Consider the following 57,671-nt stretch of genomic DNA (forward strand, 5'->3'; position numbering starts at 1 on the left):
CGTATACTCGAAAATATGACCTTCATCATCTTCTACAGGAGATCCATACTCATTTAATAATTCCTGCTTTAAGCCATCAGAGATAGTTATCCTTCTGCTAAACAAATACTTTTTTAAATCTTTCTCTCTTAACAACATAATCACAATCGCCTCCTTCATCTATTAAAACAATGATTCTCGATGTTCTAATCTATAGCTCTTACCTGTCATATTAAATAGCTCACATCTGTAAGTGATTCTATCTAACACTGCCGTGGTTAAAGCGGGGTCCCCTAATAACTCGGTCCAATCTTCAAGCCCTTTGTTGGAGGTAATAATTAACGATGTTTGTTCATGAAGGGCTGATATTAATTGGAAAAACAAGTTCGCTTCTTCTCTTGATATGGGGAGGTAACCTAGCTCATCGATGATCAGAAGACTAGAAGATAAAACATTGTTGATTTTCCCTTTGCTTTTTCTTGATATCTCCTGTGTTTTTAAACAGTGCATCAGATTGTCCATGGTGGTGAAGCTAACCTTGTAGCCCATCTCTACAGCCTTGTACCCTAATGCAATACACAAGTGGCTTTTACCTACCCCTGGAGGGCCTAAAAGTATTAGATTATACATTCTATCTATCCAGTCCATCTCAATAAGACTATTGATTTGTCTTTGGGTAATCGATCTTTGAAAGGTTAGATCGAACTCTTCTATTGTCTTAAGTACCGGAAAGCCTGCAGCCTTAACTCTGCGTTCCTGGGCCTTTTTCTCTCTGAGATCGACTTCGTTTTCTAATATTGACAGTAAAAGATTCTGATATGAAATGTTGTTTATGTCAGCATTTTCAACGATGGAATCTGCATTGGTATTTAAGTAGTTCAATTTGAGTTTTTTAGCGTGATCCTTTATTGATTCTAATTTTTCCATTTTCTTTTATCCTCCTTCAGGGCACTCATGTATTCTCTAATATCTCGTACTTGAGGCTTTAAATCCTGATATTTTGAAGGAGTAGTTATGTCAGCTTTAAAGTACTTCTTATTTAGTTGTCTGTTTTCTTCAAGTTTTAAGTACTGTATGGCATCCTTCAAGAGCCCTGCGCTAAACAATTTCCTTTCAATACAGTAGCTTAATGCCCTTTGAACAATTGATTTGTCTTGGTTTTTTACTGTATTCATTATTAGGGCAAATTGATCTTTAAAGTGTCTTGGCTTCTCTATTTTTAATACATCAACAAATTCATTAGCCTTTTCAGTATGGTCTAAGCTTTTTAACACTTTGTTGTAGATTTCATGACTTGTACAGTGTTTACTCTCATTCCTATCATAGTGCTCTATTTTCACTAATTTTCCTTTATCCTGACTGATTTTATGTTCAATAATTAACTGTTCTGTATCTTGGTTCTTAATTTCCATGGTATCTTTCTTAATAATTAATTTAACCTCTTTCCCTGGAGAATAGGTTCCCGTAGGGACTTGGTATCTATTTTGCTTGTAAAAAACTGTATTGTTTTTTCTAACGAGATAGGTTAAACTATTTGTATTAGTTGTGTTTACAAATAGAGTGGGTATTGGCTTTAAGTGTTCCTTTTCCAGGGCAAACACTTCTGCCGGTACCTTCTTTGTTGTTTCATGGACTTTTTTATTACCTCTTCTTTCTAACCATTTCAGCGAATCATCATTAAATGAGTCAATATCTACAAATGTTCTATTCTTTGCAAAATTATACTTGGCATATTTCACTACGGCTTCAATTTTCCCTTTACTCTGTGGGTCATAACCCCTGCAAAGGTACACTTTAAACTTAAGGGAATTAATATAGTTTTGAAATCCTTCTGTGTATATGATATCTCCATGATTTTCTGATACCACTAGGACTCTGTCCTGGTCATAAACAACCTCCTTAGGCATTCCTCCAAAATATTCAAAGGCTTTATTATGGGCCTCAATGAATGTCTGGGTAGTAAAGGGCTTGTCTATCCAATAGATGTATTTATGTCTGGAATGGGATAAAACCATACCAAAGCAATATACTTTGATTCTTGTTTTGTCAGGTTTATCTAGCCATATTTGGCCCAGGTCAACCTGTGCTTGATATCCCATAGGAAGCTCATCCACCTCCTCAAATTGCCTTGCTGAAACTACTTTAGGGAGCTTATGTTCTTCCCTTAAGTGATTGACATATAGTCGTAAAGTTCTATCCTTAAAGTCCAGCACATGATATTTTTCCTCTAGCCAATCATATATTTGAGCACTTGATAAATCCCTATGTTCTCTAATCCATGCTAAGACTTCGTCCTTATATTTGTCCACCTTCCTTTCTCTAGATTCAGTTCTTTGTCTTAAGCTTGCAAATTCATCTGGTGTCATATCCCAATATTTATGTACTGTTTTATAGTCGATCTCCAGCCTCCTTGCTACCTGTGATTTATTCAGTCCTTTGGACTTGTATCCTTGGATTTCAGCAAACATATTCCACTCCTTCAATTTCATTCCTCCTCTGGTGTCACTAGCTAACTAATTCTACCAGAAGGGATATTATTATTGTAGTAAATTGGAAATTATTCTCCGTTTTTGTTTGCCAAAATCTCTCCCTTTTATTTTACCAGTTACATTGGCATTATTATTTTAGCTATAATAACATATTTCTGGATTATGAAACTTAAACAGGTTGAACTTTGGTTCGGGAACACTTCTGAAACTGAAATGGTTTCAAATTTACGAACAGGTATAAACCATAAATATGGACTTAGGGCTATTTTAACAATAGCAGGCACTGGTGGTCTAGCGTATACATTTAATAAAAGAAATTTCTCAAAATAATGCTAGTACGAATACTTTAAATGCATCATAGGTAAATTTATTGTACTTGTGAAATGTTCTATGCGACACAAGATATGTAAATATAAAGGACTAAGACAGCTTTGCTGTGGTAGAAGGGAACCTGGGGTTTCCTATAAGCGATCAACACAATTTAGTTTGCTAAATTGTGTTGATCGCTTAGTTGTTTCATCTAGGGAAAGCCTCCCTCCCTGTCTATGTATCAATATTTGTAGGCAGTGTTCCTTCGCTAGCTGTGCTTGATTTAAATCTATTTTTGTCTGAGTTCCTTAATTCTGATCATTGGATAACCCTCTTTATTATGAATTTTTATACTGTACCACATAGAGTAGTAAATATACAGGATAATTTGTAGAAATATTTTTAATATTCTGCTGAATAACATCAAACCATGATGTATTATATAAACAAACTACGCTACATAACCTAATGTATCACCACATAATATTAAAAAAAAGTGAGGGAGTGAGAGGGTGAGAAATAAGCTAATTTTTTTAAGGGGAAAGAGAACCCAATGTGAGGTGGGTAAATCAATTGGAATATCACAAAAGTATATGAGTGCACTAGAACTGGGGAAGCGAAACCCAAGTATTAGGATCATGCGAAGGTTTGAGGAGTATTTTGGTGTCAACATGAGGGAGTTGTTTTCTGATCTTTTTTAGGGAAACTTACAACAGAGAGTTGTTCAAACGGGAGGATAGACAAATACGAGGAGGTGCTTAGGTGGATCCATTGGTCAATAATTATTGTGCACTGTTTGAAGTGATTTTAAAAGATCAGGAAGACATACCAGATTTAGTCCTACTGAAATACGGATTACTTAGATTTTCACCACAGGAAATGGATAAAATTATAATTTTAGAAATGAAGCGTCTATATGTGGAAGAAAAGATGACCTATAGAGAGATTGCAAAGTTATTTGACTTTAGTAATTCTGGTGTTTACAGAAAATTAAAAAAATGGGAGGAAGATAATGTAAAAGAGATCATTCTGCATCAGGATGAGAAGAAAGCGTATACACTAAAATGTTCGTTAACATGATAACCCTTAGTGCTAAAGATTGAGGTGCTTAAAGCTATATTGCAATGAAATGAAGAACGGAGAGGCGTACTGTCTTTTTGTCAAGCTCAAGAAGACAATCTCTCTCTGGGTAGGAGGTAGAGAAAACAAATGAGTCAAGGATGGATCAGTCTTCATCGGAAAATAAAGGAGCATGCCATCTATCAGGAAACACGAAAGTTTTCAAAGTTTGAGGCATGGGTAGACATACTTCTAAGAGCCAATCATAGTGAACGTGAATTTATAGTGGGATATCAAAAGGTCAAGGTGAATAGAGGAGGACTTTTTACCTCTATTATGGGACTTGGAAATCAATGGGGGTGGTCCCGTAAAAAGACAAAAAAATTTCTTGATTATTTACATAAGGAACAGATGATTGCATTTAAAAGCACATCAAAATATACATCAATTGATATCCTTAATTATGAGAAATACCAGGGGGTGGAGGATTTGGAATCCGTAAATAAAGACGAGAAAAGAACATCAGATGCACATCAACAGCACATCAATAGCACATCAGATGCACATCAAAAGGACATCAATAAAACATCAATGGCACATGAAAAGAACACAAACAATAATGTAAATAATGAAAACAATGTAAACAATGTAAATAATGATAAACAAAAAAAGACAACAAGTAAAGAAGGCTATAGTCAGGACTTTGAAGCCTTTTGGGAGTGCTATCCCCGAAAGATTGAAAAGCTTAGAGCCTATCGTTGCTACAAACAGCGAATTAAAGAAGGATACACACCACTGCAGCTTCTGAGGGCTGTCACCGCATACAGCCAGAAGATAAAAAAAGAAAAGACAGACCTACGCTACATCAAGCATTGTAGCACATTCTTAGGAAGGGACAAGCCCTTTGTAGACTATTTGGGGGGAGGCAAGGATCATGGAATCAATAGCAAGTCTATTGAAGAGTACAGAAATACCTATGATGGAATCGGATTTAAGCTGTGAAATATGCCCAAACTGTGGTACCAAGCAGATCATGGTTTTAGAGATACTGGGGAGGTCAAGAAAGGTGCATGTACGTTGCCAATGTAAGAGTGAGATCTATGAGCAAGAGCGGAAAGATGAAAGACAAAAACAACAGCAACACAGACTAGAAAGACTCAGAAGCTATAGTCTCATGGATGAAAAATTTAGACACTGTACCTTTGAAAACTGGAACAGGACGAAGGAGAATGAAAAGCTCTATCGATTAGGCAAGAAGTACTGTGATGAATGGTCTAGACTCAAATCAGAGAATGTAGGGCTGTTACTTTGGGGGCCTCCTGGTACAGGGAAAACGTATTTGAGTTCATGCATCGCCAATACCCTTTTAGAGGAGCTGATTCCTGTTATCGCCATTAGTAGTATCGGGATACTGAATCGCATTAAATCTACCTATGGCTCCTATGGACAAGAAGGAGAGGTAGAAATCATCAACTCTATGAAGAATGCTGCCCTCTTAGTACTAGATGATTTGGGGGCTGAAAATAATACGGAATGGAGCCAGGAAAAGCTCTATGAAATGATCGATAGCCGCTATCGACTAGAAAAACCTATGATCGTCACCACAAACCTAAGCCTCCAGCAACTGAAAAATAAACTAACGGGAAGAGATGGGGTGAGTCGTACATACGATCGACTAATGGAAATGTGCATACCAGTAGAAGTACAGGACACTTCGAAAAGAGCCGAAGCAGGCAGGGGAAAGACAATGCTACTAAGGTCCTTGTTACAGGAGTAAATGGGAGAAGCCAAAAGGTGAATATGGAAGAAGTGAGCTGGAGAGAACATCCAGCTTTCTTCTTTTCAATTTTTATGGTAATGATGAAGGATTTGGTAAATTTATGTAGAAGAAGAAGGTGATGGTAAAGTCCCTTACGATTCAATGCCTTAATAGATTACTAAGTCATAACATGAATTAGTAAGGAGATCTGGAGACTAAATTATTCAACGTAGTAGGAAGGCTATTGGGGTTTGAGTCTAGGGTAGTAGATAAGGAGTATTAGCGAAGTCGGTTCAGGAACACCTAAAATCCGAGTGTATTACCAACGTGTTAGGAATATAAGAGTTATCTGCAATCCTTAGCATAATGTTGTGCTAAATTTTGTTTTGATATTGAGAAAAGGAATAAGCGTAAAAAGAAATAATGTTTATTGGATGAATTATACACGATATACTTAATAAATTTTTCAAATCAACAAGTGTAGAAAAGGGTAATTAGTTTTCTTGTTGTTCTTAACAAAATTTATAGGAGGATGAATGATGATTAATGGAATTAATCATATTACATTTGCTGTATCAGATTTAGAAAAATCGGTGGAATTTTATGTGGATCTATTAGAGCTTAGATTGGTTGGAAAATGGGATAAAGGAGCGTACTTATTAGCCGGGAACCAGTGGGTTGCCCTCAATGTTGATGATGCAGTAACTTTAGAGACCAAATCAGATTATACACATATTTCGTTCAATGTCTTATCTACAGATTTTAAAAAAATGAAAGATAAGCTTGAAAGTGCAGGTGTAAAGTCTTTCAAGGAAAATTCATCAGAAGGAGATTCATTTTATTTTCTTGATCCAGATGGACACAAATTGGAATTACATTACAATAATTTAGAAGATAGGTTGAAGTGGGTCAGGGAAAATGGTTGGTTAACATTTGAACTTTACTAGAGAAGAAATAACGTGCTGAGAACTTTTTTTGAATACGTTATAAAGGAATTATAGGATTGGCTTGGCAAAAAGCAAAGGATCTTGTGTTTGCGGACAGCATATAACAAGCTATTCCCACAAGGGTGCAAGAAGTACAGTCATGGAGCAAGGTCAGAGCACCACACCTCCTCACTGGGTGGCAAGCACCGCCAAGGGGTATTCCTTTGGGGTCCAGTTCGAAGGTGCCGGGAATGGCAGAAACGTTATATGACATAGGGGGCAAAACGCCGTTTAGATGCAAAAAATTATAGCTTTGACAAAGGGGAGATATAATTGTACTTTTTAGCAATATTAACTATTATGTATTTAACTTTTATGCTCGTACTTAATTATAAGTTTTTTGAGTTTATTGCGAGATATAACAAGCAATCTAGCAATAAACTAAAAAAATACAATTTACATATATGGTGTGGGATTATTTTAGTAATTAGCATTATGAATCCGATTTCTTTTTATATGAGGATCCCAAAACAAACAATACCTATTTTTGAAATACTTCTTATACTTTTAGCAATGATTCCATTTATGCTTAAATCTGGTTACAAGCCACAAAAAGATTTTAAGGGAATAACCAAATTTTGTATTGTTTTTCCCATTGGAGAAGAAATATTATTCAGAGGAATTATTCTGTCATTAGCTACCTACTTAGTTGGGAGCAGAGCTATTTATATACCAATCCCCATCCTAAAGGGGGTTACATTGCAGGTGTTTTTATCTGCTATATGTTTTGGTATAACTCATTTTCAGTATTTTGGATTTAAATTTAATAATGCAACGATAAATAAAGTACTATTTGCTTTTGTATTCGGGCTGTTCACTGGCAATCTTGTAGAGATTAATGGCTCAATAATATATTCTATAATATTTCATATTATTGCAAATAGTGGAGCAACCTTATATTATTTAAAGAACTCAAATAACAATAAGGTAGATACTTTATAGAGCGTGGAGATGAGATATTAATTATTTTAAGTAAATAATTATTGATAAAAATGGATGGTTGACATTCGTCAACCTTAAATTGGTAGCCCCCTACAACATATAACAATACATTTGCATAAGGGTGCCAGCAGCACGTTTTTAGGGAGAGGTCAGGCACCACACTCTTCTCACTGGGTGCAAGCACCGCCAGGAGTGAAGGTCAAGAGGGTCCAGTTCGAAGGCGTTGCAAATGCCGGACCGTTATACGCCATTGTCATTAGGAGTAACTACAAAATATATGGTGATTAATAATATAAAAAGGAGAGGTTATGAAAAAGCTCAAATTATTTATAAGTCTTATTATATTAATAATATTAGTATTTTTATTCCTATTAAAAGGCATTTGGGTTATGAATGATAAATACGATGTTACAAGAAATGATATTCCATGGTGGTATGAGTATAATAATTTTTCAATGAAGGTAAGCCGGGAAGATATTAAAAGAAGTGTTATCGTAGCAGTTGTTGATACTGGAGTATCCAATGAAAATTTTCCTTATTCCAATATTATCGCGGGTTATAATGCCATAGACGGTAGCACTAATACTAAAGATACACATGGACATGGAAAAGTACTAGCTCATCTTATCGCCTCTCCCCAAATAGGGATAAATCCTTATGCTAATATATTACCAGTGAAGGTTAGAAAGAGTATGCTGGATAAACCAGAGATTGTGTCAGAGGGCATTATATGGGCTGTTAACCAAGGTGTAGATATTATAAATTTGAGTATTGGGAAAGAACCTATCAACAATAAATCGTATGAGGGATATCGAGAAGGTGTAGAATATGCTCTGAAAGAAGGAAAATTGTTAATAGCCTCAGCTGGAACTAATGGAAATAAATTATTCTATCCTGCTGCTTTTGAAGGAGTAATTTCAGTAGCTGGTCTAGATAGAAACTTGAACTATAGATCAAATATAGACGTAGAAGATATTGATATATTTGCTGTTGATACAAACGATAAAGTAAGTTCTAGCTTCCCAACAGCAATTGTTTCGGGTGCAGTATCCTTGATAATGGCCTTGGATGAAGACCTATCTCCACAGGAAGCAATGAGGATTATTTTGAAGAAGGCAGATACTATTTATATCAATGGGAAAAGTGCCAAATTGCTTAACCTAGATAGAGCAATAGAATTCATAAAATCAACGGTCTAATAAAATAATAAATCAAATTAGTAACGGCGTATAACATTTAGTGGTGTATCAGATGTTAAGCATAAAAAAATTCCCGTTTAAACGAGAATTCAGTGCTCAATTTCTGATACACCTTGTTGAACGATAGCCGCGGGGGAACCTATGGAGATTCAATCTATTACTTTCTTTACAATTTTCATGTTCAATAGATTTTAACCTTTGCACTTATGGATACCATTTGAATATTTTCAATATATAACCAGAAAGAAATCATAATGCCCCCTCCCCAAAGGAGGATTAAAAAAAAACATGCAGTTAGTAAAAAAATAAGAAGTATCAACCATGGCTAAAACTAGATCATGCTGTGAAAGCATATAACCTTTTTTACAGTGAGGACATAAGTGAATATTAGTTCCCATCATTTTAACAAGGAGCTGAGCAGAGGTTAATAATTCAACAATAGGTTGAACTCTTCCTGTTAAAAGCGTAATCAATTTCTTGCGATTGTTTTCTTCCAACTGTTCATTGACTTGAGCAGTTTCTTTTTTCACAAAATCACCTCCTTTTTTTGCATACAAAAATACCCTTGAAATTAATCAAGAGTCTTGTGGTAAGTATTATATATTAACTTCAACAATTCTGTTTACTATTCTAATCGCATCTTCTTGAGCAGTCTCACCAATTTTTCTAAACAACTTGTCATAACCAACATTATGTAACTTGTGTGTTTTGACATAAGACTTTTTGTCCAAGGCCGCTTGTTTCCACTTGTTGATAGGTTCTTTATACTGGTCGAAGTATGTCGGGGGTCGCTTGGGTGAAGATTTAGTAATTTCAGCGATGGTGTACAATTTAGATTCAGAAAGATGATTAACAAGGAAAACTGGTCTATTTTTAGCAACATGTGGGTTATCATCAAAGGCAATTCGTACTAAATATAAATCTCCAAAATTATCCATTATTTATTGTCATCATCCTCATTTTGATACCATTGAACATGTTCGGGATTTTTTTTGCTCAAACTAATTATTCCATTTTTTCCGCCAAGAATCTTTGTTTTACTCGAAATTTTGTCTAAACACTCTTGTAGACTTAGACAGTCCTCTCTTAATGCTTCCATATTATCATCCCCCTTGATCGTTTCATCTTTTGTATGTGAATCTAAATTGTTTATATTGTTCTTATTCACATTATATCACTCCCGATCCGCTTAAATCAATTATAAGTAAACTTTTTTCCAAATTTATACAATATATTATTGATAATAAATGAATATGTTTAATCATGATGACATATAATTACATATTTTGTAGAATTTACTGTATGAACATGGTAAAATAAAGAAAACAGGACAGTGGAGGTAAAAATTTTCAACTATGTGGGACATCGGCTAACAATGTATTACCATTCGCTACGCACATTCACTCTGATTAGGGTAGGTTCTATGGGTGAGTGAACGTTGGTAATACTGGGACGTTACCCGACTCAGAAAAAAGTTTTTCTTGTATGTTAACAGGAATTTCAATAAATTTTTGATTTCAATCGCTAAGAGATACTTATAGCTATTTATTAGAATGAGCATATATTAAGTATTAATAAAAGTATATTTCAAATAGATTAAGTGTTGAAAAGGAGTTATGACTATGAAAGTTTGTCCAGAGTGTTATAGTGATAATGTTGAGAGAACGTCGTCTATAGGCGCACGTTTGTTTATTTGTATTTTTCTATTATTTATTCCCTTCGGCATATTTATTTGTTGGATTCCATTTGTGTTTCCTCATAGATTTATATGTAAAGTTTGTGGTAAAGATGACAAAGAAGAGATGATGGTTGCTATAGACTGGCGTGAGAGTGAGATTTTGTTGGAAAATCAAAAGACATTAGAGAATAACTTAAGACCTAAATTTGACAGGTGGTTCAATTTTGAAGATAGCCTTTATAAGATTGTTAAAGCCAGAGGATATCTCTTATTGTTGAAAGTAACAAAAAACAATATAGAAACATTACTTATTAAGGAGTATTCATCGGATACAAATATAATAAAAACAACAAGTAGCTTAAGTAATAAATTTAAAGCACTTAAAACTAATAGTGCTGCAAATAACTCTATGAATAATAGTGGATATAATTCTTCTATCTATGATTCTATAATAAATAAAATGATTCTTACACCTATTGGCAATGAGCTGATTACTGAAGAAGAGTTTGATTCGTTTAAAAAAGGGATAGATAACTTATTCCATTTCTTAGAAAGTAATCAATTACTGATAGAACCAATAGAAGTTTCTATAAATCAGCGTACTTGAATTTAATAGAATTATTAGGCATAAATGAGAAAAATTACTTAAGTAGCATAATTCAGTTCAAAACAATAGAATGTATACTATTTGAGTAATATCTGACATCGACTAACAATACATTTGCATAAAGGTGCTGATAGGCATGCGGCAAAGGAAAGGTCAGTGGATCGTATCCCTTCACTGGGAATCAAGCTCCACCAGGAAGAATGTCAAGTGAGTCAGGTAAACGGCGTGTCTACCGTGACTGTGACATCTCTAAGTAAAAAATATTGCCTTCGAATTGATGTTGGAATAGTAGGTTGAATTTTAAATAAGGATGTGAATACTATGAACGAAAAATCGTGGTTGAAGTACTTATTTATAATTCTATCAATAATTATTATGGTATATTGGGGACATCATGTTTTTGTAAGTATCAGAAAAAATACTATGGAAACTTTTGATTATAACATTTATTTGCAAAATATTATAGCAATGTCTTTTTATGGAATCATAGGCTTATTACTAGGGTTAGAGCATTTAATTAAAGAAATAAAGAAAGAAGGAAAATGGGTAATAAATATTCCCAAAATTGTATTGATGGGTGTTCCAGCATTATATTTTTCACTTTCTATTTTTATATTTTACAATAATTTATTTTTAAATAATATATGGTCTCAACCTATAAGCATTTTATTGACAAAGGGAAATAGTAATTTTATTATTGTCTTCCAGGTGATATTAGGACATACAATTATAACCAGTTTTAATAAGGATAATCATAATAGTGAATCCATTGAGAAATAGTATTTGTTATGATTTAAACTCTACAGATTTAGAATTAAAAACACACTCCCACAAGGGGGCTGGGGAGTGCGTGTCTAGGGAAAGGGCAGAGCACCACATCGACTCACTGGGTGCAAGCACCGCCAAAGAAGTGATGCTCTGGGGTCCAGTTCAACAGAGACTTAGCAGACATTGGAGGGAAGGTTTTATGGAAAGTCCGACGTCGCTAAGTCTCAGAACGCTATATAACATCGGATATTCTTTAAAAGACTAATTAAATAGTAGATTTTGTTGAAAAGGAGATAATTGAATGAAATTTCAAAAGAGACTAAAATTGATATATTTATTTGGAATATCTTTATTTTTCTGTTTTGCTTATCAAACAGATGTTGTATTTGCTAATTCGTCGTGGAGATGGCTGACTTCAAGTCCCAAGGAATTATTACCGGTTGCAATAATTTCCACTTTGGCAATTGAGTATACAGGTATTTTATGTTTTCAGAAGTTAAAAAACATAGAATGGAAGAGAATTAAGGTTCTAGGGATCGTTATTGCTGCCAATTTGGCCTCGTTTATTCTTCCTGCTGTCATGAGAGCATATGAGATGAGAATATTTGCCAGAAATTGGCTAGAGGCATGGAAATATGCGTTCGATAAAGGACCATTTTATATTGTGATGTTTGGATACTTATTCATGACATTAGTTATAGAAATACCAATTATATATGGATATTTAAAAAAGTATACTATGTCAAAAAATCATCTAATAACTTTGATAATAACTTTAAATATTATAACAACGGGAATTGTAGCAGTTCTAGAAAGAATTTTATATAAAGGTCAATGGTGAAAGAGATCATTAATACTGCTTCAAAATAAGTAATAATATGTCAGCGTTACATAACACGAGGATTTGCGGCTCTGGCTAGCTCTTAAAAGAAGTATTATTATAATTTCAAATTATGGGGGATGCAATAATGAAGACAGTTTTATTAGTATATAAGTCGAACTCGGGACTTACAAAAAAATATGCAGAATGGATACAAGAAGAACTAAATTGTACTACGATTGAATTAAAAGATGCACATATTTCTGAGATCACTAAATATGACATAATAATATTTGGAGGTGGTATGCACGCCAACAAGATTAATGGTATTAAATTCATAAAAAACAACCTTGAACGATTTAGAAATAATCATTTAATTATTTTTGCCACAGGAGCAACTCCCGCTTCTGCTGTTGAAGAGGTCAAAAAATTCGAACAAGCAAATATTCCGTGTGGACATAGTATACCTTTTTTCTATTTTCAGAGTGGCATGAATTATAAAGATATGAGGATTATTGATAAGATTATAATGAACTGCTTTAATTTTGTATTAAGATTAAAGAAGGATAAGAATTCAGTTGAACAAGGAACAATGGAAGCAATTAGTAACTCATATGATAATTCAAATCAAATAGTCATAAAACCATTGATTCACTACGTCAGACAGTTATCAGAATAATTATTCATTTAAATTTGTAGAATAGTGTCTAGTAAAATTATTTCTATTACTTTATGTAGGAGGTACAAGCATGTGTGGACGTTTATGTAAAGCCTAAGTATAAATAAATGGAGGATGGAAAATTGAGCAATTACTTGATTAGAGAAATGAAACCAGATGAAGTGGGTATTCTTAAAGATATGCTATATGAAGCCATTTTTCAAACAGACGAAAAGAATCTTTTGCCGCGAGATGTTATTGAACAGCCAGAATTAAGTATATATATTAACAATTGGGGAAAGTCAGATGATTTATGCTTAGTTGTAGAGATAGATGGTAAAATTGTTGGTGCAGTGTGGACAAGAATATTAGCTGGAGAAATCAAAGGATTTGGAAACATAGACCGCGAGACACCCGAATTTGCTATTTCTTTGTATAAGGAATACAGAAATCAAGGTATTGGAACGGATATAATGAAACAAATGATATATCATTTAAAGACTCGAGGTTATAAACAGACTTCGTTGGCTGTGCAAAAAGAAAATTATGCAGTTAAAATGTATCAGAATATCGGTTTTAAAATAGTCTCAGAGCTTGAAGATGAATATCTAATGGTCTACAATTTGAGTTAAGAGAATATATTAAATTTATTGATGGAGGAATATTGTAATGGTTAAAATTGAGCACTTATCAAATTACAAAGAACATATTGATACGATTTCCAAGTGGCTGTGCAAAGAATGGGGAACTAGTGATAATATCGAATTTTTCAAGAGTATATTGAATCACAGTTTAATTAAGACAAACTTACCCCAAACCTTTATAGCATTAGATGATGGAAAACCAGTAGGAACCATTGGGTTATGGAGATGTGATATGGTTAGTAGACAAGATTTATTTCCTTGGTTATCAGCATTATATGTTATACCTGCTTATAGAAGTAAAGGCATAGGAAAACAATTACAATCTTATTTGCTAAGTTATACAAAGCGTATTGGATATGAAGAAATATACTTATATACAGATTTAGAGAATTATTATGAGAAAATAGGATGGGAATATATAGATAGAGGGATAACTTATTCCGGTGAATATGATAAAATTTACAAAAAAAGCTTAAAGGATTAATTACTAATTAAGCAAAGGCTTACAAGGACTACCTCAAATAACAGAGGTTTAGCAGATAGAGGAAAGAATGTTTTAAGGGAAATTCTGAAATCGCTAAGCCTTAGACCGTTAGTGCGTCAAGCAAAGCTCGGCATCTCTTGCAGGGTGAGAGTCCCTGTCAGGTAATAGGCATGTCTACCGTGACGATGACATTACTTTTCCATGGGATTAAACCTTAGGTCCAGTTTCCCAGTGGGTTTCAAACAACTAAAGTATTATGATATAATTAAGTTATAGATTAGCCATTACAAAGAATGGAGGGTTAAGTCTGAAATAAGTAGTTAGAGTAACCTGAAAAGTAAATGAGCATAGCAAACAAGCCATCGTTTGATGACTTTTTGAAAAAAGCAGATTAAAAACTAGACTGGGACCATAATACGGAATCCCTGACTTTTAGCTAGAAAAATAGCTTGTTCTACCGTGATTTCACGGTTAACTGGAAGAACATCAGATTTTCTATACAAATCGGCGTTGTAGGGCTCTTTCTTTTTAAGAATGTGGTAAATAGCTGTAAGAAGCATTCTTGCAATGGCAATAATAGCCCTTTTATGACCACGACGTTTTTTGATTCTTAAGTAACGGTTACGGATTTCAGGATGCTTTTCGCTTTTTACAACAGCAGTTGCACATTGAACTAAAAGAGGTTTAATGTAACAGCCAGCTCTTGAGATCCTTACTGATTTTCTCTTTCCGGCACTTTCGTTATTCGTAGGTGTAAGCCCTGCCCAAGAACATAGATGCTTAGCTGTCGGGAACACGTCCATATTAACACCTATTTCTGAAACCACAGCAATGGCTGAAAAGATGTTTTTAAAAGACGGAACAGTTAAGATTAAATTAATTTCTTGAGCGTAGGGCTCGGAAAGAGAAAGAATAATTTTTTCAAGATCAGCTTTACGAGATTGAAGATCTTCATAGTGTTGTTTAATCACCTTAAGTTTTGCAGCTTGTTCAGGAAGTTTTTTCTTCATAGAGCCGTGGATAAGGTGCTCCAAGTCGAAACTGGTATCCAAAGGATTTTCTAGAAGTTTCTCAATAATACTCATAGAGCTTTTACCAAAGGTATCAGAAACAACATTGGCAAGTTGAATATTAGATACAGTTAGACAATTTTGAAGGCGATTTTTTTCACTGGACATAAAATTAGTTAACTTAAAGCGATAACGCATAAGGTCACGAAGCTGTCTAATAGCAAGAGGAGGCATAAAGCTTCCAGCTACAAGATCATGCTTAAATAAATCGGCAATCCATTTAGCATCTTTTTTATCAGTTTTTTTCCCACGGATTGCTTTAACATATTTAGGATGAGCTAAAGTGATATTGCAGGAATCTTCAAGTACATTAAAGACAGGAATCCAGTATTTTCCTGTAGATTCCATACAGACATCCTTACAGTTATTTTCACAAAGCCACTGTAACAGCTGTTTCAAACCTTTTGTATAGGTAGAAAAGCGGCGGCGTTTGTAGGTAGTAACTCCTTTCTGGGTTGAAGCAACACAAGCAACAATAAAAGTTTTGTGGACATCAATACCACAACAGATAGGATAAACAATTTTTAAAGCCATAGGGAAAACTCCTTTCAAAGAATTATAGAGATAAACAGCATTGACTGATTGCCTAGCAATAAACGAGTAATGTTTATACAAAGATAAGTCTGCGTGCTCTTTTGGCACACTTATTTGTGCTTGAAAAGGCAATCTACACATATAATTATGCGGTTACTCCAAAATGGAGCAGCCCACTCACCTCCCCGTGATTTGTAGTTAACTGTATATCCCTATGACTTTAGAATAATAAAAAAAGAGCTCAAAGCCAATACATTTCATTAAGTTTTGTGCCTTGAGCGAAGCGAAAGGAATGGTTATAATTATGAAATGGCAAGAAGTAAGAGTGTTATATCCAAATCAGTTCGTTAAATTTCAAGTCATGAAATATCATATTAAAGATGATTTTGAGTATGTTGATGAAATAGCTCTAATTGGCCCTGTGGACGAAGAAAATGCCACTAGAGAACTTTTGGAATCTAAAGAGAATATTCTTGTTTATCATACATCAAAAGAAGAAGTTAAGCTTAAAATTAGGACAAGAATAGGTTTAAGGAGAGCATATTAATATGAAAGTTGAATATAGAGATGAATTGCTTTTTACAACTATTGAAATTGTTTATAAGGGAGAAAAAAAGAAGATTAATAATATTGTTATTGATACTGGTGCCTCACAGACCTTACTTTCTCAGGAATGTGTAGATGATATTGGTATAAAGGTGGGTGCTGATGACGAGTTAGTTGTTTCTTATGGCATTGGTGGAAAAGAACACGCATTTTCGAAAAAAGTAGAAGAGATAAACATAGGGACTTATAAAATAAAGGATTGTAAATTAGACTTTACATCATTTCAGTATGAAGATATAAATGGTCTGTTGGGTTTAGATATACTAGTTAATGGAGGTTACATAGTAGATTTAAAAGATTTTCAATTATATCAAAAAGAGCTTTAAGACGAATAGGAAAAAGCTCTTATATTTTTACAAACTAATGGTAAAATATTGAAGGTATAGCAATATGGGAAGCCGCATTATCTAAGATAAAGGAAATCCTCTTATGTATCATGAAGAAGATCATCCTTTATCTTTGTCTTTGTTCCATTTAATCCGATACACTTCCTCCACTAATGCACCAATTTCTTTGATACTGCTATACTTCACCAAAACCTCAAAGCTAATTAATCCCATGGTATAGCATAATGCAATAAAGAGCTTTAGGGATATGCTAGCAAGTAACTTATCAGAAAAACCATATAATAAAATCGTCACAGCCAAGGAGGAAATCATAATTTTGATAAAGAGGATCTCCTGGATCTTGTTCAAAAAGGTATCCACTAGATCCTTTGATAATGCCCCCAAAAAGCAGAATAGGTAGATAAAGATGAAGAAAATCAACTCAATGAAGAATACTTCCATGGTTATACCTCTTGCTTAGTGGAACAATGAAGTTCACTGTCTTGTTGTCTAGGTTGTAAAAACTTTTGATTATATTGATCCATGGATTGGGATTGGATGCGAGCATTGGAAAATTTATTCTGTATAGTTGCCAGGGGAAATAGTAGTATATGGACCAGCAGAAAAGTCAGGATTAATAGCATCACTTTCTCTAGGTTGAAAGCTTCTTCTAGGCTAGACCCCCTAGCCAGCAGCAGATTACAATAGAGGTAGTAATAAAGGACTGTAGTGGTGACTACCATCAAGAAAATCAGTAGAGATAAAGCCTTAGCAGGTGAAATCTTTACTCTTTTATCTTTCATTTTCATTGAATTGGCACCTCCTTAAGGTATTTGATAAGATGATTGAGTGTAAAGAAGGGACATAGGAAATCCTATGCCCCTCATCATGTTAAAATTGACTAATCGAGGAGAAATCACCTCCTTCATTCTATGGAAATAGAATCCTTGGCTTAGGCAGACACATCGAGTTCAGTTGTTTCTGTCTGAACGATGTAAGCGCTGTCCACAGCCACTAGATTACCTACTGTTGAGAAGATCACATCCTTTGCAACGATTAAATCCATGACAGCCTTCACTTGGGCTGCGTCTAGATCATCCCTAGGAACAGAAACCCTTAGGCTGACAGAGCGATCATCATCGGTCTTAAAGACCATGCGTAAATATTTATTCAAGTACGACACCTCCTCTCCTTCTATAATGAGTCAGTACATGAACAGGGCTTGGCCCAAGTTTCATTACCCTTCGATCAACTCACAACGTTCAGCCATATTGATGTTCTTGATACTGTAAGGGTAAAGGGTTGCCACCATGCCTGCCACTTCGTAGACATCATCTAATGCTGCTTCAACCTTGAAGTTGGCGATGGTTCTTGTCATCAGCTGTTCATTCCCTTCAGGGGTTAGACCTGTGACAAATCGACATGAAGCACTTCTTCTTTCATCCATTTTTACAATTGTCATTTAGTTCACCTCCTCTCATAATGAGAATAAAATTAAAAAATAAAGATAGCTAAAATTTGAAGGTTTTGATAACTTTGTCGGTTTCAGGTATGTCTTCATCATATTCAATGGTGAAGAGTTCTTCTCCCTGGTCATCAGGCTCAACCAGCTCATGGATTGCTTCCTCCTTAGGTGGTGCTTCACCTAAAATAGAAAGCTGCATTAGATCTAATGATACCGATATCTCCTCGTTAGGTCTGAACTTTCTAAGGGATACCAAGTTCTCATCATTTAATTCGATATCACTTAATACAATGGAAATTGATTGGCGCCAAGTATCGGCAGCTACTTTATTGCTGATATCGATTTTTTTAATTTTAGCGATCAGTGATGTATTCGGCACTGATTCACCTCCTTGTAAAAGTTTTTATCCCTGCCAGCGGGACTGACCAGTGGTTCTCACATCCACATGGGTAAAGGTGGCATAAATACCGACTCCAGTGAATCCCAAGGCATCTGCTATTTGAGCAATGGCTTCTGGTGAATAACCAGGCACTTGGATATCTGCAGCCCGACCTAGCAGATGCTGACTATTTAGACTTCCTCCAACTCTTTTGTTATGCTCAGGAGTTCGAAAGCCTGAAGTGACAATGACGGGGCTACCTACCTGATCTCGAAGCTGTTGAAGCTTTTCAATCAACCGATGATCTAACTTGACCAGTTGACTACCTCCAAGACACTGAAATTCTCGGAGTTGAAAGTTTTTATCAATTTGAATTTGATTCATCTGTACTCCTCCTATACTTGGCTTTTTTTACATTATAACCCATGGGTTTGGTGAATTCAGCAAGGTGATCAATTGGGTCAGTGACAAGGGATGGAATCTTTTTTCTTGTTCGAAACTAATTAGTAATTCATAGAAGGGATTGGTAAATTTATGTAGAAGACTTTCAATAAAAGTAGATGGGAATATGGATCTAATGTATGTAATGTGAAGTAAATAAGATACAACACTTCCTATCTATCACCTCGATATCAATACCTATGAGCCAAGAATTCAGTACTATGTAATGATTAAAAAGGATTGGTCTCTTGAGCAAAAGCTGAAGACCCTTTCGGATAAACTATCACGCTACTCATTCGATGGTTTACCTATAGATTTAGTAACAATTGAAAGCTTAGACGATGGAAGAAAAATTGCCGTTATTAATTTGATAGATCCTGAGGAGAGAATCAAGTCAGGACATAGAAGAACATGGGCGGGTAATTATTTTCAAGGTTCTTCAGGGGGGAATGTAACTAGAGATAAGCTACTTAGAACTTTTTTACAGGAGGATTTTAAAGAAGGATGGGTTGATGGTGTGAAATTTCTTTACAATCATGATCCAACCAATCACTTTGAGCGTGTTGGGGAGTTGTTGGGAGCAACATATTTATCTTATGGTAAACCAATGTAAAACAGGATGGGATATAATTTACATAAATATCCAAGTATGTTATAATGAAATAGATAATTAAATTAATATAACCGAAATATCAAGAGTTAGGGTAGAGAGTTAGCTCAATGACCCTATACCAACCTGCTTTCAAAGCAAGGTGGTTCAGCTAACAACGATAAGGAGGTGAAGACCATAGTCTGTGATAAGATATGATCCTTCTTAACCATTGTTAAGGGGGATTTTTTGTTGTTCAAAACTAATTTAGGAGGATGATGAAAATGAAAGATGTAAAGGTAATCACGCTACAAGAGGCCATTAAGGGAATGAATGAAGAGGAATTGGAGCGATTTAAGAAAGAGCGTTATGAGAAGTTTATTAAACCTTTGATGGGATTGAATATGAAAACCACTGATGAAGTGGAAAAAATATCTCAAGGAGAAGCCTCGACAAAATGTGATCAATGATTTTAAGAAAGCAGTAATAACTGCAGTCAATAAGAATAGAGATCGTGACAGCACTGGAGCAATCACTGGCAATATATTAGGAGCTTATTTACGAATAACCGAAATTACACAAGAATGGATTGAAAAAGTAGAGATGAAAGATGAAAACAATCAGTAACAGCTAGAAATTGTTATACACATGAGCCATTAACGGGAACTTTAAGAGCATGGATGGTGAGAAATGTTTAATGTCAGAGTAGGTAAATTATGACTTTCAGAAATAAGAAGCCTTTTTATTTGAAATTTTTGAATCTGACAAAGGGTATGAAAAAAAACTAGAGAATATAGATAATAAGCATAATTATTATGGAAAGGTGAGAAGTTTCCTGACCCAGGCGAAAGAGTATATTAATTTAAAGTAGGTGATTCTCGATGAATGATTTTCAATTAAAGGAAGCTGTTAGAAACTTGAGTATATGGAGGAGAAGAGATGAGAGAGCTCCCCATAAACCATTACTCATTTTACTAGCACTTGGACAGCTTTATGCAAAAAAGACACAGCATCTACCTTATGAAGAAATTAGAGAACCGTTGAAGGATTTATTGATAGAATTTGGTCCAACACGGCAATCATACCATCCAGAACACCCATTTGTTAGGCTTACAAATGACGGTATATGGAATTTAAATGTTCTGGTTAAAAACTCTAATATTAGAGGCAAATGGTTGCTAGATCATAATGTAGTTGGAGGATTTAATGACGAAGTTTATTCACTATTAATGAGTAATAAAACACTTATCAGAGAAGTGGCAGAAATAATATTGAATGATCACTTCCCTCAAACCATGCACGAAGATATACTGGCAACAGTTGGTTTAGATTTTGACGAAATCACCAATAGACATAGGGATCCTAAATTTAGAGAGAAGATACTACGTGCTTATGAATATAAGTGTGCTGTATGTGGATTCAACGTTAGACTGGGGAATAATCTAATTGCAGTAGAAGCGGCACATATCAAATGGCACCAAGCTGGAGGACCAGACAATGAGAATAATGGTATGGCACTATGCGTAATGCATCATAAACTCTTTGACCGAGGGGTGTTCACATTAACCAGTTCACGTAAACTTCTGGTTGCTGAAAGGGCACATGGAACAAATGGATTTGAAGAATGGTTAATGCGTTATCATGGAAAAGAGATAACTGCCCCTATCCGACCTGAATATAAACCAGAAGATTCATATGTGAACTGGCATGTAAAAGAAGTGTTTAAGGGGTCTAGCAGGTACCATGCTGGATAATAGATATCTGGTACAGTCTTGCAGCGCACCTAGGAGATAAATAGATACAATAAATTGAAATCAGAGGGCTAGAGAAATCTAGTCCTTTTTACTTGGGTGATTTATGTTCCCTCAAACTAAGGAAGGCAACAGAAGAATGACCTCTGGGGAAAATAAATACGCGAATATATACTGACTCGCGAAAAGAAGGGAGATTTGCGTAATTATGTATAAAATAATAAACTTTATAATCTAAGAAAATAGTCACAAGTAAAGACGAATGTTGGTATTTGATCGTTAGTCTAAGAGCATGTTCTGTTCTGTTATCATTATAGTATCGGTATAATCATTGTAAAAACATGTAAAAATTAGAGGATTAAAAGAAATATTGTAGAATTTTAAAAGATAGAACAAGTAAACATTAGTTTGGTGTTATATTTGCAACTGAAGGAGCGAACAATGGTGAAAATGTATAAGTGACACATTGGATAAAAAGAATAATTTAAAGATACTTGAAAAGAATTAGACATATAAAAATGGAGATAAAATTATGAACATACTTGAACACGAATCAAAAATGTAGCAACAGCTGATCTTCTAAGGGGTTTGGAATTGAAGAATATGGATAACCGATAAGGGGTTTAATATCATCTAATTGTCTGATAGATAAACTTATGAATTTTGTAGCTAACAAAATATCTAAAGAGTTTGAATTGGATTTTAAAATTATTACTCAAAATAATGATAATATCTTTTGTTTTGGTGACTACAAGGCTGCAGTATCGATCGAAGAACTTATCTCTTTACAAAATATCTCTTTACAAAAGAAAAGTTGTTATGCTCTCGACAAGCGACTTCTTGAAGATTTAAAGACACTAAATATCCAACTTTAGAATTCATTTAACATTAGGATATTTAAGTCCCATCGAATATAAAATCCATAACCTTAAAAAACTGTTTAACTAAGTGTTGACAATCCATAATTCAAAGTGATGTTTATTGGACTCAAAAAAGTGTATGATAAAGTAAAGGATATCAAGAGTTAAGGATTAAAAATAGTTTGATAAAATTTATTGGTGGACAAATTATATAAATTCACTGATCTAATGCATAGGTGATTAAATCGTTTGAACTTATTGTTGACAATCCAAGTGTACAGATATAACAGGATGGCATAAAGGAGGTAAAAGGGGATATGCACTCTCATAATTATTCAGATTCAATCAGTACTCTAAACTTATCAACAAGATCATATAATACTCTTAGGAGAGAAGGTATACATACCACTAATGATTTACTAAATTGCTCAAAGGATGATATCATAAATTTTCGAAGTGTTGGTGTGAAGAGTTTAGAAGAGATCGTTAATGCGATTGATAGTTTAAACAAATATAAGTTAGAGATGTATTCTGAAAACATGTTGAATAAAAAACGTAATCATAAAACCTTTGTAGGCCATGATGGTTTAAAATACATCGATATTGCAATCGAGAACTTAAATTTAAGTGTTCGTGCATTTAATTGTTTGAAATCAACGAGTGTTGATTATTATTCTCAATTAATTGATGTATTAGATGAAGAGTTAATTGCTATTCCAAACATGGGCAGAAAGACTCTTTTAGAATTAGAGCACATTAAAAAGACAGTTCAACCTACGAAATACGTCGAGGACAATAAGGGGCCACAAACTGATATAGAGGACATAGGGTGTAAAATTTTTGCATCTATAAGTGAAAAAATAAATATTAAGCCTAAAAAGCTCTTTGAAATATTTAAACAAGTATACTCAAATTACATCATTGAAAAGGACGTTACTCTTGATATCAAAGATATCCTAAAAGACAAAATATTTATGAAAACTTTATATGAAAATGAATATATGAAGTCAGTTATTAATGACTATGTGCTTAACATAATTCGGGAGAACAATTATGGTTGTGATGAAAACTATTTGTTTGATAGAATCCCGTATTGCTTTAAGTTTAGAGAAATAATGAATGAATCTTTAAATGATTTGCTTATTAGAAATGACATAGATCTACTTTATGATGATAGATTTGTAGCGATTTATAATAGCTTTGTTATTGGAGCTAAGGATTATCTAAACGATAAAGAATATGATGTTATTTGGCAAAGAATTCAAGGAAAAACTTTAGTGGATGTAGGAAAGACAAAAGATGTTTCTAAACAAAGGATACGTCAAATAGAGGAAAAGGCAATTAAAAAGTTGAATAATGCATCTATAAAATTCAAAGAAGATGTTTATTCAGATATTTTTAATAGATATATTATACTTAAAGAGGATTTTAAGATTGCATTCAATGATGATGAAGCTTATCAATACCTTGTAATTAGATACCATACCACTTCAGAAAAAGACAGGTTATTAAAAAAACCTTTGGAAAATATTTTACACGATAAAGATATTCCAATGTTTTTCAAGAGAGCTTGTGAAAAAGCAATATATAAAAATTATGTTAAGATAGGAAACGAATACATTCCATGTTCGCGAAATAGTATAAGTAAGTATGTTCTCAAGAATTTCGGTTCCAATGATCTAAACTTTGTCGAGTATTCTGATATATATTTTTCAATACTTAAAGACATAGATAAAATTAATGATCCCAAATTAGAAGTAATGGAGCGAGGATATGAAAATAAGTTAGCTGCTAGCAATATAGTACTTTGGAAATATGGGAAAAAATTTAGGTATTACAATATTGATTCATACGATTTTACAGATTTACTAAGTAGATTAAATATTAATCAGTATAAAAATGTAGAATATTCTACACTTAAATTTTTCCGATTATTACCTGAACTTATGAAAGTTTATGATATCCGAGACGAATATGAACTTCACAACCTTTTAAAGAAAATTTGCAGCTCTGATGAATACCCAACTGTTAATTTTAAGCGTATGCCAAACATTGAATTTGGAAATGCAGATAGAGATAATCAAGTATTGGAATTATTAATAACATTAGCACCTATATCAAATAGTGATTTTGCCAAAGAATATGAAAATGAGTATGGAGTTGCAGCTAATACGGTACTAGCTAATTATATGGGCAATTTTGATCAGTATTTTTATAATGGTGTTTATAAAATTGATTTCCCTGCATTACCTAATATAATTGCACAAAGATTAAAGCAAATATTAATAGAAGATTTTTATATGTTATCAACGATAAGAGAAATATATCAAAAAGAATTTCCACAAGCCGACAAAAAACTTTTGAATCCGTTTTCATTAAAAAGCATTGGATTTAAAGTGTATTCAAATTATGCTGTAAGCGACATCTATAGTTCAGCATCAGAATACTTTAATATGTTGTTTACGAAAACTGATATTACAGATTTAGTAAGAATTGCATCTAGTGTTAAAGAGATAATATCTTACACATCACAACTGTATAAGCTAAAGTCAGATTACGAAATAATTGAATTTATGCCAAACAAGATTATTCATTTTAGAAAATTGAAAGAATTTGGCATTACTAAAGAAATGTTAAACGAATATCGTAATGATGTTCTTAACTTTGTAGGAGATGGAAAGTATTTCACATTGTTTTCATTAAGAAATGAAGGCTTTACTCATGAATTAGATGATCTTGGTTTTGACGATTGGTTCTATACTTCAATTCTGATTGAAGATAAGTCTAATATTTCGTATCAAAGAATTGGTGGTAATAAAGTAATGCTTAGTGGAAATTTTAATATACGATTTGAAGAGTTTTTAGAATATATAGTATTTAGTCAGGAATCGTTATCTATTGATATACATGATTTATCTGATATCTTCAAGCAACAATACAATGTAAACGTTAATACAAGAAAATTGATTGATATCGTTAGATACAGCTCTCTGTACTATGATGCAATCTCAGAAAAGATTTTTGCAGACTACGATACTTATTATGAGGTGGTATAATTATGAATTTATTAAGAGAAGGATTAGAACAAAAGGTTGTAATACCAAATGAAACAGATAAGAGACTTGTTATTGACAACATTTCTAAGAATTATCCTGTTTATAAAATTAAATTAGAAAAATTACATTATAATGATCAGAATGATCGTATTGCAACTTGGATGGCACAATATAAGATTGAGAATAATATTGACAAGTTAGATCCATCTGATAGAGCTAATTATAATAATATTATTCATGAATTTATTACAGAGAGTAATAGAGACGCTATAAAGAAAACTCAAGCAAATATAAAGATAGTGGGACAACAGGAACCGGGAGTAGTTCTTTCGGACGGTAGAATTATTGATGGAAATAGAAGATTTACTTGTTTAAGAAATATTCAAAAAGAAACTGGAAAAACCCAGTATTTTGAAGCTGTAATTATAGATCATAGTATCGAAAATAATGCAAAACAAATCAAAATGCTAGAGCTAATGTTGCAACATGGGGTAGATGAAAAAGTAGGATATAACCCAATTGATAGACTTGTAGGAATTTATACTGATATTATAGAAACTAAATTACTTTCAGTAAAAGAATATGCTGATAGCGTTAATCTAAGTGAGTCTGACATTCAATTGGAAGTAGATAAAGCTAAGCTTATGGTCGATTTCTTAGAGTTTATTAACGCACCTAAACAATTTCACTTAGCTCGCCACTTTAATCTTGCAGACCCATTGAAAGAATTGTATTTAATGTTGAAAAAGGTTAAGGATGATGATAAAAAAGAAGACTTAAAAAATGCGGTCTTTGCTCAATTCTTGACGCAACCGTTTGGTGATACAACTAGACATGTTAGAAAGATTAAAAAAATTGCTTCAAGCAGCAAATTTTTAAGCGAATTTTTAGAAGAACAGATGGAGATTGTTGAAAAAGTTTGTGACGAACTTGAAAAATATCCTACAGTATCAAATAAAGAAATAAATATAATTAGATCGAATGAAAAGATAAAAAGCGACTTCTTGCATTCTACGGAAAAATATGTAAATAAAGTGGATGGTGACACTATACGAAATCAACCAATAAAGCAAGCAGAAAAATCTTTCGATTCTCTCGATTTAATTGATATCAAAATTATTAAGAAATTAAATCAAGAACAAAAAGATGAAATTCGTGAAAAACTAGATGTGATTGATCAAATCGTACTAGACATTAGGAGAGAATTAGATGTTTAGTGAATTAAATCTGCGTTCAACTTATTCAACTTATGAAAATGATATTGGAGCTGAGTTTTATGTACCAGTCTTGAGCAAATGTACGCACTATGATAGAGCATCTGCTTATTTTTCCGCAAAAGCCTTAGCAAATTATGCTAAAGGACTTGAGTTGTTTGCAAGCAACGGGCATAAATTTAGACTTATTGTATCTTCTGAAATTGGAGAAGATGATTATAATGAAATAATTCATGGATATCAATTAAGAGAAAAACTAAAAAATGATATGTTAGGTAGGTTGAATGAGCAGTTGTCAGCTGAAGAAGAAGCTAATATTTCAAATTTAGCGTATTTAATATCAATAGGTACAATTGATATTAAAATGGCTTTTACTAAAAAAGGAATTTTTCATGATAAGTTCGGAATCATGAAAGATTTTGCTGGGAATATTATATGTTTCAGAGGATCAAATAATGAAACTGATGCCGCGTTTCATGCAAATTATGAAGCGTTCGATATCACATGCAGTTGGTTAGCTTCCGCATTTGATTATTCTAAAATTACGAAAAGTATTGAATCTTTTAACAATTTATGGGAAAACCGAGCTAACGATGTTTATGTCTGCGATGTAGATGAAGTGGTTTATAAGAGAATTTTAGAATTTAGTAAAGGAGAGATTATTTTCGAACCTGTATTGCTAAAGGAGAATTGTTTGATACTAGATCATAAAAATAATTACTTGGAGTTAAATATCAAGATTGATCCTTCGATTATATGGAATAATCAGATATATAAATTAAGATTAAAAAGATATATTGATTCAGAGTTAAGCAAACACGGAAGAATTGTTTTCAAGAAACAGCTTACTTATCCCATCTACAAAAAAATTATCAATATTTTACAAGTTGATGCTCAAAAAAGAGGATATGCTTTTTATGTAACAAATAGACTACATACTTATATTAAAGATCGTGAACTGAATATAAAAGAGCGGGCAAATGTCGGACTAGCAATAAAGCAACAGGCACCTGATATATGCGAAAGATTTAACAAATACAAGAACATTGTTGATAATGAAATGGTAAGAAAACTTAGAGAAAAACAAGTATGGGATTCGTTTTATATGTGTATCATGAGAAAAGCTGCGAATTTTTCAGTACCTGGATCAGGAAAAACATCTTCTGTTTTGGGGGTTTATGCTTATTTAAATCAGCAAAAATTGGTAGACAAAATTATTATGGTTGGTCCAAAAAATTCTTTTGGATCATGGGTTGATGAATTCAGCCTTTGTTTTGAATCTAGGAAACATTTAAAACTTTTTAATGTCCAAGAATATAAGTTATTAGAACAAAAAAAAAATGCACTATTATATGATACAAAAGATAAAAATTTACTTCTCTTTAACTATGAAAGTCTAAACTCAATAATGGGTGAAATTAAACGAATTGTTGATAAAAGAACATTGCTAGTATTTGATGAAGTCCATAAAGTAAAAGCAATTGACGGATTAAGAGCAGAGCATGCATTAGAAATATCAAAATTGTCTTATTATACAATTGCAATGACGGGTACTCCTATACCTAATTCATATGCGGACATAAAAAACTTATTGGAAATATTGTATCATGATGAGTACGATGAGTATTTTGGTTTTTCAGAGGAACAATTAAAGAATCCAACTGATGTTGATATTGTTGAAATTAATAATAGGATTCAACCTTTTTTTTGTCGAACAACAAAAGGACAATTAGCTGTGCCAAATGCCAATGATGATATCATAATCACCACTGTAGCTAGTGAATATGAGAATAGAATATTTCACATTTTATTATTAAAATATGCGAAGAATAAACTAACATTAATTATCAGGTTATTACAATTAGAATCAAATCCCCAAATGTTATTAAGATCATTAGAGGATAATGGAGAAGATTATTCAGATATTCTTGATACGTATGGCGATATTGATGATATTGATTTTAAAGATTATTCTTCTGAAATAGTTACACTAATTAATTCAATAGAAAAAACTCGGAAATTTAATGCTTGCATTGAACAGACTTTAAAACTTAATTTTCAAAATGAACCGGTTATAATTTGGTGTATTTTTATTGACTCAATACTCAAGTTATCATCAGAACTTCAATCAAAAGGACTTAGAGTTGGGAGTATTTATGGTTCAATTGAACCTAAAGAGAGAGAGTTGATTTTAAAATTATTTAAGGAAAAAAAACTTGACGTATTGATTACGAATCCGCATACACTTGCAGAATCTGTATCATTACACTCTGCTTGCCATAATGCTATATACTATGAATATAGTTATAATCTTGTTCATTTATTGCAATCAAAAGATAGAATTCATCGACTTGGATTGCCAGATAATCAGTATACACAATATTATTATTTGCAGAACGAGTTTCTAACCAGAGATAATGAAGTATTCTCTTTAGATAAAAAAATTTATGAACGATTACATGAAAAAGAAAGAATTATGTTACAGGCGATTGAAAATAACAAGTTAGAACAGTTAAATTCAGTTGAAGAAGATATTGAACTGATTTTCAAAGATTTAAATGTTTGATATCATTATAGCAATTTCAAACAATTATTTGGTTATGTGTTTAATTAAGTATTAATTATTTAATTGCGTTGAATAAAGCTTTCAAATATGGCACAATTATTTGGAAGTTTTATTGCCCACAAATCTTACTTGTCATAAAGTTATAGAAGGATAAAAGTTTTTGATAAATATCCTTATATGGTTTGAAAAGCAAGAAAGAAAAGTCAAACAGAAATGTATCATATTATGCTGAGAAGTATATTAGAAAAATTAAGTAATACTTATGGCAAACAACGTCCCCTTGGTTAATTTGGTGATAGGCTACCCCAGATCTAAGTCTTTAAAGACCTGGATCTGGGGTAGTAGTCTAAGCTATTAATAAATCCGTGTCATCAGTAATCTTTGCAGCATCTTACTTAATTCGGGATCCAGGGAGCCATACTGATCATCAAAATCCTTCACCTCCTGGAATGTATCAACCGTGATGCTGGGTTCAATGATCTCTAGGCATAATTTTAACAGGGCCTGATGGGGGGGGGGATTGCCATTGCCTATATACTCAATAGCCTCTAGGGGACTTCGTAATAGGAGATTATTACGGAGATTTGCATCCATGGAAGCATAATTTTCCCCATAGGAATTCAGGGCATCCACCCATGCTTCCTTCATTAAGTCATTGCTATTTTTATCCCTAGGAGTGAGATCTGTAAAATCATTATTGATGATCCTTAATGCTGCCTCTAGATCACTATGGGGATGATCTATTGTCAACAACTCATCAAGGGATTCCCTGTAGTTCCCGTGGTGGGCCTGAATTCTCACTCGATAGCTTTGCTGCCAGGAATTTAAATCATAGTTCGTCTCAATAAATCCTAAAACTTCAAGGGTTTTTTCATAGTCCTGTAGATTGCTATAGGAAATATCTGCAATACGATCTAAAGAGGAAGGATTTTCTGTAAGGGCATAGAGCCTTTCATAGTAGTCCAAGGCTTTGTTGAAATCTGCATGGGGATAGGAAAACTCTTGGATGTTAAATGATATCCCATATAATTTCCCCAGCATAGCCAGAGCATAAGCATCCTCTGGGTCATAGGATAAATCTTCCTCGTAGGCATCTATTGCTCCCTGGTAATCCCTTGCTAGTATAAGCTCATCTCCATTTCTAAGGTCTCTTTCTTCAAAATGAAAATCCGTGTTTTGACTCCTTAGATAGCCTCTGGTGGAGGTTAATATGCTACCATTCTTATCATGGGCCCTTACTCCCCAAAAATATTTTCCACCGGGCTGGGCGAACCCAAACAAGGAGCTTGGGGTAGGACCCTCTGAATCATAGGACATCCCTGTTTGAGTATAGGTCAGTTCCTCAAGGGAAAGGATCGCTTCATTATTGTGGAACTTCTTGTCCGAATAGATTGTTGAAATCCAGCCTGATCCATCGGAGGAATAGCTACCCATCTCCAGGGTATAATAGGCTGCCCCCTCAAAGGGCTCCCATTTAAAATGAACTTGATCACCGATTATTTTTTCGTTATCTACTGGAGAAGTGGCCCTTAGGGTGTCAACCAAATTAAAGTCCCAGTGATAGTTTTGATTTTCATCGATATATATTGTGGACTCTGGAAAAAAGCCGCCCTCCAAAATCACATCTCCCACCTCATCTAAATCCAGAATAAAACCCAGACTATATCTTCCTGGAGGAAGCTTACCAAAGGAAAAGTTCCCACTACTGTCGGTTATAGACCAAATAGAATCCTCATAATGGCCTCCAAATATCACTCCCCTAGAGGGATCATTCTGTTCCTGAAGGAAAAACTGTATGGAAGCTAGGGCAGAATCCATAAGGGTTAAGGATCCTGTGATTTTTCCATACTGTAAGGGCTTATCCCCTAGGGAGGCAATTCTTCTAAGGATGACTTCCCGCTGGTTATCATAATAGCTTCTTTCTGAAATTGCGTCATTGCCTTCCTGCTGTGCAAACTCCGCTTCCCTTTGCCTGCCTTCCTCAATGAGATCCAATAGCTTAAGGTAGTATTCCTCAGCCTGTTCTTGATTTCCTAAAAGAGCGTGGAGCTCTGCCATGGATTGGTATAGACGTTGATCGAATGAATAATCCCTTTCCTCCAGGAGATAATTTGAAAACCTTAAGGCCTCATTATAGAGTCCCTGGCTCTTCAAAATCTGAGTAGCGCCTAGGGCTACGGAGGAATCATAGTAGTTTGTTCTGGGGATGGCATTTATGGTTTCGTAGTGACTTACCATGATTTCAAAGGCCTCATCCACTCTCCCCTTAGACAGTAAATTTCTAATATTTTGTTTAGAGAGCTGGGTTTGTGCGCTTCGACCCTGCCAGGTTTGGGGGAATCTCTCCACCAATTTTTCGTAATATTCTTGGCTTTCCTTAGATAGTTCAACAGTCATACCCTGAACGCTCCCTGTGCCGGCGGAGGAAATCATTAGGAGGCTATTGGTGTCGGATATTTCAGCGAGCCTTTCCAATGCGGTGGCAGTTTCGGCACGATTTGGAAAGAAACGATCTAGACGATCATAATAGATTTTGGCTGCCATAGGCTCTCCATTTTGGTTATATCGTTCCCCCATATACAGGATGATAGAGGGAATGAAGGTATAGGTTAGGAGTAAAAGGGCAAGGGAAATACCGATTCCAGCCAATACATGTTTAACTTTAATACGAATGATTTTTTTCATAGTATGACCTCCCAGTAATTTAGACTTGATTCCATAGGGCTAATATACTCCCATGAATTTAGGATTTTATACTAGCGATAGGAATCGCTGGTATAAATGCTTCCGTTGGTGTTCTTCAGTTCTAAGATTTCATACTTTGGATGGGAGATTTCCCCGGGCAAAATAAAACTGTTCAAGGATACCGTAAGCAAAATGATAAAGCTAAGGGCAAGGACCGGAATCGTGGCAAGGGGAATACGGATTTCCCGCTCTAAAAAGGTCTCCATTCTAGATGGCGGTTGTTGTCCCTTGGGGAGAGCTAAAAGCTGATCCTTGAAAGAAGTACTTAATTCCAGGGGATCTAAGCCCTCATTAAAAAGGGTGGTAATTTCATGCTCCAACTGTTTATCTGTATAATTTTTATTTTCCTTCATCTAATCCGCCTCCCTTTCTAAAAGTAGTTTTTTCATATGCTCCCTACCCCTCTGGAGTCTAGACTTTATACCGGACTCACTGATATCCAATATTTCAGCGATTTCTTTGACTTTAGAATCTTGATAATAGTAAAGATAAAGAACCTCACGATATTTTATGGGAAGGGAGAGTAGTAGTTCCCTAATTTCCCTTTGTCTCTCTGTTATTTCCAAGGCCTCCTCCGGAAGTGGGGAGGAATCCTTAAGGATTATCTTCGATGTAGTAAAAATATTTTTTATTTTCCTTCGTCTGAGGATATTTTTTGAATTGTTTATGGCAACCCTGGTTAGCCAGGTGGTAACAGCGCTATCACCCCTGAACTTATCCATATTCCTATAGAGGGCTAGAAAGCTTTCCTGAACAACGTCCTCAGACATTTGGGAATCTCCTATGATCATAAAGGCCAGTCGAAAAAGCTTATCCCCATAGCCTTCAACCAATTCCCGGTATTCTTTATCATGCAATCTATCTCACCCTCCCTCTTCAACCTATTAGACACATAACTCAGATTATGGTCTCAAAAATTATAAATTTCATATGAATAAATTTATTATAGCATAAAAGGAACCAAGTGAAGGAAGCCACAACTAAGGGGACGGCTCATCAGTGATGAAAAAAAGAAAGCCAACAGCTTTGTCTTTTTATTTTGCCTGTACTTTCACCTAGAAACATATTAATATGTAAAATGAGAAGGGATTTTGCATACTTTCAAGGAATATTTAGATAAATGAAGTCCTTTTGCATATTAACCAGGACAGAGTAAAAATCATTAGAAAAAAAGCTGTTGGAGGTTCATCCAATGAAATTATTTGAGATTGTACCAGATAAATTTTTTAGTATTCTTTCATCGAAAAATAAAGAAATCTATAGTGATTGTTTGTTTATACTATTTAACCAATATACAGGAAACACATCCTTTGGTATAGATAGAGAAATTGTGGTGCATGTTTTGACAGATTATTTTGAGGAGCTGGGGGAAGTAGAGCTCTTTCAGGATGAGGATGTGACTGTGAAATCTGCTCGAGAAGAGGCTAACTTCATCATTAGAAAGCTTGATGAGTGTGGGTGGATAGATATTGAGACCACCACCAGCTATAAGCAAATCATTAACCTGACGGATTATACTGTTATGATGCTTGAAACATTAGAAAAGATTGTTAAGAATGAACAACTTGAGTACCAGGGCTATGTCTATACCATTTATTCTATATTATTTGGCAACGACAATGATCAGTATAATGTGATCCTGGATCAGGTTCATGAAAATACCATGAAGCTGATGAATGGGCTTAAAACCTTAAACGCCAACATCAAAAAATACATTGGTAGAATCACAGAGCAAAAAACCTCTGAGGAGATTATGAAGCTTCATTTTGAAGGCTATACCCAGGATATTATTGATAAAGGGTACCATCGATTGAAGACCTCGGATAATGTGAGTAAGTTTAGGCCTAAAATTCTTGAAAAGCTTGAAATTATTAAGCGAGACAAGGCCTATTTAGAGCGGGCCAGTCAACAAGAGGTTGACATCGAAAAGGCAGAGAGTCTAGAGGCTGCCAAGGAAAAAATAATGGGTCAATTGAATGGCATTATCTATGTTTTTGAAAATATGGATGAAACCATTGGTGAGATTGACAGGAAAAACACCCAATATATTAGGGCCTCCTTAACCAGGGTGAAGTATCTTTTAAATAGTTCCAAGGATATAGAGGGACAGATAAACGAAATCCTTAAATATGTGGTGGAGCGGATTGAAAGTGGTGAGATTGACCTAAAAAATGATCGCATCGATGAAATCGACAGCCTTTTTCGGTTTTATCCCCAGAGCTTCATAGACAATAAATCCCTGTACATAGCCACAGAAGGGAAAAAGGATTTTCAGTCACAAAAGCTGGATGAAGATCAAGTCATGAGACAAGAGGAAAGAGAAAGACGAATTAACGAAATTAAGGAAAAGAAGAAAAAGAGCTTAAGTAGAGGTAACATTGACACATATGTATTAGAGATGTTAGGGGATAGAGCGGTGATGAAGGCATCTAATTTACCCTTGGAAAATAAGCTGGATTTCATTAAGCTAATTTATGTATTAGTGTATGCTAAAAGTCGATTGGTTCATTATAAAGTGAATAAATTAGAGGAATCTATTGAAATAAAGGGATTTAAGTTCAATGACTTTGAAGTTTGGAGGAAATGAAATGGGTATGACAGAGAAGTACAATCACTTAAATAGTAAGCAAAAGGATGAATTTGCTAGAATTGCAAACAAGCTATTATCCATTGGTTTTTTAACCAAGAAGAAGGAAGATAATAAAAAAGATTATTATTTTATTGAAAATCATAAGGAGATCTTCGCCAACTATTTTGAAATATCCGGTTGGGAGCTGGAGATTGATGATACATATGGTGTGATTCATCTTGTGAATCACCATGATCAAAATAGGCACCATTTTAAGCTTTATGAAAGTATCATTTTGCTGGTATTGAGACTGTTATATTATGAAAAAATGCAGGAGCTGTCCTTGGCTGAAAATATGGTCATCACAGTGGATGATCTTCACCAAAGATTTTTTGCCCTTAAGCTGAGGGACAAGCCATTGGACAAGACCACCCTCAGAAGTGCCCTGCGACTTTTTCGGAAATTCAACTTGATTGATTTAATTGATTCAGATATTAGTCTGGGAGACGCTAGAATGATTATCTACCCCACCATTTTATTGGCTGTCAGGGTCGAGGATATTCGAAAGGTATATGAAAAACTAGATACCTATAGAAGTGGGGAGGTGGTAGAGGATGAAGAAGCTGACGAAGATCAAGTTGATTAATTGGCATTATCTGACCAATGTAACCATTGATATTCATGACAACTGCCTCATAACCGGTGACAATGGTTCAGGAAAATCTACCATTCTCGATGCCATCCAATATGTACTAACGGGAGGTCGGGCAAGGTTTAATAGTGCTGCCCATGAAAAGGCAAAAAGGGATTTGTTGGGCTATGTACGCTGTAAGACAGGGAAAGATACCAATGCCTACGAAAGAAAGGGAGATGTGACAGCCCATGTGGCCCTAGAGTTTTATGAGGAAAGTAAAAAGAGATCCTTTGTTTTGGGGGCTGTCATTGACTCATCCAGCGACCTAAGCAATCCAAAGGTGATTTTTTATCGAATCGTGAACCAAAAGATAGAGGACAAACTATTTCTTAATGGTGCTGTCCCTAAAAATATCAGTCAATTTAAGGTATCGACGAAATCTTTTCAAACAAAAATATTGCCAACCCAAACTGCAGCCAGAGAGGATTTTAATCATTCATTAGGCTCCATTGGGCATCGGTTTTTTGAATTATTACCTAAAGCCTTAGCCTTTAAAGCCATAGAGAATGTCAAAGATTTTGTCTACTCATATATCTTAGATGAGAAAGAAGTCAACATTGATTATTTAAAGGAGAATGTCCGGACCTATATGGATTTTGAAAGGGTTCTTGAAGGAATTAAGCAAAAGCTAGAGCGTTTAGAGGAGATTCAAAAAGAATATGAAGAGGTCTTGCGGGTTGAAGAAAATATCAGAATTCACGATTATATTATTTTAAAATCCCAGAAGGATACGGAGGAAGAAAAGTTAAAGTCAAAAAACATGCTCTTGAGTAAACGTCAGGAGCAGTCCTCAAAGGAAAAGGAAAGTGAAGTTCAGCATATCAATCAGCTAGACCTATTGAAAGAGCGAGAAAGTGACATTCGAAAGAGTCTATTAACCAATGATACCTATCAGTTAATGAGGAGCCTAGAGCATGACATTAAGCTCCTTGAAAACTCAAAACGGGAATTAGACAATGAACAGCAAGGATTCATGACAGCATTGCAGACGGAGCTTGATAGAATGAAGAAAATCCACGGCTTGAATATTGAGATCAAGGGGTTAAAGGATTTTGTAGAACGCAGTCAAACCCTAGACAATCCACCATCTGTAGGGGACTTTTGTGAATCCGCCTTTGTCCTGGAGGAAAGCTTTAATGAAGTCAGTGGACAATTCAACGAAAACTTATTTAAACTGAAATCCAGTAAAGAAGATAAGGAAAAGCAACTTAGGAAAGTCAATGAGGAAATTCAGATATTAGATAGTAAAAAGCTTGTTCATAATAAGGAAGTCATTGCCCTTCAAAGGGTGATCGGCAGTGAATTGGAAAAGCTTGAGGGGAAGCGGATTGAGGCTAAAATTATTTGTGAGTTACTAGAGGTATCAGATCCGATATGGCAGGATGCGGTGGAGGGTTATTTAAACACCCAGCGGTTTAACTTACTTGTGGATCCCCAATATTTTGATGATTCATTACATGCCTATGAGCGGTATAAAAAATCCAATGGCATACATGGGGTGGGCCTCATTAACACCCAACAACTTGAAAAATATCAAGAGTGTGATGAAAACAGTCTAGCGGCGGTGGTCACCTCTAAAAATAAGTATGCAAAGTATTATATTAATATGGTTTTAGGTAAGGTGATACGATGTGACGCTGTTGAGAATTTAAAGAAGTACCAACGATCCATCACCCCAACCTGCATGGTGTATCAAAATCATACCGCCCGTCAAATCAATCCTCAGATTTATAAGAAGCCCTATATTGGTTCTGAAGCCTATAAAAAGCAGCTTGTGTTAAAGGTAGAAGAGCAAAAACAATTAAAAGAAGTGCTCCTGGGATTGGGAGAAGAAATAGAAAAATTGAATGAAATTATGAAACTAATGATAAAACCTAGGTTTGAGTACTTAAGAGAGCACAGTGATGTACAAATCAAGGTGAATCAGAAGCATGAGGAGATAGGAACCAAGCAGGAAGAGTTAAAGCGAATCGATAGAAGTACCATCATGGAATTAGATCTAGAGCTGGAGAGCATTAAAAAGACAATCGATGCAAAGGAGAAGGAACTCAAGACCATTAACGGTCGTGTCATTCGGCTAGATTTCGAAATGGAGCAACTGGAAAAAGAGATCAATCAGTTTGAAGATCGGGTTCATGGCATAGCCAAACAAATCATTAATTATGAAACCCAACACGGAGAAATACTGGATAAGGCCAATGAACGCTATCAGGCTGGACTCAAGCTAAGGAAGCCCTATGATATACACCAGAATTTTACCCGAAGTAGACAGGGATTAGATACAAAGCTCAATAATGCTGAGAACGAATTAATGTACCAGCAAAGGCAATATAATAATGATTATCACTTCGGTGGGGCTGAGGGCAAGGCTGGCATGGAGGATTTTAACCGAGAAAACAAGGTATTAAGGGAAAGTAAGGTCATTGAGTATGAGGAAAAGATCAATGGTGCAAGACAAAAGGCTGAAGAGGAGTTCAAGGAGCATTTCATCTCAAAGCTACAAGAGAATATTGTATCGGCTCAAAATGAATTTAAAAAATTGAATCAAGCATTGAAGGGAATCCAATTTGGGCAAGATGAGTATAAATTTTATTTCAGTGCCAATAAGCAATATGATAAGTTCTATAGGATGATTATGGATGAAAACAACCTAGGAGGAAACACCCTGTTTACAGGGGTCTATCGTCAGAAGCATAAGGAAGCCATGGAAGAATTATTTGAACGAATTACAGTGGATAATGATGAATCTAGAAAGGCCCTAGAGAAGTTTACGGACTATCGAACATTTATGGATTATGATATTAAGATCTATCACAGTGATGGGAGTACCTCTAGCTTTGCCAAGGTCTGTCGTGAAAAAAGTGGTGGTGAGACCCAAACCCCTTATTATGTAGCCATTGCTGCATCCTTTGTACAGCTATATGATAGTGGTATTCACCAGGACAAGCTAGGCATTATTTTATTAGATGAAGCCTTTGATAAAATGGATGAAAATCGTATCGACAGTATGATGTCCTTTTTTAGTAAACTAGACTTGCAGCTGTTGATTGCATCACCCCCACAAAAGATTGAGACAATCGGACCCCATGTGGGGACAACCTTAGTTGTAACGAAGGAAGATAATTTTAGCTGGGTGGAGGCATTTAGAATCGATGAAGAATTATAAAAAGATGATACTCAATCATTTGGTAGATAAATATGAAAAAAGTTCTTTGTACCGTGGGGATAATAAGGTCAATGTAACCATTGGCATGACCATCAATAAAAAAAACCTATCGGATTATTTTAATGAATGGGATTATACATTGAAAAAGGAGATCAATGAACAGGCCTTAAGTCTACAGGAGGAAGCGCTCATTGAAATCCAGTGGAAGAAGTTTCAAGAGGGAAACATCCTAGACAAATTAAAATTGAACATTGAATCACTGGATCGTGTTTATGAAGTATTAAAAAGACAGCCAAAGAGTCAGCTAGAGAATGACGTTGGCACCATTGTCATGGGTTATTGTGATAGAACGGATTGGCTGGGTGATTTTGCAAGGGATATGAAAGAGAAGCTAGTTCAAAAGGGCAGTATTAAAAAATACTTGGACATAGAGGATCGGGTAGAGGTCAAGGATGTATTCATGGCTCTGGATCAAATACGAGCCCAGACCGATGAAATACCCAAGCGGGTTTTCAGTATAAGGGTATTTTCAGATTCCAAACGTTTTGAAAGGGTAGAGTCTAAAGTGGTGAGAATCATGAGGGACTACGGGCCCTATGAAGTGGATATGGATATATTGGCGGAGGAAAATATTATCCAAAATCCTAGCTATGTCTTTCTGAAGGGAAAAGCTGTACTGCTCTGTAATGAAGAAACAATCAATTTAGAAAAGGTGGATGGTGAGATTGGTCTAGGTGCTGGTTTAATTGATAATCTAAGCTTCAAGACAATCGATGCAAAGAGAGTTTTAACCATTGAAAATTTAACAACCTTTCATTGCTATGAACCTAAGGATGAACTGGTGATCTATTTAGGTGGTTATCATAATGCCACAAGACGAAGACTCCTAAAGAAGATCCATGGGTTTAATCCTGATTTAGCCTTTTACCATTGGGGAGACATTGACCTGGGTGGCTTTAGAATTTTAAATCACCTTAGGAATAAGACTGGTATTAATGTGAAGTCTTATCGGATGGATAGAGAGACATTAGAAATGTATAAAAATCATACCAAGAAGATAAAAAGTGAGCAATACAGTGGTGAATTAACAAAACTGTTGGAAAATGAGGAGTATATAGAATTCCATGAAGTGATCAGATATATGATTGAGAATAATATGATATTGGAACAGGAAGCATTGGATATAGGATGATGGTTGCAGTAAAAGGGGTTATCTTGCTATTAGATAATTGATGCGATAAGTGAAATTTCATATAACTTTATGATAAGAAATTTGGAGGTGAGACTATGGAAATGGTATTCTATAAGTGTTCGGTATGTGGATTTATTCATCAAGTGCCGGCGTACTGGAGTGGCTTTTCACCAGAGGAAGAAATAGAAATGGTACATTTCAATCTAGAAACCAATGAAATGTGTGGTAAATTGATGTTGAGCTTAGTTGAGGTATAGAAAAATATATAGATAAGGGAGATTAGTCCTGGAGGGCGACCACGGTGAGTCTTTTTCTATGGATAGGTTAAAAACGTAGTACTGGAGGGGTTGGAAATTGATTGAACTTATTAAGGATTTATTGATAAATTATGGTACAAATGAGAGGGTAGCCCAGTATTTCTCTAATACAATAGCGGTTATCGTGATTATCATGGTCAGCCTGATCGTTGATTCAATTGTGCGAAAGGTTCTTCTTAGAACGTTAAAGTCTTATACTGAGAAAACAAAAGCTAAATGGGACAATATCATTGTAGAGAAAAAGGTTTTTGATCGACTGGCTCGTATTGTGCCAATAGGAATCATACATGCATTTGCTCCAGTATTTCCTGCTTATCAAATGTGGATTCAGAGAATTGCTTTTGCCTGTATTGTTTTCATTGTTTTACTAGCACTCAATCGATTCTTAGATGCCATAAATTATATCTACTCAAGCTATGGAATAGCTAAGGTAAGACCTATTAAAGGATATATTCAGGTGGTAGAGATCACTTTATATACCATTGGTATTATTATCATTATCAGTGTTTTGATAGATCGTTCTCCGTGGATTTTATTAAGTGGTGTAGGTGCTGCAACAGCAGTATTTATTCTTGTTTTTCAAAACTCCATACTGGGACTTGTAGCCAGTATTCAAATTACCACAAATAACATGCTACAAATCGGAGACTGGATCGAAATGCCTAAGTATGGAGCGGATGGAGATGTGTTAGAGATCTCTCTGCATACAGTAAAGGTACAAAACTGGGATCAAACGATTATTATGATTCCAACCTATTTACTTATATCAGAATCATTTAAGAACTGGAGAGGGATGCAGGAGTCCGGTGGTAGAAGAATTATGAGAGCTGTCTATATAGATGTCACAAGCATCAAATTTTGTGATGAAGAGATGCTAGCAGGATTTGAGGAAATCCAATACATTAAAGAAGACCTTCAGAATAAGAGAAAAGAAATAGATAAATACAACAAGGATTATAAAGTGAATTCCGCACATGCTGCTAACGGAAGACACATAACCAATATAGGGATCTTTAGGAGTTATATAGAGAACTACTTAAAAAATCATCCTAAGGTAAGTCAAAATATGATCCAAATGGTGAGACAGCTTCAACCCACTGAAAATGGATTGCCCATAGAAATATATGCTTTCACAAATGAAATCGCATGGGCAGATTATGAGGCAATACAAGCGGATATTTTTGATCATATATTAGCTGTGCTTCCTGAGTTTGATCTTAGGATTTATCAAGGGCCCACAGGATATGATTTTAGTAAACTGAGAAGTATATAGAATTCCATGAAGTGCTCAGCTATGGGTATAGTTGTAAATGAGGGAAGGAGAGAAGGGTATGAAAAGAGTGGATAAAATACTAGGAAATCTGCAATATCAGATTTATCTTCAAAGGAATATGGAGGCAGAAACGGACCGAGTTTTATGTAGGCATAATCTTCAACACTGTTTAGATGTAGCAAGGGTAGGATACATCGTCGCCCTAGAGAACAATCTAGAGGTAGAGAAGGAACTAATTTATGCAACGGCCCTATTGCATGATATTGGTAGGTGGAGACAATATGCCGATGGAACTGACCATGCTGTGACTGGTGGAGAGCTTGCTAAGGGGATACTCATGGATTGTGATTTTAGTGAATTTGAGATAGAACTTATTGTACAGGCTATTATAAAGCATCGGAAGGGTACGGATTTGGAGACGGCCTTAGAGCAGGTTATATTTGAAGGGGATAAAAAATCCCGTTTGTGTATAGACTGCGGAGCGATTCAAGGATGTAAAAGATTTACGGGGAATAATAAGCCCTTGCTGCACTATTGAGAAGGTATGGGTATTGATTTATCCAAATACAGTAGTTAAAAATTTAACTACTTTTAGCATTTAGGTTTGACCTTTTAGTTGGACAGCATATATAATGTAATTATGGAAAATTAAAGTAATTCTAAAAAATAAAGGGGTGAGGGACCTGATATTAATGATTGACAACTATGATTCCTTTACTTACAATTTGACTCAATACCTAGCTTGTCTAAAGGAAGAGGTACTAGTCTATCGGAATGATTGTATTACTTTAGAAGAAATTGAAGCCTTAAAACCAGAAGTTATTGTGTTGTCTCCTGGACCATGTACACCAAATAAAGCTGGAATTTGTATAGATGTGGTTGAGAGATTTAAAGGGGAGATCCCGATCTTAGGAATATGCCTTGGACACCAGACAATAGGACAAGTCTTTGGTGGAAATGTAATTCGAGCTATAGAGCCTGTCCATGGTAAGGTCCATCCGATACACCACAAAAGTGTGGGGGTCTTCAGTGGGCTAAAAAACCCTCTGAATGTTACCCGATATCACTCCCTAGTAGTTGAACGGGAGAGCTTGCCACAGTGCTTTGAAATTACTGCAGAAACAAATGAGGGAGAAATCATGGGGATTAGGCATAGGGAATATATGATTGAAGGGGTACAGTTTCATCCCGAAGCCATCCTAACAGAAATGGGAATGGAGCTGTTAAATAACTTTCTAATAGCGGCACGAGTACAATATGAGCAGGTGAAAAAATGTATATAGAAAAAATCAACACCTCATTAAATAGTTTTGAATTATATACAGTTTTTAAAGAAGAGCCCTATAGCTTTTTCCTAGATAGTGGCATGGATTATGGGAAACTAGGAAAGTATTCCTTTATAGGTTTTGCGCCTAGCTTAGTATTTAAGAGTAAAAATAATAGAATCGATATCATTGATGGTGGGAAAATCCATACCTACTCTGGAGATCCCTTTGAAAAGTTAAGAGAACTATATAAAAAGTATAAAAGGGATTATAAAAGCGAGCTTCCCTTTCTGGGAGGATTTGTAGGATATTTTGGCTATGACCTGTGTCACCATGTGGAGCATCTACCTAGAACTGCTATTGATGATGTACAGATTCCTGACTGTTTTATGGGTCTTTATGATGGGGTGATTATTATTGACCATATAAAAAATCAGACCTATGTGGCTGCCTTGGGAATAAAAGAAGATCCCAATGATATTGTTAATAAAATATCAAAACGGATATATGAAGAAGAAAGAAAAGGTGTTAAGACAGATATAAGGGATAAGGACAAATCTGTAGAATTAAAATCTAATTTTAAAAAAGAGGAATATATTATTGCCCTTAGTAAACTTAAGGAATATATTCGAGCAGGGGATATTTATCAAGCTAATCTAACCCAAAGGTTTGAATGTGAGCTAGAGGAATCTCCCTATGAGCTATATAGCAAACTGCGTCAAATTAATCCAGCTCCCTTTGCAAGCTTTATTGATTATGGAGAAGGCCATATTGTCAGTAGTTCCCCTGAGCGATTCATCCAAATTAAAGACGGTCTGATAGAAACCCGACCCATTAAGGGAACAAGGCCTAGGGGACAAACCCCTGAGGAGGATTTGGCAAATCGAGAGGATTTGTTAACCAGTGAAAAGGACAAGGCCGAGCTTTTGATGATCGTTGATTTAGCAAGAAATGACTTGGGACGAGTATCAAAAGATGGTTCAGTAAAGGTAACGGAACTCTTCCATTTAGAAGAATATGCAACAGTATATCATTTGGTTTCTACTGTTCAAGGAGAGCTAAGGAAGGAATACGATGTAATTGATTGTATTCGATTAACCTTTCCAGGGGGCTCTATAACCGGGGCACCTAAAATAAGAGCTATGGAAATCATTGATGAGCTTGAACCGACCCAAAGAAATATTTATACGGGATCTATAGGGTATATAGGTCTAAACGGAGACACAGACTTAAATATTGTAATTAGAACCATTGTATGTAAAGACAATAAAGCCTATTTTCAAGTAGGGGGAGGAATCGTATGGGATTCTGATCCAGAGATGGAATACCAAGAAACCCTCCATAAGGCGAGGGCTTTAATACAGGCGTTAAAAAGTTAGGGATATAGCTCTAATTTTAAGATGAGAAATGAAGGTGATTCCATGTATATTTTAATGAATGGTCAACTCATAGGGGAAGGTGAGGGACATTTATCCCCTAGTGGAGAGGCTCTTTTCTATGGCTATGGGTTGTTTGAGACCCTAAAGTATCATAACAAAAAAATATTTTTTCTAAGAGAGCATTTGGAAAGATTGACCCTGGGCTGTAGGAAATTAGATCTTCAATTGAAGATTGAGGAAGCCCTGATAGAAGAGTGGGCGTATCAATTAATCCAGGCAAATCAGCTCCCCACAGGTACATTGAAGATCACTTGTATAAAAAGTCAGGATCATGTGGATGTGATTTTATCGATTAGAAAAAATGTCTACACAAACAAGGATTATGAACAGGGCTTTAAATTATGCTTTACTGAGGTAAAAAGAAATCCCTATTCTATCCTAACCTATATTAAGTCCAATAATTATTTGGAAAACCTGTTGGTGCGGAAAGAGGCACTGGCTCAGGGCTACCATGAGGTGGTATTTACAAATGTCCATGGGAAGATTTGTGAAGGAGCTATATCCAATATCTTTTTTGTAAGGGAAGGCATACTTTATACACCGGCTGTGGAATGTGGAATATTAGAGGGAATCATGCGAAATAAAATATTAGAAATAGCAAGGGGCCTAGACCTAAGGGTTGAAGCAGGAGGGTACACAGAGGAAGATCTTTTAAAGGCCGAGGAGGTATTTATAACTAATTCCCTACTAGAAATTATGCCAGTTGTAGAGATAGAGGGAAAACAGTTCAATTTACACAAGAATATAGTGACGCAAACTTTAAGAAAACAATATGAGGATTATATAGGTGCACAACAATAGATCAAGGAGGAGGGTCAAAAATGGATAAGGAAAAAATACAGCGAGCGGTTCGAGATATACTAGAGGCTATAGGAGAGGACCCAGACAGAGAGGGCTTAATTGATACACCAAAACGCATTGCCAAAATGTATGATGAAATCTTCGAAGGATTAGTGGCGGATCCAAAGGATCATTTAGATATATATTTTGAAGATGAAAAGCATGAGGAAATGGTATTAGTAAAGGATATTCCCTTTTATTCAGTGTGTGAGCATCACTTAGTACCCTTCTTTGGGAAAGCCCATGTAGGGTATATTCCTAAGGGTGGCAAGCTAACGGGATTAAGTAAGCTGGCAAGGGTAGTAGATACAGTAGCTAAAAGACCTCAGCTACAGGAACGTTTAACATCTATGATTGCTGAGACGATTATGGACAAACTAGATCCCCATGGGGTTATTGTAGTCGTTGAAGCAGAGCATATGTGTATGACCATGAGGGGTGTAAAGAAGTCAGGCTCCAAAACCGTTACTTCCGTTGTGAGGGGAATCTTTAAAACCGATGCAAAGGCAAGGGCAGAAGCTATGTCATTGATTCAATTTGGTAGCTAAACTGGAGGCAGAGTCTATGAAAAATATTCAATATGTTCCAAATAGAGAAGTAGAAGTAAAATGTGGAAAGCATACTTTCCATTTTGGAGCTAAAACCTACATTATGGGAATTCTCAATCTTACCCCTGACTCCTTTTCTGACGGTGGGAGCTATGTAGATGTGGAAAAGGCTGTAACCCACGCAAAAAAAATGGTAGAAGAGGGAGCCCATATCATAGATGTAGGGGGAGAATCAACCAGGCCAGGAGCCCAAGAGGTTACAGGAGAAGAGGAATTGAGAAGGGTTCTTCCAGTTGTGGAAAGACTGATAAAGGAAATTGATGTACCTATTTCTGTGGATACCTATAAGGGGGAAGTGGCGGAAAAGGTACTAGAGGCAGGGGCCCATATGATTAATGATGTGTGGGGGTTACAGAGGGACCCAAAAATAGCCAAGGTGATTGCTAAATATGATGTGCCCGTAGTGATGATGCACAACCAAATAGGCACAGAATATAATCAAGATATTATCCAGTCTATGATTGATTTCTTAAGGGAATCCATAGATATTGCTAAAAAAGCAGGAATTAAAGAAGAAAATATTATTTTAGATCCGGGCATAGGCTTTGGAAAAACCTCGGAGCAAAATATACATGTAATGGGCAGGTTAGGGGAATTGAATGGTTTGGGATATCCTATTCTATTAGGAACCTCTAGAAAATCCATGATAGGAAAAATTTTAGATTTACCTCCTGAAGAAAGGGTGGAGGGAACCTTAGCCACTTCTGTTATGGGAATTATTCAAGGGGTAGATCTCCTACGGGTGCACGATATTAAAGAAAATATAAGGACAGCAATGGTTACAGATGCCATTGTAAGGGGGAGGGAAAATGGATAAAATTATTTTGAAAAACCTAGGGTTCTATGGCTACCATGGCGTGTTACCGGAGGAAAATCGACTGGGACAAAAGTTTTTTGTAGATATAGAGCTATATGCAGATTTGAAGACAGCAGGGAATTCAGATGATGTAAAAGATACGATCAACTATGCTGAGGTATATGATGTTACGAAGGATATTGTAGAAAACCAAACATTTCAATTAATCGAAGCCTTGGCAGAAACTATTGCAGCTAAGGTGCTGAAGGATTTTTCTAGGGTAAATGAGATTCTTGTAACCATTAGAAAACCGGAGGCTCCAGTAAACGGGATTTATGATTACTTCGGGGTGGAAATAAGGAGAAAAAGGTAATGGCGAAGGTATATCTAGGGCTGGGAAGTAATATGGGAGATAAAAAAAATTACATAGATGAGGCTATTCAAATGTTGAAGCAGCATGAATGCTTCACTGTCACAAAGATATCCTCCTATTATGAAACAGATCCAGTAGGCTATGAGGATCAGGATGTTTTCTTAAATGTAGTAGTGGAAGGAGATACCACCCTGACCCCCTATTATTTACTCGGATACTGTAATGGGATCGAGGAAGCATTAAATAGAAAAAGATTGATTCGTTGGGGCCCCAGAACAATCGACGTAGATATACTACTTTATGAAAACTTTACCTCCAGGAAGAAAAAACTAACTGTCCCCCATCCTCGAATGACGGAAAGGGCCTTTGTCATAATTCCCTTACATGAGATTGCATCAAATATTACAATAGGTGGAAATGCAATAAAAAATATCATTAAAATCCTTGAAGACCAAGGGATTAGGAAGGTTTACTATGATGGATAAAAGAATTTTAACTGGAGAACAAATTATAGTAGAGGTCGGTAATTTAAAAATTGGGGGCAATCACCCTCCCATTTATATTGCAGGTCCTTGTTCCGTAGAGTCAAAGGAACAGATTATGGAGACGGCTTTTCAATTAAAGGAAATCGGAGTAGATGTTTTAAGAGGTGGGGTCTTCAAGCCTAGAACCAGTCCCTATGCCTTTCAGGGCTTAGGAATTGAGGGGCTAGAATACTTGAAAGAGGCTGGTAAAGCTACGGGTTTACCTATTATTACAGAGCTAATGGATGAAAAATATATGGATGTTGTAGCTGAACATGCTGATATCATCCAAATTGGTTCTAGAAATATGTTTAACTATTCCTTCTTAAAAACCATGGGAAGACTGGACAAGCCTATTCTACTGAAGCGAGGGATGTGTGCTACTATAGAAGAATGGGTTCTTGCAGCAGAATATATTGTAGCCCATGGGAATAAAAATGTTATCCTGTGTGAAAGAGGGATTAGGAGCTATGATCATTATACTAGAAATACTTTAGATTTAGCTGCTGTACCTATCATGCAAAAGGAAACAGGATTGCCTGTTATTGTTGACCCAAGCCATGGAACGGGAATTCGGGAGTTGGTGAAGCCTATGTCTAAGGCTGCCTTAGCCTGCGGTGCCAATGGATTAATGATCGAGGTCCATCCAAATCCTCCCTGTGCCCTAAGTGACGGGCACCAATCCCTGACCTTTGAAGAATATGAACAGGTACGGAGAGATAAATAAGTGGATCAATGAGCCTATGAAAAAGGACCTTCATTAGAAGGTCCTTTTTCATCCTTGAAGGTAAAACCAAAATCATCTACTAGCTTTCTATTTAACTTAATAGGTAAAGAAGGAACATTTCAATTCATTTACACGTCTAAATAATAATAAAGTCAAATCACATATAAGGAGTTGAATAAAATGATCAAGAGAACTGCTATTGTCCTTTTGACAGCATTATTATTGATATCCACCACAGGCTGTGGGAGCTTATTCAATACAGTGACAGTCCATGAATATAATGAAGATAAGGTTGCTTCCAGTGTGATGGAGGGGAATAACCAATTTGCATGGGACATCTTTAAGGAGTTAAACCAAGAGGATTCTGGAGAAAGTATTTTCATCTCTCCCCTAAGCATATCAACGGCCCTTTCAATGACATATCAGGGAGCAGAGGGAACCACCAAGGATGGAATGGCTGAAGGCCTAAGATACCAAGGCATCGATATGGAGGTTCTCAATGAGAGCTACAGGGAGTTATTAAAATATATGAATAATATGGATCAAGGGATCGAGCTTAATATTGCCAACTCCATATGGGCTAGAGAAGGTGGCGGATTTAAAGAAGCCTTTCTTGACATCAATCAAGATGTTTTTGATGCCTATGTAACTGAATTGGATTTTTCCAAAGCGGATTCAGCGGATAAAATTAATGGGTGGATTGAGGATGCCACAGAGGGAAAGATTGAGGAAATGATCCAGGGTCCTATTTCATCAAATGTATTGATGTATCTAATCAATGCCATTTACTTTAAGGGTAGTTGGACAGTACCCTTTGAGGAGGCCCAAACATTTGATGGAGAATTCTTCACCGAGGATGGCGATGTTAATGATATTAAAATGATGAGGAGAAATGGTAAGGTAGCCTATGGTGATGGAGTGGATTTTACCGCAGTTAAACTTCCCTATGGAAATGAAAGTACATCAATGTATGTGATTCTTCCAGAGGAAAACACTTCGATCAATGATTTTATTGGGTCAATGGATCACAAAAAATGGAATGAAATTCGTGAGGGTATTTCCTCTCAAAAGGATGTAGAGCTTCAAATACCAAAATTTGAGCTAGAATATGGGATTAAGGAATTAAATAATAGTTTAGCTAATTTAGGAATGGGGGAGGCCTTTGGTCCTGCCGCAGACTTTTCTAAGATTAGAGAGGGAATATTTATCAGTGAGGTGCTGCATAAGGCAGTAATCGAGGTTAATGAAGAGGGAAGCGAGGCTGCAGCTGCAACGGTGGTTGTAATGACTGAGAGTGCAATGGCAGACCCATTAAGTTTTGTAGCCAATAGACCCTTTATGTTTGTGATTGCAAATGATGAATCCGACACAATCCTCTTTATGGGAAAGTTAAGCGGTATTAACTAGAATCAGTATCCTAAAGTCTGTTTTTTAGAGAAATAATAAACCTCTTGTTATAGAAATAATGTTATGGATTTACATGAAAGAATATTTCATTCATATGATGTAAAAACTAACATTGATTGATAAATAATAAAGGAGGTAATATTGTGGATAAAACACGGGCACAAGAAATTATTTCTTCTCCAAATATGATTAGTGTAACTTATAATGGAAAAGAAATATATATTGAAAATGTAAACGAGAATACCCAAACGGCTAATATTCATCTACTTAATAAACCTGATAAGAAACAAGAGGTACCTTTAAATAACCTAGTGGAGCATTAAATTCTATGACATCCTGCCTCTCATTTGCCACCGCTTTTTCAAAGTAGGTGGCAATTATTTTATTAATTTTGAAAACAGTCAAATGAGAATCAATCCTGACAGTCATTGAAATGACACAATTAAGACAATTGATTTTGGAGAATCTCTTTGTTATAATAAAATTGTTAGTAATCCTACATCAATGGGAATATATATCTTATAGAGTTTAACAAAATAAATTAACAAAAGTGGGGACGGGAAATGGATGAAAAAGTGATTCGATTAAAGGCAAGCTTCAAAGGAATTATAAGCAGTTTATTGTTTTTACTTCTAAAGTTTATCATTACTTTCAGTTTTTTCACATTCATAAACAGAGTTAAGAATGGCATATTTAATAGGAACGACATTGGTTTTAGAAGTTCTTTTGCTAATCCAATGGATTCTACAACATCTCTACCAGATTTGGCAATTCTATATCTGATATACATTGGCATAACCATTTCACTTATTTTTTTAGGAATTCTTTTATATCGAGTGATCACTTTATTGATGAAGGTCTCCAACAAAGCAATTTTTGATTATAACAACGAAAAGATCATTACTGCAAAACGAACATCACCTTTTACAAAACTAACAGAGGAAAATATTTTTTACAAAATCATCGAAGCAAGTGTGAGTCAGAACCATATCGAAAGGCTGTTCAACACAGGGAAATTATATATTGCCTATTTGGTTTTAGGGGAAACGGACTCCCATATTAGGTATGTAGAGATGGACTACATTGAAGCACCTTTCAAGGCTAAGAAAAAACTAATATAATTTTAATTATAAAGTCTGCCATTACAATCGTGAAGGAAATATGGTTGGAGATGGACTGGTTGATTCTTCGAATAAGCTGCAGTAATGAAAATATATCCTTAAGTAAAGGACGATATAAAGAAGACCATAAGGTAATGAAAGATGATTTCTGTTTTGTACAGGAGTCATCTTTTTTGTATTTATATATTTTTATATTACAATAAGATTAAATTTTAACTCATCTACTAAGGCGGTATTGTTTTAGTCAATTTCTGTGATACAATAGATAACAGATGTGGAATTTATTTACATAAGATAAGAGAAATAAATGATTGAAATGCAAAAAAATATAGCTAGAAATTGGAACTTTTTAGCATCCTAGGAGTCTATTATATAGGATGAATTTTAATTTTTGGCTAGAAAGGAGGTGTTGGTTTGATAGATTGGCTTACAGAAGTGTTAGTATTTGATAGGATTTATTGGTATTTAGCCATACCCTTCACCGTATTGTTGGTAATACAGCTAGTGGCGACTTTTGTAGGGATTGGCGGTGAAGGGGGCCTTGATGGCGGAGAAGATGGAATGGATCTAGGAGATGATGGTGATTTTGAACCGGGATTTCAAATATTTACTGTGAAAAACTTCATTACCTTTTTTGCAGTATTTGGATGGGCTGGAATCACATTTTCTAATGCAGGATTGGGACAATTCACTACCGTTTTATTATCCACCATACTTGGTATTATTGTACTCCTCATTGTATCGGCACTTTTTTATTTTATTACAAAGCTTGCCGACAGTGGGACCATGGATATTCAACGGGCTAAAGGTGTCACTGGAGAAGTGTATCTGCGGATTCCTGCCAAAAGAAATGGCATGGGAAAAGTAAGTATCAAGCTTCAAGGTTCTTTTAGGGAATTGGATGCCATGACAGATGAAGATGATGTGATTACAACAGGACATATTATTGTTGTAAAAGATGTAGTCAGTAATAGTATTTTATTAGTCGAAAAAATGAACAAGGGGGATGCTTAGTGGGTTCAACATATGGAGTAATTTTAATAACGGTTATTGTAGTCGTGATATTTGGAACAATTGCGGCGCTTTTCGCAAGGTTTAAAAGATGTCCATCGGATAAGATTCTAGTTGTATATGGTAAAGTGGGGAAAGAAGGAGATGAAAATAGGTCTTCTAAATGTATTCATGGAGGGGCCGCATTTGTATGGCCTGTGATTCAGCATTCTGAGTTTTTAGATTTGACTCCTTTATCCATAGAAGTAAATCTTCAAAATGCCCTGAGTAAGCAAAATATCAGGGTCGATGTACCTTCAAGGTTTACAGTGGGAATTTCTACTGAACCAGGGATCATGCAAAATGCCGCCGAAAGATTATTGGGATTAGGTCTTGCAGAAATACAGGAGTTGGCAAAGGACATTATCTTTGGTCAGCTAAGATTAGTCATTGCAACCATGGATATTGAGGAAATTAATACTGATAGAGATAAATTTCTTGAAGCTGTTTCTAGCAACGTAGAATCGGAGCTTAAAAAAATAGGTCTACGATTAATCAATGTAAACGTAACAGATATTAATGATGAGTCGGGATACATACAGGCCCTAGGAAAAGAAGCGGCTGCTAAGGCAGTCAATGATGCGAAAAAGAGTGTGGCTGAAAAGGATAGAGATGGATCCATTGGTGAAGCACAGGCCAGACGAGACCAAAGAGTTAAGGTTGCTGAAGCTGATGCCACAGCAGTAGAGGGTGAAAACAGATCTAAAATCACTGTAGCCAACTCTGATGCAGAGAAAAGAGAGCGGACTGCTGAGGCTGAGAGAAGAGCCAGTGCTTCAGAAAAGGTTCAATCAGCAAAGGCACTAGAGGAAGCTTATTTAGCTGAAGAAGAGGCAGAAAAATCTAGGGCTAGAAGAGAAAAAGCTACAATGGAAGCAGATGTACTTGTTCATGCACAAATTGAAAAGCAAAAGTTAGAAATTGAATCAGAGGCCCAGGCTGAAGAATTCAGAAGAATAGCCAGAGGTGAAGCAGACGCCATATTCTCTAAGATGGATGCACAGGCTAGGGGTACCAAGGAAATGCTTGAAAAACAAGCAGAAGGTTTCCAAAAGCTTATTGGAGCTGCCGGTGGGATACCAGAAAAAGCAGTGATGATGATGATCGCTGATCGACTTCCAGAGCTAGTGAAAATACAGGTAGAAGCAATTAAAGGCATTAACATTGATAAAGTAACTGTATGGGATAACATGGGTGGTGGAAAAGATGGTGGAAAGCCAGCTACAGCCAACTTTTTATCAGGAATGATGCAATCACTTCCACCTCTACAGGATATATTTAATAGTGCTGGTTTGGATTTACCAAACTATCTTTTACAAACAAAAGAAACCAAGGAAATTCCTATGAACACAAAGGAAGTCAACACAGAGAATCCTATAGAAAATAATCAAGAATAATCGCAATGAAGGAAATTTAATCACACTCTTTAAATAAATAATTCTAGATCAACACAACTCCAAACTTAAATAACATACATCTTTAGTCGTTTAAAAAGAAGTTAAAGGCGTAAGAATAAAAAAGCATGATTTCTATGAATTTAGAAATCATGCTGTTTTATTTGATTGGGATTAAGGAGAATCTATTTATGAATCAACATTACAACAATTAGTAGATGAAAGGAGGCAATTTGTGATAGTATTAGAATAATCGTTTAACAAATGAAATTATACTTTTAATCCTGATCATAAAGGGTAAATAAATGGATATATTTACTCTTAATATAAAAACTATTTGGAGGTAAACATGAAACTAAATCCGATTATCAAAATAAATCTTCAATTCCATCATCATCACAAACTGCGCTTGGAGCTATAGAATTTTCTGTAGACACAAGCGCTATTGGTGTTTGTGTCTACGATGGTCGGCTTAAATGAAGCTACGTAGACAATTATGTCTATGTAGCTTTTGTGTTTTATAAAACAATATAAAAGGAGGAATAAACAATGGATCTTGAATTAAAAAATGTAAAAGGAACAAAAGATTTTTTCCCAAATGAACAAATTATTAGAAATGGAATTATTAAGAAACTGCAAGAGGTTTTTGAACTTTATGGTTATCAACCACTGGAAACCCCTACACTTTACTATTTAGAGGTTTTAGCATCGAAATACGCAGGGGGAGCAGAAATTCTGAAGGAAACCTATAGTCTAAAGGATCAAGGAGAAAGAGAATTAGGATTACGATATGATTTGACTATTCCTTTTTCAAAGGTAATAGGTATGAACCCTAACTTAAGAATGCCTTTCAAACGCTATGAGATTGGAAAAGTCTTTAGGGATGGACCAGTAAAATTAGGACGAATGAGAGAATTTATACAGTGTGATGTAGATGTCGTAGGGGTAAAGTCAATGATGGCAGAGGCTGAGTTGATGTTTATGGCAACTGAAGTATTTGATAAATTAGGGCTTGATATTTATCTATCCTATAACAATCGAAAATTGTTATCTGGGACGCTAATGAAGCTGAAAATAAACAAAGAACTTGCCAGTGACGTGATACTCTCTTTAGATAAAGTTGAAAAAATAGGAATAGAAGGGGTTAAAAAAGAACTTTTGGAGAAGAACCTACAACCAGAGGTAGTGGAGAACATTATCGAGCTATTAAACAATAAAGAGGCGGCTTCCATAGATTATTATAAAGGAATAGCGTCAAATTCATTAATGCAAGAAGGAATTCAGGAACTAGAAGAGCTTAATGATTATCTTGATGCCATGGGTATTGGAAGTAAAGTAAAGTATAATCCCTTTTTAGCAAGGGGACTTGAAATTTACACGGGGACTGTATATGAGATATTCCTAAAGGATGGCAGTATTACATCGAGTATGGGCGCAGGTGGAAGATATGATGATATTATTGGAAAGTTTATTCAAAATGAGGTGGGATATCCAGCGGTAGGTATTTCCTTTGGTCTTGATGTTATATACACAGCATTGAGCATGAAGAGGGATAATGAATTAGAGTCAAATTTAGATGTTTATATTATTCCCCTAGGTACTGAGGCTGAAGCCTTGAAGATGGCTTGTGAATTGAGAGGACAAGGAATTAAAGTAGACATAGATATGACAGAGCGAAAGCTCAAGAAAAGACTTGATTATGCTAATAAAGAAAAAATTCCTTATGTGTTAATACTGGGAGAAGATGAAGTGAAGAGCCAACGGATTAAAATGAAGGATATGAAAAGCGGTACAGAGGAAGAAATGAAGATATCTGAAATAGGAAATAATGTATTGAGGCGAATACAAAGTTTAACATAAAAAGGATTTCATTAAAACAAGAAGAATATCTTTAGATAAGATATTCTTTTTTTTGTTTAAAAGTAAATATTCAATTGATGGGGAGGTTATTATGAAAAAACAGTGCATCCAAGTGGAGAGTAATCATAAGACTTTTCATGCCAAGGAATCAGAACTTAATAAAAGTCTAATTATAAATACAATCATGACCAATTCCCACGATACAATTTATTTTAAAGATAGAAATTCTACATTTCTTTTAAGCAGCAAGGCACATGCATCACTATTTGGTATTGATAATCCTATGGAGGTTATTGGAAAAAATGATTATGATTATTTTCCTGAGTATTTTGCTAACAATGCTTATCATGATGAAGAGCAAATCATGAGGACAGGTGAGCCCATTATCAGTAGAATTGAAAAATTAATTAAAGCAGATGGTGAGATCATGTGGCTTTCGGCTTCTAAATATCCGCTATATGATGGGCAGGGAAAGATTATTGGTACCTGGGGCACCTCTAGGGATATCACACCTTTGAAAAAAGCAGAAGAAGAGTTGACTAGCTTGAATGAAAAGCTAGAGGAAGCAAACAGGCAACTCAGGATTTTATCAGCTATCGACAGTCTTTCTGGACTTTATAATCATAGACATTTCTTTGAAGAATTGAATAAAGCATTTGAGCTTTACACAAGACAAAAAGAAGAAGGAAGTAGCCATGGCTTTTCTGTTATTTTATTTGATGTTGATAATTTCAAGGTAATCAATGATAAACATGGTCATTTAATGGGAGATGTAGTAATTAGACAAATAGGGGAAATTATGAAAAGAAATACCCGTTCCACCGATAGTTGTTTTAGATACGGTGGAGATGAATTTGCAATACTACTGCCAAATACCAGTATTGAGGATGCAAGACGAATTGCAGAAAAGATGCGGGTAGCTATAAAAAACACAGCCATTGCCTCTGAGCATAGTGAATTGAAAATTACTGTCAGTTTAGGTGTTGCCTCTTGCTGTGAAGCTAAAAGTGTTAAGGATTTATTTCGAAAATCTGATGAAAAGCTTTATTGTTCTAAAAATACAGGAAAGAATATGGTAAGTTAAAGGAACAAGGAAGCCAAATATTTCAGATTATGCAAACACTGAAGGAAGAAGGAAATCTAAAGAAGATCACACCAGTATTATCAAGTACGATGAAAAAAGAGCAGGTGTAGAAGTGAGAGGGTAAGGACCATTACATTGAAAGGCAAAGTCTGATTAATTAATCTCATAAATTGAAATACTAAAGATAAATCATGCAGAGAGGTGATTCTTGTGAGTTTACAGGGTTTTTATTTACTTCCCCATCCCCCCATTGTGGTTCCAGAGGTAGGAAAAGGAGAGGAAGAAAGGATTCGGGATACCGGTAATAGTTTGCATACCGTAGGAAAGGAGATTGCTGAAAAATCTCCTAATGTGATTATACTTGTCACACCCCATGGTACCATGTTTCAAGATGCCATTGCACTTGCCGATGCTGATGAGATTTATGGAGATTTGAAAAGCTTTGGGGTTCCGAATGTTTCTATGAGGTCTCCGATCCATAAAGGTCTCACAAGTAGAATATTTGAACTTGCATATCATAAAGGCATATCTGTTGTCATGGCAACAAATTCTCTTTTAGATCAATATCATACTTCTCTTTTTTTGGATCATGGTGCTTTGGTTCCGCTGTATTTTATCAATCAGTATTATAACAAGTATCAACTTGTACATATTACCTATGCAGCTTTAAGTGACATTGAGTTATATAAATTAGGTATTGAAATCAATAATGCAGTACAAGAACTAAAGGAAGATGCCATTTTGATAGCAAGCGGCGATTTATCTCATAAATTAAAGGAAGAAGGACCTTACGGACATCATCCTTCTGGTGAAAAATTCGACGCAGCTTTTCTTGACCATTTACAAAGAGGAGATGTGGTGGGTGTATTAAGCATGGATGAAGAAATGATCTGTCATGCTGGGGAATGTGGAAGGCGTTCCGTAGCCATTTTACTTGGTGCATTAGAAGGGAAGGAGTTTAGTGGCGATCTTTTAAGCTATGAAGGCACATTTGGTGTTGGCTATGGTGTCATGAGGTTTGATGTTCTTTCGGAGGATGCGCCTACATTAGAGAAATTAGAAGAACTACGGAGCGCTACTTATGAAAAAAGAAAATATGAAAGTGACCCCCATGTGAGACTGGCTAGAGAAAGTTTAACGACTTACCTAGACTGTGAAGAAGTACTTAAAGAGCTTCCTGACTATGTAACAGAGGAAATGACAAATACAAAAAGAGGGGTGTTTGTGTCTCTAAAAATGCATGGAGAGTTAAGGGGGTGCATTGGAACTGTATTTCCTACAACCAACAATATTGCTGAGGAGATTATACGCAATGCAATTGAAGCAGGGCTTAATGATCCTAGGTTTTATGAAGTTGAAGAAAAAGAGCTTATGGACATTGTTTTTTCAGTGGATGTGCTAACAGAGCCTGAATATGTTTCTAAAGAAGCCTTAAGTCCAAAGGAATATGGTGTCATTGTAAGTAGCAAAGGGAAAACAGGACTGCTACTTCCTGATCTAGAAGGGGTCGATACAGTGGAAGAACAGTTATCAATTGCCTTAGAAAAAGCCGGCATAAAGTCCAGTCAAATGTATAAAATACAGCGATTTAAAGTCATTCGCCATAAAGAGAATTAGGAAGAAGGTCAACACCATGAAAAAAGAAGCCATGTTTTATGAAATGAGTAAAGAAAAAGTTCATTGTTTCTTATGCCCACATAATTGTGTTATTGAAAATGGACATACAGGTAAGTGCAATGTACGAACCCATGAAGATGGGAAACTTTATACGATAAATTATGGAGAAGTGACTTCTGTCTCTTTAGATCCTATCGAAAAAAAGCCACTTCATTATTTTAGGCCTGGTAGCCAGATTCTCTCCGTAGGGAGTTTTGGATGTAATTTTGTTTGTGGTTTTTGTCAAAACTATGATATCTCGCAATTTAAAGCAAAAAGTGAATTTGTATCTAAAGAAGAATTGATAAAGACGATATTGACAGCAAAAAATAA

At 35.3% G+C, this 57,671-nt stretch carries 63 protein-coding genes (2 of these 63 cut by a window edge); 47 read left to right on the top strand and 16 right to left on the bottom strand.

Annotated features, from left to right (window positions below; all coding sequences use genetic code 11):
• The 3 genes in view from AMET_RS10430 to istA are tightly spaced (at most 24 nt apart) and all read right to left on the bottom strand, a layout consistent with a single transcriptional unit that may run on beyond the window.
• On the bottom strand, window positions 1-138 hold the 5' portion of the coding sequence (locus AMET_RS10430; protein ID WP_041720379.1) for a hypothetical protein. Its footprint begins 51 nt before the window's first position; 138 of the gene's 189 nt are visible here — the first part of the coding sequence; the start codon lies at window positions 136-138; its stop codon lies beyond the left edge, outside the window.
• Window positions 139-162: 24 nt separating this feature from the next.
• Entirely contained in the window at window positions 163-906 is a 744-nt protein-coding gene (gene istB / locus AMET_RS10435) for an IS21-like element helper ATPase IstB (protein ID WP_012062302.1), read from the bottom strand.
• Window positions 894-2,462, bottom strand: a complete 1,569-nt coding sequence (gene istA / locus AMET_RS10440) for an IS21 family transposase (RefSeq protein ID WP_049765184.1) — start codon at window positions 2,460-2,462, stop codon at window positions 894-896. The genes istB and istA overlap by 13 nt, the downstream gene beginning before the upstream one ends.
• A gap of 827 nt (window positions 2,463-3,289) precedes the next feature.
• Between istA and AMET_RS10445 the strand changes: the two genes are divergently transcribed.
• The 7 genes from AMET_RS10445 (at window position 3,290) to AMET_RS10475 (ending at window position 8,722) form a co-directional block, all read left to right on the top strand.
• Window positions 3,290-3,478 (top strand): helix-turn-helix transcriptional regulator, encoded by a 189-nt coding sequence (locus AMET_RS10445; RefSeq protein WP_012063252.1) that lies wholly within the window; start codon window positions 3,290-3,292, stop codon window positions 3,476-3,478.
• A 61-nt stretch (window positions 3,479-3,539) separates the two neighbouring features.
• Complete coding sequence (locus AMET_RS10450) at window positions 3,540-3,857, top strand: helix-turn-helix domain-containing protein (RefSeq protein ID WP_012063253.1); 318 nt, start codon at window positions 3,540-3,542, stop codon at window positions 3,855-3,857.
• 129 nt (window positions 3,858-3,986) lie between these two features.
• On the top strand, window positions 3,987-4,838 hold the full coding sequence (locus AMET_RS24325; RefSeq protein ID WP_012063254.1) for a hypothetical protein: 852 nt from the start codon (window positions 3,987-3,989) through the stop codon (window positions 4,836-4,838).
• Window positions 4,771-5,613, top strand: a complete 843-nt coding sequence (locus AMET_RS10460) for an ATP-binding protein (protein ID WP_198135420.1) — start codon at window positions 4,771-4,773, stop codon at window positions 5,611-5,613. The genes AMET_RS24325 and AMET_RS10460 overlap by 68 nt, the downstream gene beginning before the upstream one ends.
• Window positions 5,614-6,134: 521 nt before the next feature.
• Complete coding sequence (locus tag AMET_RS10465) at window positions 6,135-6,542, top strand: fosfomycin resistance glutathione transferase (protein WP_041720632.1); 408 nt, start codon at window positions 6,135-6,137, stop codon at window positions 6,540-6,542.
• Window positions 6,543-6,854: 312 nt separating this feature from the next.
• A complete protein-coding gene (locus AMET_RS10470) occupies window positions 6,855-7,523 on the top strand; it encodes a CPBP family intramembrane glutamic endopeptidase (protein ID WP_012063257.1) in 669 nt (222 codons plus the stop codon).
• A gap of 308 nt (window positions 7,524-7,831) precedes the next feature.
• Window positions 7,832-8,722: a S8 family peptidase gene (locus tag AMET_RS10475; RefSeq protein WP_012063258.1), complete on the top strand. Its 891-nt coding sequence runs from the start codon at window positions 7,832-7,834 to the stop codon at window positions 8,720-8,722.
• Between the two features lie 227 nt (window positions 8,723-8,949).
• On the opposite strand, the gene AMET_RS10480 is transcribed toward AMET_RS10475, so the two are convergent.
• The 3 genes from AMET_RS10480 to AMET_RS10490 all read right to left on the bottom strand — a co-directional run bounded on the left by AMET_RS10480 (window position 8,950) and on the right by AMET_RS10490 (window position 9,890).
• Window positions 8,950-9,252, bottom strand: a complete 303-nt coding sequence (locus AMET_RS10480) for a hypothetical protein (protein ID WP_041720638.1) — start codon at window positions 9,250-9,252, stop codon at window positions 8,950-8,952.
• Window positions 9,253-9,318: 66 nt separating this feature from the next.
• Window positions 9,319-9,660: a type II toxin-antitoxin system PemK/MazF family toxin gene (locus AMET_RS10485; protein ID WP_012063260.1), complete on the bottom strand. Its 342-nt coding sequence runs from the start codon at window positions 9,658-9,660 to the stop codon at window positions 9,319-9,321.
• Window positions 9,660-9,890 carry a hypothetical protein gene (locus tag AMET_RS10490; RefSeq protein ID WP_041720640.1) on the bottom strand — a complete coding sequence of 77 codons (231 nt, stop codon included), beginning with the start codon at window positions 9,888-9,890 and terminating at the stop codon, window positions 9,660-9,662. Before AMET_RS10490 ends, AMET_RS10485 begins: the two co-directional genes overlap by 1 nt.
• Before the next feature lie 454 nt (window positions 9,891-10,344).
• Here AMET_RS10490 and AMET_RS10495 point away from each other — a divergent pair, with 454 nt between their 5' ends.
• The 6 genes from AMET_RS10495 (at window position 10,345) to AMET_RS10525 (ending at window position 14,381) form a co-directional block, all read left to right on the top strand.
• Window positions 10,345-11,007, top strand: a complete 663-nt coding sequence (locus tag AMET_RS10495; protein WP_012063261.1) for a hypothetical protein — start codon at window positions 10,345-10,347, stop codon at window positions 11,005-11,007.
• Window positions 11,008-11,328: 321 nt separating this feature from the next.
• Window positions 11,329-11,787, top strand: a complete 459-nt coding sequence (locus AMET_RS24330; RefSeq protein WP_049765246.1) for a hypothetical protein — start codon at window positions 11,329-11,331, stop codon at window positions 11,785-11,787.
• Window positions 11,788-12,076: 289 nt separating this feature from the next.
• Window positions 12,077-12,616 (top strand): hypothetical protein, encoded by a 540-nt coding sequence (locus AMET_RS10510; RefSeq protein WP_012063264.1) that lies wholly within the window; start codon window positions 12,077-12,079, stop codon window positions 12,614-12,616.
• A 127-nt stretch (window positions 12,617-12,743) separates the two neighbouring features.
• Window positions 12,744-13,274: a flavodoxin domain-containing protein gene (locus AMET_RS10515; RefSeq protein ID WP_012063265.1), complete on the top strand. Its 531-nt coding sequence runs from the start codon at window positions 12,744-12,746 to the stop codon at window positions 13,272-13,274.
• A 122-nt stretch (window positions 13,275-13,396) separates the two neighbouring features.
• Window positions 13,397-13,885, top strand: coding sequence for a GNAT family N-acetyltransferase (locus AMET_RS10520; RefSeq protein ID WP_012063266.1), 489 nt, complete (start codon window positions 13,397-13,399; stop codon window positions 13,883-13,885).
• A 37-nt stretch (window positions 13,886-13,922) separates the two neighbouring features.
• Window positions 13,923-14,381 (top strand): GNAT family N-acetyltransferase, encoded by a 459-nt coding sequence (locus tag AMET_RS10525; RefSeq protein WP_012063267.1) that lies wholly within the window; start codon window positions 13,923-13,925, stop codon window positions 14,379-14,381.
• Between the two features lie 398 nt (window positions 14,382-14,779).
• Here AMET_RS10525 and AMET_RS10530 read toward each other — a convergent pair whose 3' ends face one another.
• On the bottom strand, window positions 14,780-15,985 hold the full coding sequence (locus AMET_RS10530) for an IS110 family RNA-guided transposase (protein WP_012063268.1): 1,206 nt from the start codon (window positions 15,983-15,985) through the stop codon (window positions 14,780-14,782).
• A 304-nt stretch (window positions 15,986-16,289) separates the two neighbouring features.
• On the opposite strand from AMET_RS10530, the gene AMET_RS10535 reads away from it, so the two are divergent.
• Entirely contained in the window at window positions 16,290-16,532 is a 243-nt protein-coding gene (locus tag AMET_RS10535) for a hypothetical protein (protein WP_012063269.1), read from the top strand.
• Between the two features lies 1 nt (window position 16,533).
• On the top strand, window positions 16,534-16,917 hold the full coding sequence (locus AMET_RS10540; protein WP_012063270.1) for a retropepsin-like aspartic protease: 384 nt from the start codon (window positions 16,534-16,536) through the stop codon (window positions 16,915-16,917).
• Window positions 16,918-17,037: 120 nt separating this feature from the next.
• On the opposite strand, the gene AMET_RS10545 is transcribed toward AMET_RS10540, so the two are convergent.
• The 6 genes from AMET_RS10545 to AMET_RS10570 all read right to left on the bottom strand — a co-directional run bounded on the left by AMET_RS10545 (window position 17,038) and on the right by AMET_RS10570 (window position 19,145).
• Window positions 17,038-17,379, bottom strand: a complete 342-nt coding sequence (locus AMET_RS10545; protein ID WP_012063271.1) for a hypothetical protein — start codon at window positions 17,377-17,379, stop codon at window positions 17,038-17,040.
• A 2-nt stretch (window positions 17,380-17,381) separates the two neighbouring features.
• A complete protein-coding gene (locus tag AMET_RS10550) occupies window positions 17,382-17,726 on the bottom strand; it encodes a hypothetical protein (RefSeq protein ID WP_041720646.1) in 345 nt (114 codons plus the stop codon).
• A 143-nt stretch (window positions 17,727-17,869) separates the two neighbouring features.
• Window positions 17,870-18,100, bottom strand: a complete 231-nt coding sequence (locus tag AMET_RS10555; protein WP_012063272.1) for a DUF2922 domain-containing protein — start codon at window positions 18,098-18,100, stop codon at window positions 17,870-17,872.
• Between the two features lie 54 nt (window positions 18,101-18,154).
• Window positions 18,155-18,379 (bottom strand): DUF1659 domain-containing protein, encoded by a 225-nt coding sequence (locus tag AMET_RS10560; protein ID WP_012063273.1) that lies wholly within the window; start codon window positions 18,377-18,379, stop codon window positions 18,155-18,157.
• 49 nt (window positions 18,380-18,428) lie between these two features.
• Window positions 18,429-18,761: a hypothetical protein gene (locus AMET_RS10565; RefSeq protein ID WP_012063274.1), complete on the bottom strand. Its 333-nt coding sequence runs from the start codon at window positions 18,759-18,761 to the stop codon at window positions 18,429-18,431.
• Between the two features lie 24 nt (window positions 18,762-18,785).
• Window positions 18,786-19,145: a YcbK family protein gene (locus AMET_RS10570; RefSeq protein ID WP_012063275.1), complete on the bottom strand. Its 360-nt coding sequence runs from the start codon at window positions 19,143-19,145 to the stop codon at window positions 18,786-18,788.
• A 283-nt stretch (window positions 19,146-19,428) separates the two neighbouring features.
• Between AMET_RS10570 and AMET_RS10575 the strand changes: the two genes are divergently transcribed.
• The 8 genes from AMET_RS10575 to AMET_RS10605 all read left to right on the top strand — a co-directional run bounded on the left by AMET_RS10575 (window position 19,429) and on the right by AMET_RS10605 (window position 29,238).
• The gene (locus AMET_RS10575) at window positions 19,429-19,815 is read left to right on the top strand and encodes a hypothetical protein (RefSeq protein WP_012063276.1); all 387 of its coding nucleotides are present in this window, start codon (window positions 19,429-19,431) and stop codon (window positions 19,813-19,815) included.
• A gap of 260 nt (window positions 19,816-20,075) precedes the next feature.
• Entirely contained in the window at window positions 20,076-20,261 is a 186-nt protein-coding gene (locus AMET_RS10580) for a hypothetical protein (protein ID WP_012063277.1), read from the top strand.
• The gene (locus tag AMET_RS24335; RefSeq protein ID WP_083760957.1) at window positions 20,209-20,418 is read left to right on the top strand and encodes an ADP-ribosylglycohydrolase family protein; all 210 of its coding nucleotides are present in this window, start codon (window positions 20,209-20,211) and stop codon (window positions 20,416-20,418) included. The genes AMET_RS10580 and AMET_RS24335 overlap by 53 nt, the downstream gene beginning before the upstream one ends.
• 254 nt (window positions 20,419-20,672) lie before the next feature.
• Entirely contained in the window at window positions 20,673-21,545 is an 873-nt protein-coding gene (locus AMET_RS10585) for a phosphorothioated DNA-binding restriction endonuclease (RefSeq protein ID WP_012063279.1), read from the top strand.
• 653 nt (window positions 21,546-22,198) lie between these two features.
• Window positions 22,199-22,417 carry a hypothetical protein gene (locus AMET_RS10590; protein WP_041720651.1) on the top strand — a complete coding sequence of 73 codons (219 nt, stop codon included), beginning with the start codon at window positions 22,199-22,201 and terminating at the stop codon, window positions 22,415-22,417.
• 302 nt (window positions 22,418-22,719) lie between these two features.
• Window positions 22,720-25,458 carry a DNA-directed RNA polymerase subunit alpha C-terminal domain-containing protein gene (locus AMET_RS10595; protein WP_012063280.1) on the top strand — a complete coding sequence of 913 codons (2,739 nt, stop codon included), beginning with the start codon at window positions 22,720-22,722 and terminating at the stop codon, window positions 25,456-25,458.
• A 2-nt stretch (window positions 25,459-25,460) separates the two neighbouring features.
• Window positions 25,461-26,675, top strand: coding sequence for a ParB N-terminal domain-containing protein (locus AMET_RS10600; protein ID WP_012063281.1), 1,215 nt, complete (start codon window positions 25,461-25,463; stop codon window positions 26,673-26,675).
• A complete protein-coding gene (locus tag AMET_RS10605; RefSeq protein WP_012063282.1) occupies window positions 26,668-29,238 on the top strand; it encodes an SNF2-related protein in 2,571 nt (856 codons plus the stop codon). Before AMET_RS10600 ends, AMET_RS10605 begins: the two co-directional genes overlap by 8 nt.
• A 354-nt stretch (window positions 29,239-29,592) precedes the next feature.
• On the opposite strand, the gene AMET_RS10610 is transcribed toward AMET_RS10605, so the two are convergent.
• The 3 genes from AMET_RS10610 to AMET_RS10620 all read right to left on the bottom strand — a co-directional run bounded on the left by AMET_RS10610 (window position 29,593) and on the right by AMET_RS10620 (window position 32,840).
• On the bottom strand, window positions 29,593-31,923 hold the full coding sequence (locus AMET_RS10610) for a carboxypeptidase-like regulatory domain-containing protein (RefSeq protein ID WP_012063283.1): 2,331 nt from the start codon (window positions 31,921-31,923) through the stop codon (window positions 29,593-29,595).
• 71 nt (window positions 31,924-31,994) lie between these two features.
• Window positions 31,995-32,336 carry a hypothetical protein gene (locus tag AMET_RS10615; RefSeq protein WP_012063284.1) on the bottom strand — a complete coding sequence of 114 codons (342 nt, stop codon included), beginning with the start codon at window positions 32,334-32,336 and terminating at the stop codon, window positions 31,995-31,997.
• Entirely contained in the window at window positions 32,337-32,840 is a 504-nt protein-coding gene (locus AMET_RS10620; RefSeq protein ID WP_012063285.1) for an RNA polymerase sigma factor, read from the bottom strand.
• A gap of 335 nt (window positions 32,841-33,175) precedes the next feature.
• Between AMET_RS10620 and AMET_RS10625 the strand changes: the two genes are divergently transcribed.
• The 24 genes from AMET_RS10625 to amrS form a co-directional block, all read left to right on the top strand.
• Complete coding sequence (locus AMET_RS10625; protein ID WP_012063286.1) at window positions 33,176-34,570, top strand: Wadjet anti-phage system protein JetA family protein; 1,395 nt, start codon at window positions 33,176-33,178, stop codon at window positions 34,568-34,570.
• Between the two features lies 1 nt (window position 34,571).
• Window positions 34,572-35,198 carry a DUF4194 domain-containing protein gene (locus tag AMET_RS10630; protein WP_012063287.1) on the top strand — a complete coding sequence of 209 codons (627 nt, stop codon included), beginning with the start codon at window positions 34,572-34,574 and terminating at the stop codon, window positions 35,196-35,198.
• Window positions 35,167-38,412 (top strand): ATP-binding protein, encoded by a 3,246-nt coding sequence (locus tag AMET_RS10635; RefSeq protein WP_012063288.1) that lies wholly within the window; start codon window positions 35,167-35,169, stop codon window positions 38,410-38,412. Before AMET_RS10630 ends, AMET_RS10635 begins: the two co-directional genes overlap by 32 nt.
• On the top strand, window positions 38,399-39,604 hold the full coding sequence (locus tag AMET_RS10640; RefSeq protein ID WP_012063289.1) for a Wadjet anti-phage system protein JetD domain-containing protein: 1,206 nt from the start codon (window positions 38,399-38,401) through the stop codon (window positions 39,602-39,604). The genes AMET_RS10635 and AMET_RS10640 overlap by 14 nt, the downstream gene beginning before the upstream one ends.
• 95 nt (window positions 39,605-39,699) lie before the next feature.
• Window positions 39,700-39,861, top strand: coding sequence for a hypothetical protein (locus tag AMET_RS25780; protein WP_012063290.1), 162 nt, complete (start codon window positions 39,700-39,702; stop codon window positions 39,859-39,861).
• 97 nt (window positions 39,862-39,958) lie between these two features.
• Entirely contained in the window at window positions 39,959-41,194 is a 1,236-nt protein-coding gene (locus AMET_RS10645; RefSeq protein WP_012063291.1) for a mechanosensitive ion channel family protein, read from the top strand.
• Between the two features lie 58 nt (window positions 41,195-41,252).
• Complete coding sequence (locus AMET_RS10650; RefSeq protein WP_041720654.1) at window positions 41,253-41,732, top strand: HD domain-containing protein; 480 nt, start codon at window positions 41,253-41,255, stop codon at window positions 41,730-41,732.
• Window positions 41,733-41,877: 145 nt separating this feature from the next.
• A complete protein-coding gene (locus AMET_RS10655) occupies window positions 41,878-42,477 on the top strand; it encodes an anthranilate synthase component II (RefSeq protein ID WP_041721551.1) in 600 nt (199 codons plus the stop codon).
• The gene (pabB, locus tag AMET_RS10660; RefSeq protein ID WP_012063294.1) at window positions 42,468-43,838 is read left to right on the top strand and encodes an aminodeoxychorismate synthase component I; all 1,371 of its coding nucleotides are present in this window, start codon (window positions 42,468-42,470) and stop codon (window positions 43,836-43,838) included. Before AMET_RS10655 ends, pabB begins: the two co-directional genes overlap by 10 nt.
• A gap of 21 nt (window positions 43,839-43,859) precedes the next feature.
• Window positions 43,860-44,699, top strand: coding sequence for an aminotransferase class IV (locus AMET_RS10665; RefSeq protein WP_083760959.1), 840 nt, complete (start codon window positions 43,860-43,862; stop codon window positions 44,697-44,699).
• Window positions 44,700-44,719: 20 nt separating this feature from the next.
• Complete coding sequence (gene folE / locus AMET_RS10670) at window positions 44,720-45,286, top strand: GTP cyclohydrolase I FolE (RefSeq protein WP_012063296.1); 567 nt, start codon at window positions 44,720-44,722, stop codon at window positions 45,284-45,286.
• Between the two features lie 16 nt (window positions 45,287-45,302).
• Window positions 45,303-46,163: a dihydropteroate synthase gene (gene folP / locus AMET_RS10675; RefSeq protein ID WP_012063297.1), complete on the top strand. Its 861-nt coding sequence runs from the start codon at window positions 45,303-45,305 to the stop codon at window positions 46,161-46,163.
• The gene (folB, locus tag AMET_RS10680; protein WP_012063298.1) at window positions 46,156-46,515 is read left to right on the top strand and encodes a dihydroneopterin aldolase; all 360 of its coding nucleotides are present in this window, start codon (window positions 46,156-46,158) and stop codon (window positions 46,513-46,515) included. Before folP ends, folB begins: the two co-directional genes overlap by 8 nt.
• Complete coding sequence (gene folK / locus AMET_RS10685; protein WP_012063299.1) at window positions 46,515-47,000, top strand: 2-amino-4-hydroxy-6-hydroxymethyldihydropteridine diphosphokinase; 486 nt, start codon at window positions 46,515-46,517, stop codon at window positions 46,998-47,000. The genes folB and folK overlap by 1 nt, the downstream gene beginning before the upstream one ends.
• Window positions 46,990-47,766, top strand: coding sequence for a 3-deoxy-7-phosphoheptulonate synthase (gene aroF, locus AMET_RS10690; RefSeq protein ID WP_012063300.1), 777 nt, complete (start codon window positions 46,990-46,992; stop codon window positions 47,764-47,766). The genes folK and aroF overlap by 11 nt, the downstream gene beginning before the upstream one ends.
• A gap of 180 nt (window positions 47,767-47,946) precedes the next feature.
• Window positions 47,947-49,173 carry a serpin family protein gene (locus AMET_RS10695; RefSeq protein ID WP_012063301.1) on the top strand — a complete coding sequence of 409 codons (1,227 nt, stop codon included), beginning with the start codon at window positions 47,947-47,949 and terminating at the stop codon, window positions 49,171-49,173.
• 143 nt (window positions 49,174-49,316) lie between these two features.
• Window positions 49,317-49,496: an H-type small acid-soluble spore protein gene (locus AMET_RS10700; protein WP_041720658.1), complete on the top strand. Its 180-nt coding sequence runs from the start codon at window positions 49,317-49,319 to the stop codon at window positions 49,494-49,496.
• 240 nt (window positions 49,497-49,736) lie between these two features.
• Window positions 49,737-50,294: a hypothetical protein gene (locus AMET_RS10705; RefSeq protein ID WP_012063303.1), complete on the top strand. Its 558-nt coding sequence runs from the start codon at window positions 49,737-49,739 to the stop codon at window positions 50,292-50,294.
• 414 nt (window positions 50,295-50,708) lie between these two features.
• Window positions 50,709-51,308: a hypothetical protein gene (locus AMET_RS10710; protein ID WP_012063305.1), complete on the top strand. Its 600-nt coding sequence runs from the start codon at window positions 50,709-50,711 to the stop codon at window positions 51,306-51,308.
• On the top strand, window positions 51,308-52,741 hold the full coding sequence (locus AMET_RS10715) for a flotillin family protein (RefSeq protein ID WP_012063306.1): 1,434 nt from the start codon (window positions 51,308-51,310) through the stop codon (window positions 52,739-52,741). The genes AMET_RS10710 and AMET_RS10715 overlap by 1 nt, the downstream gene beginning before the upstream one ends.
• A gap of 546 nt (window positions 52,742-53,287) precedes the next feature.
• Window positions 53,288-54,598, top strand: coding sequence for a histidine--tRNA ligase (locus AMET_RS10720; RefSeq protein WP_012063307.1), 1,311 nt, complete (start codon window positions 53,288-53,290; stop codon window positions 54,596-54,598).
• A 91-nt stretch (window positions 54,599-54,689) separates the two neighbouring features.
• Window positions 54,690-55,682: a sensor domain-containing diguanylate cyclase gene (locus tag AMET_RS10725; protein WP_012063308.1), complete on the top strand. Its 993-nt coding sequence runs from the start codon at window positions 54,690-54,692 to the stop codon at window positions 55,680-55,682.
• 210 nt (window positions 55,683-55,892) lie between these two features.
• A complete protein-coding gene (amrA, locus tag AMET_RS10730; RefSeq protein WP_012063309.1) occupies window positions 55,893-57,299 on the top strand; it encodes an AmmeMemoRadiSam system protein A in 1,407 nt (468 codons plus the stop codon).
• Window positions 57,300-57,315: 16 nt separating this feature from the next.
• A protein-coding gene (amrS, locus tag AMET_RS10735; RefSeq protein WP_012063310.1) for an AmmeMemoRadiSam system radical SAM enzyme crosses the window boundary here: on the top strand, window positions 57,316-57,671 show its beginning. Its footprint extends 499 nt past the window's final position; only the first 356 of its 855 coding nucleotides appear in the window; the start codon lies at window positions 57,316-57,318; its stop codon lies beyond the right edge, outside the window.

Source organism: Alkaliphilus metalliredigens QYMF, from assembly GCF_000016985.1.
GTDB classification, from domain to species: domain Bacteria; phylum Bacillota; class Clostridia; order Peptostreptococcales; family Natronincolaceae; genus Alkaliphilus_A; species Alkaliphilus_A metalliredigens.

Coding starts and splice junctions, on each gene's coding strand:
- AMET_RS10605 (WP_012063282.1), top strand. CDS start 26,668: ATGTTTAGTGAATTAAATCTGCGTTCAACTTATTCAACTTATGAAAAT.
- AMET_RS10695 (WP_012063301.1), top strand. CDS start 47,947: ATGATCAAGAGAACTGCTATTGTCCTTTTGACAGCATTATTATTGATA.
- pabB (WP_012063294.1), top strand. CDS start 42,468: ATGTATATAGAAAAAATCAACACCTCATTAAATAGTTTTGAATTATAT.
- AMET_RS24325 (WP_012063254.1), top strand. CDS start 3,987: ATGAGTCAAGGATGGATCAGTCTTCATCGGAAAATAAAGGAGCATGCC.
- AMET_RS10705 (WP_012063303.1), top strand. CDS start 49,737: ATGGATGAAAAAGTGATTCGATTAAAGGCAAGCTTCAAAGGAATTATA.
- folP (WP_012063297.1), top strand. CDS start 45,303: ATGAAAAATATTCAATATGTTCCAAATAGAGAAGTAGAAGTAAAATGT.
- AMET_RS10610 (WP_012063283.1), bottom strand. CDS start 31,923: ATGAAAAAAATCATTCGTATTAAAGTTAAACATGTATTGGCTGGAATC.
- AMET_RS10585 (WP_012063279.1), top strand. CDS start 20,673: ATGAATGATTTTCAATTAAAGGAAGCTGTTAGAAACTTGAGTATATGG.
- istB (WP_012062302.1), bottom strand. CDS start 906: ATGGAAAAATTAGAATCAATAAAGGATCACGCTAAAAAACTCAAATTG.
- AMET_RS10460 (WP_198135420.1), top strand. CDS start 4,771: ATGGAATCAATAGCAAGTCTATTGAAGAGTACAGAAATACCTATGATG.
- AMET_RS10595 (WP_012063280.1), top strand. CDS start 22,720: ATGCACTCTCATAATTATTCAGATTCAATCAGTACTCTAAACTTATCA.
- AMET_RS10665 (WP_083760959.1), top strand. CDS start 43,860: ATGAGAAATGAAGGTGATTCCATGTATATTTTAATGAATGGTCAACTC.
- AMET_RS10650 (WP_041720654.1), top strand. CDS start 41,253: ATGAAAAGAGTGGATAAAATACTAGGAAATCTGCAATATCAGATTTAT.
- AMET_RS10525 (WP_012063267.1), top strand. CDS start 13,923: ATGGTTAAAATTGAGCACTTATCAAATTACAAAGAACATATTGATACG.
- AMET_RS10570 (WP_012063275.1), bottom strand. CDS start 19,145: ATGAATCAAATTCAAATTGATAAAAACTTTCAACTCCGAGAATTTCAG.
- AMET_RS10530 (WP_012063268.1), bottom strand. CDS start 15,985: ATGGCTTTAAAAATTGTTTATCCTATCTGTTGTGGTATTGATGTCCAC.
- AMET_RS10475 (WP_012063258.1), top strand. CDS start 7,832: ATGAAAAAGCTCAAATTATTTATAAGTCTTATTATATTAATAATATTA.
- folE (WP_012063296.1), top strand. CDS start 44,720: ATGGATAAGGAAAAAATACAGCGAGCGGTTCGAGATATACTAGAGGCT.
- AMET_RS10465 (WP_041720632.1), top strand. CDS start 6,135: ATGATTAATGGAATTAATCATATTACATTTGCTGTATCAGATTTAGAA.
- folK (WP_012063299.1), top strand. CDS start 46,515: ATGGCGAAGGTATATCTAGGGCTGGGAAGTAATATGGGAGATAAAAAA.
- AMET_RS10510 (WP_012063264.1), top strand. CDS start 12,077: ATGAAATTTCAAAAGAGACTAAAATTGATATATTTATTTGGAATATCT.
- AMET_RS10495 (WP_012063261.1), top strand. CDS start 10,345: ATGAAAGTTTGTCCAGAGTGTTATAGTGATAATGTTGAGAGAACGTCG.
- AMET_RS10600 (WP_012063281.1), top strand. CDS start 25,461: ATGAATTTATTAAGAGAAGGATTAGAACAAAAGGTTGTAATACCAAAT.
- AMET_RS10535 (WP_012063269.1), top strand. CDS start 16,290: ATGAAATGGCAAGAAGTAAGAGTGTTATATCCAAATCAGTTCGTTAAA.
- AMET_RS10720 (WP_012063307.1), top strand. CDS start 53,288: ATGGATCTTGAATTAAAAAATGTAAAAGGAACAAAAGATTTTTTCCCA.
- AMET_RS10515 (WP_012063265.1), top strand. CDS start 12,744: ATGAAGACAGTTTTATTAGTATATAAGTCGAACTCGGGACTTACAAAA.
- AMET_RS10635 (WP_012063288.1), top strand. CDS start 35,167: ATGAAGAAGCTGACGAAGATCAAGTTGATTAATTGGCATTATCTGACC.
- AMET_RS10550 (WP_041720646.1), bottom strand. CDS start 17,726: ATGAAAATGAAAGATAAAAGAGTAAAGATTTCACCTGCTAAGGCTTTA.
- AMET_RS10630 (WP_012063287.1), top strand. CDS start 34,572: ATGGGTATGACAGAGAAGTACAATCACTTAAATAGTAAGCAAAAGGAT.
- AMET_RS10540 (WP_012063270.1), top strand. CDS start 16,534: ATGAAAGTTGAATATAGAGATGAATTGCTTTTTACAACTATTGAAATT.
- AMET_RS24335 (WP_083760957.1), top strand. CDS start 20,209: ATGAAGTGGAAAAAATATCTCAAGGAGAAGCCTCGACAAAATGTGATC.
- AMET_RS24330 (WP_049765246.1), top strand. CDS start 11,329: ATGAACGAAAAATCGTGGTTGAAGTACTTATTTATAATTCTATCAATA.
- AMET_RS10625 (WP_012063286.1), top strand. CDS start 33,176: ATGAAATTATTTGAGATTGTACCAGATAAATTTTTTAGTATTCTTTCA.
- AMET_RS10545 (WP_012063271.1), bottom strand. CDS start 17,379: ATGGAAGTATTCTTCATTGAGTTGATTTTCTTCATCTTTATCTACCTA.
- AMET_RS10485 (WP_012063260.1), bottom strand. CDS start 9,660: ATGGATAATTTTGGAGATTTATATTTAGTACGAATTGCCTTTGATGAT.
- AMET_RS10725 (WP_012063308.1), top strand. CDS start 54,690: ATGAAAAAACAGTGCATCCAAGTGGAGAGTAATCATAAGACTTTTCAT.
- AMET_RS10575 (WP_012063276.1), top strand. CDS start 19,429: ATGATTAAAAAGGATTGGTCTCTTGAGCAAAAGCTGAAGACCCTTTCG.
- AMET_RS25780 (WP_012063290.1), top strand. CDS start 39,700: ATGGAAATGGTATTCTATAAGTGTTCGGTATGTGGATTTATTCATCAA.
- AMET_RS10580 (WP_012063277.1), top strand. CDS start 20,076: ATGAAAGATGTAAAGGTAATCACGCTACAAGAGGCCATTAAGGGAATG.
- AMET_RS10590 (WP_041720651.1), top strand. CDS start 22,199: ATGAATTTTGTAGCTAACAAAATATCTAAAGAGTTTGAATTGGATTTT.
- AMET_RS10560 (WP_012063273.1), bottom strand. CDS start 18,379: ATGACAATTGTAAAAATGGATGAAAGAAGAAGTGCTTCATGTCGATTT.
- AMET_RS10615 (WP_012063284.1), bottom strand. CDS start 32,336: ATGAAGGAAAATAAAAATTATACAGATAAACAGTTGGAGCATGAAATT.
- folB (WP_012063298.1), top strand. CDS start 46,156: ATGGATAAAATTATTTTGAAAAACCTAGGGTTCTATGGCTACCATGGC.
- aroF (WP_012063300.1), top strand. CDS start 46,990: ATGATGGATAAAAGAATTTTAACTGGAGAACAAATTATAGTAGAGGTC.
- AMET_RS10640 (WP_012063289.1), top strand. CDS start 38,399: ATGAAGAATTATAAAAAGATGATACTCAATCATTTGGTAGATAAATAT.